Source organism: Priestia sp. TSO9 (assembly GCF_021029645.1).
Taxonomy (GTDB): Bacteria; Bacillota; Bacilli; order Bacillales; family Bacillaceae_H; genus Priestia; species Priestia megaterium_E.
On sequence record NZ_JAJEKD010000006.1, the window covers coordinates 115,344 to 158,013 of the forward strand.

Consider the following 42,670-nt stretch of genomic DNA (forward strand, 5'->3'; position numbering starts at 1 on the left):
TTAACGTTCCTGTTTTATCAAAAGCGATTGCGCTTAAATGGCTTAACCTTTCCAAATGAACGCCGCCTTTGAACAAAATTCCTTTTTTTGCTCCGTTTGAAATAGCAGACAGCGAAGCAGGAGTGATAGATGCAACCAGAGCGCAAGGAGACGCTACAACTAAGAGAATCATTGCACGGTAAAATGTCTCGGTCCAGCTCCATCCAAGCACATAGTGTGGGAGAAATAGCATAACTGCCACAACCGATAGAACAATTTTTACGTATGTGCCTTCAAATCGTTCAATAAACAATTGAGAAGGCGACTTTTCACTTTGAGCCGTTTGAACAAGTTGAATGATCTTTTGAAACAGCGTCTCAGCACTTGGCTTTGTCATTTTAATGGTAATGGCGCCTTTCACATTCACCGTGCCCGCGAATACTTCATCATCGAGCTGTTTTAGTACAGGAACAGATTCCCCTGTAATAGCAGCCTGATCAATCGTTGTTTGACCTGAGACAACAATACCATCGGATGGCACTCGTTCACCCGGCTTAACTAACAGCAAGTCACCGATTTGTAAATCTGAAATGGATAAAATTTCTTCTTGATCTCCAATCAGACGCGTTGCTTCTTGCGGCTGTAAATTCATCAAGGCGCTAATTTCTCGATTGCTTTTATTCATGGTGTACGTTTCTAATGCACCGCTTAATGCAAAAATGAAAATAAGCATAGCGCCTTCTGTCCAGTAGCCAATTACAGCCGCTCCAATGGCTGCAATAATCATTAACATTTCGACATTCAATTCTTTATTTTCAATCGTTTCTTCAATGCCTTCTTTTGCTTTAGCAAATCCGCCTATCACGTAAGCTAATACAAAGAGCGTAATAGATAGAGCAGTATCCTGCTGTTTTGACAGCAGCCAGCCGGCTAAAATTAGCACGCCGCTTAACAATGCAGCAATGAGTTCACCATGTGTTTTTAATACATTGACAGCAGAAGATGTTTGCCGCGCTTGTTCTTGTTTTTTAGGTAACACATTTTCCATACAAATCCTCCTTGAACGATAATTGAGAAGAATAATCACAATCATTACCCCTAAAAAAGCACGAAAGCTGCCATCTCAGCGATAGCAGCACATTTCTTTCATTTATTGTCTTTTAAATTGGGATATTTAGTATAGTATAGCACGGAACAAGCAAGGAGGTAACGACTAACGCCTAAAAAATAAAAACAGAATGCAGCTGGACGTCTGCATTCTGTAAAAAACGTACTACATATCTAAATGTTCTTCATAATATCTATAAGCGGAAGTGTAAATGTGCTCGATATCGGCATCCGTCATGTACATTAAGGTTTCACGGTCAATCCCCTTCATTGTTTCAATAAATGTAATCATGTTTTTGCGTTCTTGTCTGCTCATTTATTATTCTCCTCTCCATCTGTTTTAATACAGTTTATTATATTTAATTGTATTATATAACAGAAAAAGTATTTTGTGTGGATTTTTTTTTAAAATAGGCAAAAAAATTTAGAAAGACGTAAATAATTGACTATATAGAAAAAGGTGTTTTATAATTTATATATGAACATATGCTCATATACTTGCATATAATGAACGGAGAGATGTTATGAAAAAAGATGAACATTCGTTTTTATCGCCTCAAACAGTAGAAGAAGCGTCAAGAATACTAAAAGCTATTTCAGATCCTACGAGAATGAAAATTCTTTATTTGCTATTTCAAGAAGAGTGTTCAGTCGGTCATATGGTTGAAGTGCTTGGTGTTTCACAATCAGCTATTTCACATCAGTTAACTCACTTGCGTCATTTACGTTTAGTAAAATATCGCCGTGAAGGGAATACGTATTTCTATACGTACGATGATGAACACGTGGTTGGAATACTGCATCAAGTAATTCAGCACGTAGAATGCGCACATAACGAATAAAAGGAGGGGCTTTGCATGAGTCATGATCATCACCACCATCATGGTCACCATCACCATTTTGATACACAGCGTGAAGGCAACAAAAAAGGTCTGTTAATTGCACTCATTATCACAGCGGGTATTATGGTTCTTGAGTTTGTTGGAGGGCTTTTTACAAATAGTTTAGCGTTATTATCCGATAGCGGACACATGCTTTCTGATACAAGCTCACTTGCTCTTAGCCTTGTAGCGATATGGTTTGCTAATCGAGCTGCATCGGCTAAAAAAACGTACGGTTATTATCGTTTTGAAATATTAGCGGCTCTTTTTAACGGAGTGGCACTGTTTGTAATAGCAGGATTTATCATCTATGAAGCCTATCAGCGCGTATTAGAGCCGCAGTCTGTAGCAAGCGGCAGCATGATGCTGATTGCTACTGTTGGTTTACTCGCTAATTTAATCAGCGCATGGTCACTTATGAGACAAGGCGATGTAAAAGGAAACGTAAATTTACGCAGCGCTTACTTACACGTATTGGGAGATGCTTTAGGATCTATTGGAGCTATTGTAGCTGGACTTCTTATGATGCTCTTTGGATGGTATATTGCTGACCCTATTATTTCTGTAGTTGTGTCTGTATTAATTTTAAAAAGCGCTTGGGGCGTGCTTGCTCATAGCGTTCATATTTTGATGGAAGGCTCTCCTGAAGGGGTAGACCACAGTGAAATAAAAAACCTTCTTGAAAACATTGAAGGAGTCAAAGATGTGCATGATTTACACATTTGGACCATTACTTCAGGACTGGACTCATTGAGCTGTCATATGCGCGTAGAAGATGAAAAAGATTGTCAGCAAATTTTGCAAAAAGCCATCGATTTAGTACATGATCACTGCGGCATTGAGCATACCACGATACAAATTGAAAAATCAGCTCTTCAGCATCGAACGCTAAAAGTTTAAAAAACAAGCGAGGACCTATAGGTTCTCGCTTGTTTTTTGTTGCATAGGCATCTTTTGTCCGAATACAAAAAGAATAATAAAAATAAAGCCAAGCATCCCGCTAATAATATTAAAAAAGCTGATATGGTGAAAGAACTGAATAAACGTGCCGCCTATGTAAGGGCCGGCAAGGCTTCCGATACTAAAAGCAATGCCGCATAGTAAATTACCTGTAGGCAGTAGACGAGCAGGAATCAAATCCGTCATATAGCTGATTCCTAAACTAAACGTCGAGCCTACAACCATGCCAGCTATAAATAAACAAGCTACCAATGGAATAGCGGTCTCTTCCAAGAGGCTTGCTGTAAAAAACGTAACGGCTCCAATGGATAAAATCCATCCTAATACCAATTTTCGTCCAAGTTTATCGCTCAGTATTCCGAGAGGAAGCTGAAATACAATAGCTCCAACTGCAAAGGAAGTCAAGAGGAGTGAAATAAACTCTACTTGCAAACCAATTCGTAAGCCATATACAGGAAAGCTTCCGTTCAGTGATGATTCTAAAAATCCATATCCAAAAGGCGGCAAAAAAGCAATCCAACCATACTTAGCCGCCTTAGAAAATCGCTTAGCCGTTTCTTTTAATGAATTAACCTCCACTTCCTGTAGGGGAAATTCATTTTTTATCAAAAATAAAAACACCCATGTTATGAGGCAGAGAGCTGAAGAAATCATAAAAGGAAGCGCTTGATTAATTTCAATTAACGGCGTCATTAAAGGGCCAACCGCAAAACCAATACCGAAAAAGAGCCCGTACAATGAAATGTTTCGACCTCGTTTATCAGCAGGTGAAGACGATGTAATCCACGTTTGAGTACCAAAGTGCAGCGCGTGATCTCCTATTCCAATAAATAAACGGAGCACAAACCAAAAAACAACAGATTTCCACAGGGGAAACAAAGCTAAAGATACAATAACTAAAAGTCCGCCTGCTGCGATAATTGGTTTATATCCGTATCTGCGAAGCGGCCCTTCCATGAAAGGAGAAATAAATAAAATACCTAGATACAATCCAGTTGCGTTTAATCCGTTTATAGTAGAAGAAAGACCATCTTTCTCAAAAATAATAGCAATTAAAGGCAGCAGCATACCTTGGCTGAATCCAGAAATGGCGACAAGGCTAACTAAAATCCAGAAACGTTGTTTATGAGTAGCACTCACAGCATTCAACCTCTTTTTATCTATATTTTGTCAATCTAACTGTTTAATCGTACAAGGAAAACGCTTTATTGACAAGGATGTAGACGTGCTGTGCTGTTAATTTGACATCTTTTTATAAGGGAAGTAGAATAAAACATGTAAATAGTTACATGTTTTTATTTACAAATAAAAAGTGATCGCTAGGATACAAACAGTGCTTAAGAAAATAGCGACATTCACAATCAATGTCGGTACAGCGATTGTCATTGGTCATACAGGAAATGCGAAATACAAACGCTTACAAAACTGCGTTTTTCTAGGCACTGCTGTGAGACGCTTAGATCGGATCGCGTTGTGTCAGATATATACGAAGTGTTATAAATCAAAGGAGCGATATAAAAATGGGAAAATTTATTGGAAATCATATGATTTACACATACGAAAACGGATGGGAATATGAAATTTATATCAAAAACGAAAATACAATCGATTATCGTATTCATAGCGGAATGGTGGCAGGACGATGGGTTCGCGACCAAAAAGTAGATATTGTGAAATTAACAGAAGGTGTATATAAAGTATCGTGGACTGAGCCGACTGGAACAGATGTATCTTTGAACTTTATGCCTGATGAAAAACGGATGCACGGCATTATTTTCTTCCCAAAATGGGTACATGAACATCCTGAAATTACCGTGTGCTATCAAAATGATCATCTTGATTTAATGCATGAATCCCGTGAAAAATACGAAACATATCCGAAATATGTTGTACCCGAATTTGCTGACATTACATTTATCAAAAATGTCGGAGCGAACAATGAGGAAGTTATCGCTCAAGCGCCTTACGAAGGAATGACAAATGATATTCGCGCCGGAAAATTAATTTAACACAGAGTCATAAAAAAGGCTGAGACAAAAGTAGTTTAGTTGAAGGAAGATCCGAACGATAAATCGAGATTCTTGATGGGGAATCAAATTCGTTCGGATTTTTTTATGGTGACGGTGTAACAAGTATCCGTATTGAGAGTAGTTGGTTATATAAAAAGCGGTTTATAATGAAGTAAAGGAGTGAAGGAAATGGAATTTAACATGAAAAAAGAGGCGGGATTTACAACAAATCTTCCTTATGGAGAGCTGCATATCGCCGGAGATGAAGAGTATGGCTTTCGTCCGTATCAGCTCATGGTATCGTCCATTGCTGTTTGCAGCGGAGGCGTGTTAAGAAAGATTCTAGAGAAAAAAAGGATTGCTTTTTCCGATTTACGCATCCAAGCTGATGTGACGCGAAATGATGAAAAAGCGGGGCGAATCGAAAAAATTCATTTGCACTATATCATCACAGGAGAAGACCTTCCATTAGAAAAAATTGAAAAATCAATTGAGCTAGCACGAAAAAATTGTTCGATGCTACAGTCGGTTATTGACAGTATTGAAGTGACAGAAACCTTCGAAATTAAATGAGGTTGGGACAAAAATATTTTAGTTGAAGAAGATCCGAACGATGAATCAAACTCGTTCGGATTTTTATGGTGTTGTTACAAGCGGTTCAGCTCCTTGCTCCCATTTGTTCGTCTTCAGATGGAATGGACTTAGCTACGTCTCAATCTCATATTTCCTTCGGTTTGCTGCCGGCTTTATCAAAATAGCGCATGCGTTCAGGAGTCAGCTGAAGAAGCAAATAATTTGGATCATCTGGACTTTTAATCCACTCTTTTAACTTTTCATTCCAAAATTTCTTTTTTAACTCTTCGTTTGTTTCTACATTTACTTTGGCTTCTACCTCTACATACGGATCACTCCAACCCTGCCCATCATAGCCTAACAAAATATGAACGTAAGGGTTTTTTTCTAGTTCTTCGACTTTATGGGTATCTTTATTGGTGGCGGTGTAGAGCACAAGGTCTTCATGAAAAAACATCATAAAGCGTGAATAAGGTTTTCCATCTTGAATTGTAGCTAACGTCCCAATTGTATAGTCATCCAGTACGGATAAAATTTGATTTTTCACATCATTATTGCTCATTTTTTCACTCCTTATTATATCTTTTTACCCTTGGTAGTTTGGCTGATTTTTAACTATCTTAATCAAAAATCAATTAAGGGTTTATCTTTTATAAAAATAGGTTAAAAATACTAACATTGACGGTGAGTCTATACAAATTCCATTAATTTGATATGATTGATTTTGTTGTCAAAAAATGAATAAGGTAGGTGTACATATCGATGATCAATCGGATTTTTCTAATAGCGGTTATTCTTGGGGTGCCGCTATCTGTTATTGGGCACATGATGCACTGGTCAGATGTTCTTATGTTTATTATTTACTGTTTAACAATCATTGCCCTCGCAGCTTTTATGGGGAGAGCAACAGAGAGCTTAGCTGTTGTAGCTGGTCCTCGAATAGGCGGTCTATTAAATGCTACGTTTGGTAACGCTGTAGAATTAATTATTTCTATTTTTGCCCTAAAAGAAGGCCTTACAGCTGTGGTGCTTGCATCGTTAACCGGTTCTGTATTAGGAAATCTCCTTCTTGTAGGCGGTCTTTCATTCTTCATTGGGGGATTAAAATTTAAGCGCCAAGAATTTAATGTCTATGATGCAAGACATAATTCTGGATTATTGATCTTTGCCGTTATCGTTGCGTTTGTTATTCCTGAAGTGTTTGCTAGCGAAATGGACGAAGCGAAGACCATGTCCCTGAGTGTCGGAATATCCATTATTCTCATCATCTTGTACTTAGCGGCGTTATTTTTTAAGCTGGTAACGCACCGAGGCGTGTATCAGCATAAAAGTGAAGAAGTGGAAGAACATGAAGAGCCAGAATGGTCAATGTGGAAAGCGATTACTGTTCTCTTTTTGTCTACGTTAGCTGTAGCTTACGTATCCGAAAGCTTGGTTAGTACAATCGAAATTGTATCCGAAAGTTTTGGGTGGAGTGAGCTGTTCATCGGGGTCATTATTGTAGCGATTGTTGGAAACGCAGCAGAGCACGCTTCCGCTATTATTATGGCTGTTAAAAACCGCATGGGTGTAGCTGTTGAAATTGCTGTTGGATCCACTTTACAAGTCGCGATGTTTGTAGCACCAATATTAGTGTTAGTTTCGCTGATGTTCGAAAACCAAATGTCTCTTGTCTTTACTTGGCCTGAGTTGATTGCGATGGTAACGGCCGTATTTTTAACTATTGCTATTTCTAATGACGGAGATACAAACTGGTTCGAAGGTGCAACTCTTTTAGGTGCTTATATTATTATGGGAATTGGTTTTTATCTTATTTAAAAAAGAAGAGGCTGGGACAAACATGTTTTAGTTGAAGGAAGAATCCGAACGATTAATCGTTCGGATTCTTTTTGTGTAAGTAAATAGAAGAATTTCCCTTTTAGTATTCAGGATAAAACAGGAGATGTTTGAAAAAACTATGGTTGCATTCATTAACGATGTTGAAAGGAGTTTCTAGATGTTACGTAAATTGCTTTTATTTGTGTTTACCATCATTATTTCATTTTCATGTTCAACGAAGATCGCCATTGCGAAAACAGCTCAGCCTACCATCAACGTGCCTTCTTCAGCTTTAAATATTTCAAAAGAAAATACGTATCCAAATGCTAGTCAAGATACGCCATATTTGCAGCCGAGTGAGTTTACAAAAGAGCTCATTGAAACATCAAATGTGAAAATTGAAAACCCTGATTTAATTCGTATATTAAATGAATCAAACATTTCTAAAACTCCATGGGCAATTGGTTTTAGAGCAACTATCTTTTTAGGACAGTGGCCATTAAATTACGAATCAACAGAAACAAACGTTAACTGGCAGCACCAGCGAATCAATACAAATCATTATGATAACAGAGCAGGAAAAACTCAGTACAAAATGATGTACAGCCAGGAAAATCAAAGCCATATAAAAGGCGGATTAACAGCAAAAGTACCTCAGCCTGATCATGTGAAACAAATGATGCTAATTGAAGCAGCTAAAAAAACAAAGCTCACTTTATCATTTCAAACGTTTGTAGGTGCCGGAACGAAAAAAGACCAGGTCTATAACGTAGCTCCTAAAAAAGTAGGTTATCTGTATGCGTATACGCCTGCTGTAAGTGAAAAAGGAAAAGTAACATATGGAGAAGTGTATGTAACGGTAAAAGGAAGCAAGCGTTCAATTGTAGTGAGAAATGTAACGTCTCAAGGAATTGGAGCATGGATTCCAGTACAAGATTATGTTTCCTTAAGCTTTGGGGCTTACGATCAGCCGAGATAATAAAAAAGAGATTCCAGTGGTGGAATCTCTTTTTGTTATTTTGTGATATTCGCTTGGAGTTTGCTAAAATCAGTATCTTGATAATAGCTGTTTTTCACCAAAATATTAGGTCCCAAACAAGACACTGCTGAACAATGACAGCTAAGTTCTTTAGAAATCGTGCTTTGCTGCCACGTATCAAAAGCGTCTGTAAGCTTTGTATCTTGAATGTTGCCAAGAGGAGGCGTATCCCCAAAATCGGTTACGATAATATCTCCGTCAAAAATATTTACATTTAGGCGAGAGCGCCCGTCTGGATCGTTTCGAACGGTTACATTTTTACTGCTATATAAGCGTTGTAAGAGCGTTAAGTCTTCCTCATTATTGCTGCATGCATAAAACGGCAGCGTGCCGAATAGCATCCACACATTTTCATCTCGAATATCAAGAAGGTGATGAATAGCTTGACGCATTTCAGGAAGAGATAATGTTTCTAGAGTGCTGGCAAAGTCACTTGGATACATAGGGTGTACTTCGTGACGCTGACAAAGCATTTCATCAACAATTTGACGATGAATCTTTTCCATATGAGGAAGCGTACGTTTATTTAACATCGTTTCAGCTGATACGGTTACACCTGCTTTTACAAGCGCGCGGCTGTTTTCAATCATACGGTCGAAATATTTGGCGCGCTGCTCATAAGTAGGCTTTCGCTCCATCATTGCAAAGCCAGCTTCCACAAAGTCATCCATCGTTCCCCAGTTGTGAGAAATATGTAAAACATCTAAATAAGGAATGATTTGTTCGTAACGAGCAAGATCTAATGTTAAATTTGAATTAATCTGTGTACGGACACCTCGTTCATGTGCATACTTTAATAAAGGCACCACATAATTTTTCACAGAAGATAGAGACATCATCGGCTCTCCGCCCGTAATGCTTAACGCTCGAAGAGTTGGAATTTCATCGAGACGTTTTAAAATTAAATCAAGCGGCAGTGCGTTTGGGTCTTTTGGCTGCAGCGTATATCCAACTGCGCAGTGCTCACATCGCATATTACAAAGCGTCGTTGTGGTAAATTCAACGTTTGTAAGCGTGGGTTTGCCATATTGTTTCATATCTAAATACGCTTCCCACGGATCGAACTCCGGGGTAATTCGTTGTAAAGTGGCCATAAAAAAACTCCTTTTATTTTTCCGTAAAGTGAAATGATGATGAAAACATCTCACGGTCCGTCCTGCTAGAATAAATTATACGACTCATTCAAAACGGACACCAGTGACTATTATGGATTTTATTGCTTTTAGTTGTCAAATATGAAAGTATTCGTTAGGATATAAAGAAATACGAATGAAAAGCTATATCAGGAGGGTTTAAAATGGGAAACGCCGTTCGAGATAAAGATTCACAAGTACGTTATTTAAAAGATCGTTTAAATATGTTTGTACACGTATTAGACTCTATGGAGCCTGAAAACACCGAACTAGAAGACATTGACCGTTTGATTACAATGATTGATGACCTCGAAGCAAAATGTGAGCAGTTTAAAAAAGATAAAGAATGAACAAAGGAAAAAGCGCTAGAAAAACTAGCGCTTTTTTGCTTGAAGTGGAAATCCTCCTATAAAGGTCTTTCGAAACAATTTTTGAAGGAGTATAATAAATTTTGAAAGTTGTACGACAGATAGATAAATACATACATTAGCGGGATATGGGAGGAATTAAGTGATGATTGAAGCTTTAAAACAAAGCATGTACGATTTAATTGTTGAAACATCTACAAAATTGCCAAAAGACGTTCGACGTGCTATCGCAAAGGCAAAAGCGCGTGAAAATGCAGGAACGCGTGCAGCAATGTCTTTAGCGACCATTACCAATAATATTAAAATGGCGGATGATAATTTATCACCAATTTGTCAAGATACAGGTATGCCAACATTTAAAATTAAAACCCCTGTAGGAGTGAATCAGCTTCAAATTAAAGAAGCGATTTATTGGGCAATTGAAGAAGCAACAAAGCACGGAAAGCTTCGCCCTAACTCCGTAGATTCGTTAACGGGAGAAAACAGCGGTAATAATTTAGGCGGCGGCACGCCGGTTATTAAGTTTGAACAGTGGGAAAATGACTATATTGATGCGCGTCTTATTTTAAAAGGCGGCGGCTGTGAAAATAAAAACATTCAGTACAGCCTGCCTTGTGAAGTAGAAGGTTTAGGTAGAGCTGGCCGTGATTTAGACGGAATTCGTAAATGTGTGATGCACTCTGTGTATCAAGCACAAGGTCAAGGCTGTAGTGCCGGCGTCATTGGTGTTGGAATCGGTGGCGACCGTACAACAGGCTATGAATTAGCAAAAGAGCAGCTGTTCCGAAACTTAGATGACGAAAATCCAAATGCTCAGCTGAAAGAATTAGAAGAGTATGTAATGGAAAATGCCAATAAGTTAGGAATTGGTACAATGGGCTTTGGCGGAGAAACGACATTACTTGGTTGTAAAGTCGGCGTTATTAATCGTATTCCTGCTAGCTTCTATGTGTCAGTTGCGTATAACTGCTGGGCTTACCGCCGTTTGGGCGTTAAAATCAATGCCGATACAGGAAGCGTTCAAGAGTGGCTGTATCAAGAAGGCGAAGAAGTAGATTTTAATAAAAATGCAGGTGCAGAAGAGAAACAAAAAGCGGATGAAACAAAAGAAGTTGTATTGCAAGCACCTATTACAGAAGAGCAAATTCGTGAATTAAAAGTTGGCGACGTGGTGCGTATCAACGGTATGATGTACACAGGACGCGACGCTATTCATAAGCATTTAACAGATCACGATGCGCCAATTGATTTAAATGGACAAATCATTTATCACTGTGGTCCGGTTATGTTAAAAGATGAAGATGAAAAATGGCACGTAACCGCTGCAGGACCAACAACAAGTATCCGTGAAGAACCGTACCAAGGAGATATTATGAAGAAATTTGGTATTCGCGCGGTTATCGGTAAAGGCGGTATGGGTCCTAAAACACTTGCTGCTCTTCAAGAGCACGGCGGCGTATATTTAAATGCGATCGGCGGAGCTGCACAGTACTATGCTGACTGTATCAAGAGTGTAGAAGGCGTTGATTTGATGCAGTTCGGTATTCCTGAAGCAATGTGGCATTTAAAAGTAGAAGGCTTTACAGCTGTAGTGACGATGGATTCACACGGAAACAGCTTGCATGCAGATGTAGACAAGTCTTCCTTTGAAAAGCTTGAGCAATTTAAAGAACCGGTATTTAAATAAACATACGTCCGGAGCTTATGGTAAAAAGTAACGTTCATGAACGAGAAAATTGAGTGGATACTAAGCGTAAAATGACTTCCGAAAGGAGCTTCTTATGCGCCGGTTCACCTTTTTTCTCGTTTTTTTATTTGTGATGTCAACAGGCATATCATCTGTTGAAGCACAAATGTATCCAAACACTCCGATTAGCTGGGGATTTCAAAAAAGCAAAAATCACAAGCCCGCATCCGCAGGTACAGCTTATGAACAAATTCTTGCTAAGTATGATGCTTTTTACCTCGGAGATACAACTAAAAAAAATATTTATTTAACATTTGATAACGGTTATGAAAATGGCTATACACCGCAGGTATTAGACGTCCTCAAAAAAAGAAAGGTTCCTGCGACGTTCTTTGTAACAGGACATTATTTAAAAGAAGAGCCTGAGCTAATTAAGCGAATGGTAAAAGAAGGGCATATTGTCGGCAATCATTCATGGCATCACCCTGACTTAACTCAAGTGGATGACACACGTTTTAAAGAAGAACTGCAAAAAGTAAAAGATGAATACAAGAACATTACGGGTCGTGATGAAATGAAGTATCTTCGCTCACCTAGAGGCGTATTTAGTGAACGAACGCTAGTTCTTTCAAAGCAAGAGGGCTATACGAACGTATTTTGGTCACTTGCATTTGTTGACTGGAAAGTGAATGAACAAAAAGGCTGGCGCTACTCATACGACAATATGATGGCTCAAATACATCCAGGTGCGATCATGCTTTTGCATACTGTTTCAAAGGATAACGCAGATGCATTAGATCAAGCGATTGTAGATTTAAAAAAGCAGGGCTATACGTTTAAAAGCATTGATGATTTAATGAACGAACGCAAACAAATGAAGAAAAGTTCTTCTAAAACGAAATAACGATAAAAACCGATGGGAATGTTTCTCCTGTCGGTTTTTTGCTGTTGAAGTGTTATAATATGCGTTGATGTCTTTTTTAAAGCGATACGGTCTAATAGGTTTTAAGCAGCTAAGGACCGTTAATAACTATATAAAGAATTTAAACTAATCGGAGTTGGTCTCATGAATAAACCAAAAACTGAAATGAAAGTTCAAAAAGGACAAACGTTTCCGTTAACGATAAAAAGACTCGGTATTAATGGAGAAGGCGTAGGATATTTTAAGCGCCAAGTCGTCTTTGTACCGGGAGCACTGCCAAATGAAGAAGTGGTTGTAGAAGCAACAAACGTTCAGCGTAATTTTGCTGAGGGAAAAATCAAGCGAATTCGCAAAAAATCTCCTCATCGCGTAGAAGCACCCTGTCCTATTTACGAACAGTGCGGAGGCTGTCAGCTTCAGCACTTATCGTATGAAGGTCAGCTAGAATCCAAGCGCGATATCGTTTTGCAAGCGTTCGAACGTCACAGCTCATTAAAAAAAGTAGAAGAAAAAACACGCCAAACGATTGGTATGGAAGATCCTTGGCGCTATCGTAATAAATCCCAGTTTCAAGTCGGTGTGGACAAACAAAAAGTCATCGCTGGTTTGTACGGACTGAATTCTCACCGCTTGATTGATATTGAAAACTGTCCCATTCAGCATAAAGCTACAAATCACGTGACAAAAGAAATAAAACGAATTTTACAAGACCTTCAAATTCCTATCTACAATGAGCGCAAACGCCGTGGTATTGTACGTACCATCGTATCTCGAGTAGGATTTGAAACGGGTGAAGTGCAAATTGTCTTGATTACGGCTAAACAAGATATTCCGAAAAAAGAGCTGCTGATTAAAGAAATTCAGCGTCGCCTACCGGAAGTGAAATCGCTCGTACAAAACGTAAACGGCCAAAAAACATCGCTTGTTTTTGGAGACGAAACGTTTACTCTTGCTGGAAAGTCAGTGATTCAAGAAACGTTAGGAGACATTTCATTCGAACTTTCAGCTCGTGCATTCTTCCAGCTGAATCCTCTTCAAACCGTGAAGCTATATGATGAAGTAAAAAAAGCAGCTGCGCTAACGGGCAATGAAAAAATTGTAGATGCTTACTGCGGAGTAGGGACAATTGGCTTATGGCTTGCTAAAGATGCCAAAGAAATTCGCGGAATGGATACGATTGAAGAATCGATTGTAGATGCGAGAAAAAATGCCAAAGATCATGGATTTGAACATGCCACATATGTGACGGGTCCAGCTGAAAAGTGGATGCCAAAATGGGTAAAAGAAGGCTGGAAGCCAGAAGTTATCGTCGTTGACCCGCCGCGAACAGGCTGTGATGACCAGCTTCTAAAAACGATTTTACAAGTGAAGCCAAAGAAAGTGGTTTACGTTTCTTGTAATCCATCCACATTAGCCAAAGATGTGCAGCAGCTGTCGAAGGCTTATCATGTTGATTATATTCAGCCTGTGGATATGTTCCCTCATACGGCGCATGTGGAGAATGTAGTGAGTTTGACGTTAAAAAAATGAATAGAAAAAGAGTAAAGGGCAGATTAGATTCTGCTCTTTTTTCTTTGAGCTGTACTTTTATTAATGGGGGGAATTATTAAAATTAAACATCTGTTCTTTAATATAAAAATATCTTAGTATAGTGAAGTGGAATTCCTATAAAATCTATTATTGTAAATTTTTACATCGATAAAGAGAAGTTAAATCAGAGAATTAATGTCTTTAAAATATAACTATAATGACGTATTTTATAAAAATAATAAACGCAAATTCTATCCCAAAACCCAAACCTTTAACCACATCAAGAATATTATAGTAATAAAACTACTGAAAAGTATGTACAGAGGTGGCAGAGGTCAAATGGACCCAATATTTTTAAAAGGGCTTACGGGAGAAGTGATAACGCCAAAAGACCCCATTTATGAGGAAGCTCGTCAGGAATGGAATCGCGCTATTGATAAATTTCCGCTTGTGATTGTGTACTGTGAAAAAAAGCAGGATGTTGTGAATGCGATCCGCTGGGCGCGCAAGCATCGTATTGAGATTCGCATTCGATCTGGCGGTCATCATTATGAAGGATATTCTACGGGTGACTGTGTATTAGTCATTGATATTAGTCGATTAAATGGGTTGAAATTAGACAAAAAACGGAACATTTTAAAGATGGAAGCAGGAGCGAAAAATACGGAAGTGTATGATTTCATCGGTTCGAACGGATATGTTTTTCCAGGAGGAACCTGTCCGACTGTTGGCGTGTCTGGCTTTACGCTCGGAGGAGGTTGGGGACTTTCGAGCAGACTTTACGGGTTAGGATGCGACAGCTTGATAGAGCTAGAGTTAGTCAATTATGAAGGAAAGCTCATTAAAGCAAATAAATCGTGTAACGCTGATCTTTTTTGGGCATGCCGCGGTGCCGGTGGCGGTAACTTTGGCGTTGTAGTAAGCATGACGTTTCAGCTTCCAAAGCCAACGAACAGCTCGGTGACGCTCGTTCGATTCTTTTATGTAGGTACTACGAGAGAAAAGCAGGCGCAAGTGATGAATATATGGCAAAACTGGCTTCCCGAACTGGACAAACGTATGACGCTAGTTGCAAGCTTTTATAATGCTGAAGGAGAAGGGGTAGGCATATTTGCAAACGGCTTTTTTTACGGCTCCCCAGAAAGAGCTCGTAAGGTTTTGCAGCCTTTTGCAGAAGTAGAAGGGTTTCGAGTCGAATTAGAGTCATTATCTTTTCTTGAAGCGGTAAAAAAAATAGAGGCAACCTATCCTCCGTCTGAAAAATTTAAGTCAACGGGAAGATTTGTGCAAAGAACATATTCACGTGGTGAGCTTGAAAATCTTACAGATCTCATACAGCGTCCAGCAGAAGGTTCCGTTTATGCGGCGATTTCTTTTTATGCACTAGGAGGAGAAATCCGCAGTGTTGGTAAAAGAGAGACAGCCTTTTTCTACAGAAATGCTAGATATATTATGGGGTTTCAGTCTGTATGGACAGACGATGCATATGCAAGAGTCAACAGAGAGTGGCTTTATAAGCGATTTCAAGATATTAAAAGTATAACGGTAGGTTCCTACGTGAACTTTCCTATCAGCAACCTTAGAAACTACGAGCGTGAGTATTTTGGAGACAACGCAGAGAGATTAGAGAAAGTGAATAAGAAGTACGATCCGTTTAATGTGTTCAGGTTTCCTCAGGGACTAAGATAGCGTGCGGAAAAGGATACTAAGTTGACAATTGAACCTGTGCAATCATCTTTTTTCAAAGAAGGTAAATAAATGAAAATAATCTTTCTTGTTGACAAAGCATTAAACTGGTATTAAAATAAACAACTATTCGACAGTCATTATCTTGATCGGAAAAATTTAATACGTAGAAAGCTATGATTGCTATGGATCACACTATAGCAGGAGCAGCTTCTGGAGAGATCGCGAGAGTTTCGCGACGCCGAAGGGTTCACAATCTCAGGCAAAAGGACAGAAGAGTACCGGATATTTATTTGGCGTGTTACTAATTGGTAACATGTATCTTAATATTTGTTATTCTTATGACCATGAGATTGGAGCGCATCCAATCTCTTTTTTTATTGGACTTTATTTGTAGTCCGCACGTTTGCATCAAAGGTTTTATTGTTAGGAGGAGTTAGAGTTGGAACAACGAGAATTAAAGAGGGATTTATCCAATCGTCATGTTCAGCTAATCGCGATTGGAGGAACCATTGGGACGGGCTTGTTTTTAGGTTCTGGTAAAGCCATACAGCTTGCGGGTCCCTCTATCATCTTTGCTTATTTAATTGTTGGTATTGCGCTTTTCTTTGTGATGAGAGCGTTAGGAGAACTACTGCTTTCTAAAGCAGGTTATCAATCACTAACAGATATTGCTGAAGAGTATCTTGGACCGTGGGCTTCATTTGTCACCGGATGGACGTACTGGTTTTGCTGGATCATGACAGCTATGGCTGATGTGATTGCAGTTGGCGTATATGTGAAATATTGGTTCAATATTCCTCAGTGGATTCCTGCACTTATTTGTGTAATCATTTTATTAGGGCTTAACTTATTAACCGTAAAATTATTTGGAGAATTAGAGTTTTGGTTTGCTTTAATAAAGGTTATTACGATTCTTGCGTTAATTATTATTGGCGTTATTTTGCTGGTAATGGGATTTAAAACAGACGCGGGATCCGTTACTGTTCAAAACCTTTGGAATCACGGAGGACTGTTTCCAAATGGAGTTTCAGGTTTCTTACTTTCATTCCAAATGGTTATATTCGCATACGTGGGGGTTGAGTTGGTAGGGGTATCGGCAGCAGAAACATCAAATCCCCAAAAAAATATTCCATCGGCCATTAATAAAATTCCGCTGCGAATCTTATTTTTCTATGTTGGAGCGCTTATCGTCCTCTTATTTATTAACCCGTGGATGGAATTAAATGCAGCAGAAAGCCCATTTGTTAAAACCTTTAGTTTAGTCGGAATTCCGCTTGCTGCTGGAATTATTAATTTTGTTGTATTAACTTCAGCCGCTTCTGCTTGTAATAGCGGGATGTTTTCAACAAGCCGTATCTTATATAATTTAAGTAAAAATGACCAAGGGCCATCCAAGTTTGCAAAACTGAATAAAAATCACGTACCAAGTAACGGATTATTTGTATCTACGCTGGTCATCTCAGCGGGAGCTCTTTTAAGCAAGCTTATACCAGACCAAGCTTTTGGCATCGTAACGACCATTAGCGCTATTTGTTTTATTTGGGTGTGGAGTATCATTCTTATTTGCCATCTAAGGTATAAAAAGACGCGTCCGCAGCTGCATGCAGCATCAGCATTCAAAGCACCGTTAACACCATTTATAAACTATGTTGTGTTAGCTTTGTTTGCGGTGATTCTTGTTATTATGCTGTTTTCTGACGCGACGCGCCCAGCCTTATTGTTGACGCCCGTTTGGTTTATTCTCTTATTTATTTTTTACTGGACTAGAAGGGGAAAATAAATGAATCTTTAAAGGCTAAAAAATCAGCAGGGAACAACCATAATTTTTTATAAAAAAATATAGTAAACTTCTGACCTCATCACTCCGTGATGAGGTCTTTTTAGTGGAGGATAAATAATTGATTTCTACTGCATGAATAAAATGCAGGAAGCAAAGTTTATAGAAGAAAACTAAAAAGTTGTTCTAACAGAAAACATAGGGAGAAAGCTCATAGTTTTCTGATAGGAATATAGAACAAATTGCTTTTCTTCTATGTCTAAAGATGGAATTCCGTCATTTATATGGAAAAGTCTTCATTTTGGAGTAAAATGAAGGTAGACTTCATTAGATTAAGGTGAACAAACATGAAATGGTTTAAATCTCATACGTTTTGGAAAATCTTCACGATTAACGTGCTTCTTATTTGTACCATATTAACGCTAATGTTTATTGTTTCAAGAGTGATGCTGCCTAATATTTCTCAAGATCAATATCGACAGGTAACTGATAAAACCGTCAAGAGAATGAAAGAGCAAATTAACGTCGTCATTAAAGATATTTGGAGCCTAGGCGACGAGGTACAGCAAGATCCTATTTTTTTATCGGATGATGAACAGGAAATAGACAAAGAATTGCAGAAAATAGTTAATATTTCACCGTATATCGATAGCGGAACCATTTTTAATGTAAAAGGGTATGTTGAGCATTATTACCCGAATGATTTAAAAAATATGAAACATGTGAACTTAAGTAAAAGAAAATATTTTCAAGAAGCGCTGCGAACCAAAAAAATATATTTAAGCGATGTCGTTTCAGCAGATACAAAGCACTACATTGTGGTGATGGCGATTCCTATTTTGGATGGGCAGCAAAGTGTAAAAAAAGTCGTAAATTTAGCGCTGCGAATTGAAGAAAATAAAAGTTTTCAATCCATCTTTCAAACGTTTGATATAGGAGAGAACGGCTATACATTTATTGTAGACCGCAATGGTAGAATTATTTCCCACCCAGAGAAACAGAGAATCGGTGAAAATGCCAAGAAAAATGAAATCGTTCAGAAAACGATGAATCATAAATCAGGATATCAGCGCGTTGTGAACACCGAAGGCAAGTATTTCTTTGCGTCTTTCGAATATATTCCTGTTTTGGATTGGGGAATTGTCGCTGAATTACCCGTTGAAGAAATTTACAGGCCCTATGAAATGTTTGAAAAAACGCTTTGGATCGTTTCAGGCGTTACGATTTTACTGCTTTCTTTTTTTACTGCGTTATATGCAAGGCAAATTGTGAATCCAATTCATAAACTATATGAATTGGCGGGACAAGTAGCGCGCGGGAATTTTCATCAAAAAATTCCGGAACGAGAAATTGAGCGGGGCGAAATCGGTATTTTATCTAAACAGTTTAATGAAATGATTAGCTATATACGCCATTCTAAAGCGAATTTACAGCAAAAAGAAAATCAGCTGCAGGAACAAAAAACGTTTTTAAGACAAGTTATTGACATTAATCCAAGCTATATTTATGCTATCAATCAAAAAAGGGAATTCATTCTCGTTAATGAATCTTTTGCGATGCTCTTAGGTGAAAAATCTGATGACTTAATTGGACAATCAATTGATAAATATCAGTTCAACCTTCAATCAGATCTTTTATATAAAGGGGCGTTTTCAAACTGTACCCAAAAAGGGATGGTATTAGAAGAACAGTTTAAAGATTCGAAAGGAAACCGGCGCTGGGTCGAAACAGCAAAACTTCCTATTATGAATGAAAAACAGGAAGTGATTCAAATGCTGTGCGTATCGACAGATATTACGGAGCGTAAAAGAGCAGAAGAGAAGCTTAGAACTTCTGAGAAGCTTGCCGTTGTAGGAGAACTTGCAGCTGGAGTTGCCCATGAGATCAAAAATCCTCTAACTTCTTTAAAAGGCTTTGTTCACTTATTAAAAGAACAAAATCCTAAAGATGCTTTGTATATAGATATCATGGAAACTGAATTAGAACGAATGAATGGAATCGTAGAAGAATTTTTGATGTTAGGAAAACCTCAGGTAATGAATGTTGAACCCTTGAATATGCAAGCGCTTGTTCAAGAAGTGTGCTCGCTTCTTGAACCTGAAGCAGTAGAAAAAAAGGTAGCTTTCATATTTGAAAGAGACGACCAGTTACCACAGGTATATGGAGATAAAAATCAGTTAAAACAAGTATTTATTAATATTATTAAAAACTCTATCGAAGCAATGCCTGAAGGAGGCGGTATTCATATTACGATTAAAGCAAAAGAAAACCACCTTTGGCTGCAGCTTGCTGATGAAGGGCAGGGTATTCCTCCTGAACGGTTAGCGAAGATAGGCGAGCCTTTTTATAGTACAAAAGAAAAAGGTACAGGTTTAGGACTGATGGTCAGCTATCGGATTATTAAAGCTCACCGTGCGCAGATGACATTTTCGAGTCGGTTAAATCAAGGAACAAGTGTGGATATATTGTTTCCAATCATAAAAAAGTAGGGGAAGCTCCCCTACTTTTTATTATTATACTTATAATATATCAAAAGCTTTCATGCTGCTAAAACAAACGAAAGTGCTAAAGAAGATATCCACAGGTTAACAAGAAGTTAACTGCTGAATTATATAGGATATTCACAACTTTATCCACACTATTCACATTTTTTCAGAAAATTTACATAAAAATTACCCGCTGTCATTTCAAGTTATGAAAGCGGTAATATACATATTCGATAAAGTTATGCACATTATCCACATAATTGTGGGTAAACTTTGTGGATATAGTAGAGTGTTAAAAAAACGTAAATCATACGCATAAAATCTTCGTGTTATTATTTTTACATAATATAAAAACGTCCTTCCGATACAAACTGTACAGAAAGGACGTTGGGATGATCAAGCGTTGGATAGAGATGTTTTGCCTCACTTATTTTTTCGTGTAGCCGCCTGCACGGTCTGCTTTTTTAAACTCGCGGCCGTAATAGATTTCTTGAGCGCTACTTAACGTATTTTTTGCGTTTTCTTTTCGTTTTTTTTCAGACATAAAAAACCCTCCAATTAACGTTTTTCGATCATGCTACTTATTTTTTCCAGAATCTCTCGTTTTTAATCATAAAAAAAACTCTCCGTTATACGGAGAGACTCTTACGCTTCTTTAAGCTGGTGATCTTCTTGAACGTCTTGTTCGTGACGCAAGTAGTATAATGTATACAAGTCTTTTGGAATTTCGTATAAATCATATACGTCTTCATGTTGATTAATTTCATCGTATAAAGCTTTATGTGTTTCATTTGCAAGTACTGCGTAAGGCAGTTTTTCTGCAGCCTTAATAGACCTGATATTGATTTTACGAATTCGCATAAAAATTCGTTCTATATTTAACTCAAAGAACAGTTCATTAAAGAACGCTTCTTTTGCAATTTGATTATATCCTTTTCCATGAAACGGTTTGCCAAGCCAAGTGCCTAAAAAACCAGCTTGGTCCTGTACATCAAATAAATTAATGGTGCCGATAGGGTTACCCCATTCGTCTAAAATCGTGCGAGAAATGATTTCTCCATGATCTTCTGCTTCCATCGTTTGTTTAGTCACAAATAAAAATTCTTCATAGGAATGGGCTTTATGACGAACAAAAGGGAAGACATCAGGATGTACCATGAGTTCGTATAGAGATTGACAGTCATTTAGGTCACGTTTTTTTAACATAACTTTTCCCTCCTGATCGAGGGTATATACAGACTCCAATCAAGTCCCCACCCTCGAAATTTTTTAATAATTAAAAAAATTTCGGGGTGGGAATCGAACCCACTAGAACCAGTTACCTGGTGGCGCACCATTTGCCTTCCCATTACAAGTCAACAAACATAAAAAGTCAACGTGTGATGTTTATGCTTTTGTGAAATTCACATGCTTCTAAACGTATCATACTAAAAAAAATTAAAAAAGAAAATAGGTAAAATGTTAATTTTTTTTAAATAATATTTTACCATCTATCATGGTGAAAATAGGCTTTGCAAGGTAGTGAAAGGGATGATGGCTCCATAGCACCAAATCAGCGTCTTTTCCTGCTTCGATACTGCCGATTCGATGATCAATACGGAGATTTCGAGCAGCAGTAATCGTGATGCCTTCTAATGCTTTTTGCTCTTCTAGGCCTTCACGTACGGCAATGGATGCACAAATATTTAAATACTGAATAGGCGTATAAGGATGGTCTGTTGTAATGGAAACTTCTACTCCTTCATTGCAAAGAGCTTGATAGGTTTTCCACGTTTTATTCTTAAGTTCAACCTTTGAGCGGCGTGTTAAAGTTGGACCTACGCTCACTTTTAAATTTCTTCCACCCAGCTCTTTAGCAATTAAATGGCCTTCTGTACAGTGCTCAATACGGACGTCTAAATTAAATTCATCTGCTAAGCGCAGAGCTGATAGAATATCATCGGCTCGGTGAGCATGAATTCGAACTGGAATTTCTCTATTCAGTGCTTGAGTGAGAGGTTTGATGCGTAAATCATCTTTGTTGTCACTGCTTTTTGCGTGATAAAAGGCTTCTCGCAGCATCCCCATAATACCCATTCGCGTAATCGATTCTTTATTGCCGTGGCTGTGAATTCGTTTTGGATTTTCTCCTAGCGCAATCTTAAGTCCAGCTGTCTCTTGAATTAACATTTGAGAAATGCTTGTTCCAGCTGTTTTAATAACGGACGTTGTACCTCCAATCACATTTGCACTTCCTGGCATAATGTGTACAGACGTAATACCCGCTTCAATGGCATCTTTAAACCCAGGATCTAAAGGATGTACGCTGTCAAAAGCTCGGATATGTGGAGTCATGGGTTCAATGGTTTCGTTAGCATCATTCCCGGCCCAGCCGGTTCCTTCATCATATAATCCTAGATGTGTATGAACATCAATAAATCCAGGGAATAAATAACGCTGTTTGCAGTCAATAACTTCTACTTGAAGAGGTGGCTGCAAGTTTGGCCCAATTAAAACAATTTTTCCATCTTGAATGAGCACATCACTATTATAAATAGGTTTTGACGTAATAGGATAGAGCGTTGCATTTTTCAAGAGAATGGTTTTCATAAAGTTACTCCTATCTATCGGCAGCTTAGTCACCTGTTTTAGGGAAATAACAGAAAATAACTAGAGTAAATCTCGCAATGCATCTTCTAATACAGTATATGTAAAAATGTAATTCTGTTGAATCAATTTTTCAGGTAAAACGCGCTGTCCTTTCAAAATAATCATACTCATTTCTCCCATCAGCAGCTGAAGGCCAAAGCTAGGTACGGGCATCCAGTGAGGGCGATTCAATACTTTTCCAATCGTCTTTCCAAACTCTTTCATTTGAACGGGATTGGGAGCAGTTACATTAACAGGTCCTTCTATTTGTTCGGTATGAATGCAATAATCAATAATTTTGACGACGTCTTGAAGATGCACCCAAGACATCCACTGCTCTCCCGAACCAACTGTCCCTCCTGCAAATAATTTATAAGGAAGGGCAGTAGAAGGGAGTGCCCCGCCATCTTTGCCTAATATAACGCCGAACCTTGTTAAAACAGTACGAATATTGAGTTCCATCGCTTTTAACGCTTCATTTTCCCATTTTTTTACCGTTTCAGCTAAAAAGTCTGTGCCGATGGATGGAGAAGCTTCTGTGAACGTTTCTGTAGTCGATGTCCCGTAATAACCAACCGCACTTGCATTTACATAAAGGGACGGTTTTTCGGGTAAGGCAGCCATAATACGAAGGATTTCTTGAGTAGAAGAAAGGCGACTTTCCACAATGGCTTTTTTGCGCTCGTCCGTCCAGCGGCCGCTGTTAAGTGAAACGCCAGCTAAATTGATAAAAACGTCTGCTCCTTCTACATGCTCTTCAGGTTGGCTGTTTTCTTGCATCCACTCTACATATTTAAGTTTCGGATCTCTTGCAGCTTTATCTGCATTGCGTGTTAAAATATATACATAATGTTTTTGTGTTAAAAAATGTTTTGTTAAAGCTTTACCTACGAATCCAGTTCCTCCAGCAATAACAATTTTCATACGAACTTCCTCCTTTGTTGAGATAAATAAAAATGTGTATGATACGTTTGGCGGTTCTTCAGCCATCAATTTAATAAGAAATATGAGGTGAAGGTGTATGCCTGTTGTCACAAAGATCACAACGCAAAAGAATAGCGGTGAACGTTATAATGTGTATTTAGATTACGGTAAAGGTGAAGAGTTTGGCTTTGGTGTTGACGAAAATGTCCTTATCAAATATGACTTGAAAAAAGGTCGTGAGCTTGATGAATTTGAATTAACGGAAATTCAGTACGCAGATGATGAGAAGAAAGCTTATAATTTAGCGATCACTTACTTATCTTATCGAATGCGCTCTGAAAAAGAGGTACATGATTATTTAAAGAAAAAAGAAATTAACTCTACTATTATTCAACAAGTTATTCAGAAATTAGTCAGCCAACGTTATTTAAATGATGAAGAGTTTGCCAAAGCATTTGTGTTAACTCAGATGAACACGACATCAAAAGGACCAAATGTGATTCAAAGAGAATTAAAAGAGAAGGGAATTTCTGATTCCATTATTACCCTTAGTTTATGTGAATACCCCGAAGAACAGCAAATTCAAACTGCTGTGAAGTTAATTGAAAAGTTAAAAGGAAAATATAAAAAATTATCTCAGGTAATGATGAAACAAAAAATGGAACAAGCATTGGCAGTGAAGGGCTATTCATTTTCTATTATTCAAGAAGCATTTCAGCGCACGAATACAGAAAAAGAAAGCGATGAGGCATGGGAAGCTCTGCAATACCAAGGAATGAAAGCGCATCGTCGTTTTTCAAAGTATGAAGGCTGGGAATATCAGCAAAAAATGAAGCAAGCTCTTTATAGAAAAGGATTCTCTATTGACCAAATTCAATCATTTCTAGATTCTATTGAAGAGGAATAAAGGCGGGACAAAAGTATGTTAGTTGAAGGGAAATCCGAACGATGAATCGAGATTCTTGATGGAGAATCCAACTCGTTCGGATTTTTTTATTGTGATGGCAAACGTAAACTTCATGTGTTTATCTTTAGATTAGATTGATGCAGTTATGTTTCACTCTTTTTAAAACAAAATATCTTCTGAGTCATTCTGCTGTTTATAAATAATCTCAGCAATTTCTGAAGCCGAGCGCAATCGGCTTTTATCTTTAATGTGGTTGTTGTGATCCCAAAAAGGGGTATTCATGCCTCCCATGTAAGCTGCAATCACATGAAGGCTGGTATCTTGGTATTCCACTTTTAAACTTTCTGTAAATCCCCTTACGCCAAATTTACTGGCCACATAGACGCTTTCATTAGCTTTCCCGCGAAGTCCTGCACTTGAAATGATATTCATAACTTTAGGCTCAGGTCTCGTCAAGAGATGAGGAATAAGCGCTTGTGTTAAAAAAATAGTTCCTTTTACATTTGTATCGATGACTTCATCGATGGCTTGTTTTGTATAATCGGTCAAAGGACCAAAATGTCCAATGCCTGCATTGTTGATAAGGATATCTACTGAATGCTGCATCAGCAGTTTTTCTACAGATTTTCCTACTTCTTCATACTTTGTAATATCTACAGACATCGTATATACGTTGTCTCCTAGCTCATGCTGCGCCTCTTTTAATTTATGGTGATTGCGTCCAGCTAGAATGACGTTGTAGTCTTTTGCGTAAAGTTTAGCGAGTTCTCTTCCAAGACCGGTCGCACCGCCCGTGATTAGCACTGTTTTCATTCCCAAAACTCCCTTTTCATAGTCTCCCTTTAGTTATACCTTTTGTTATAATAAAATGAAAGCAAACAAGGGGGAAAACAGCATGTCTGAAAAACGTTACAGTGATATGACGACGTATGAACTTCAACAAGAAATTGGGTCTCTTCAAGAAAAAGCACGAAAAGCTGAACAGCTTGGCATGGTCAATGAGTATGCAGTATTAGAAAGAAAAGTAACGATGGCTAGGTCATATTTATTGGATCCCGAAACGTTTAAAGCAGGGGAAGTATATGAAATTCAAGGAGATCCGGGTTCATATTTTAAAATTGATTATATGAACGGAGTTTTTGCGTGGGGATTTAGGCTTGGCTCACCGCAAAACGAAGAGGCACTGCCTATTTCTATGTTGAAAAAATAAAGGGATGAACAAGCAGCACGAAGTGTGGTGTGCTGCTTGTTTGATTTCTATATTTACTCTATTTTTAAATGTAAAGCACGCGGTTATTCTTCGCGCTCATTAGAAGCATGCATACGTTCTTGAGGATGCGTGTTAATAGTTCCATTTGCACGTTTTGAAGCGTACTCAGCTTTTGCTCGAGGTTCGCCTTCAAGCTTAGTATGATGTTGGTTTGTAAAATCTTTTGCTTTATTGCGCATCGATACCTCTCCTTTTACAACAGAAAGCGTTGCGGTTATGATATAGTACATGAGGGAGTGAATAACTCCGCATTTATAGTGTAAGTTAAAAGTGCAAACATACTCATAAAGAATTTTGGTAATCGAGGTGTTCTTATGAACGATATATTTGAAAGATTAACGAATCAGCTCTTAAATAAAAACAGTTCGCTCTCATATGCTCAAGCACGCACGTGGGTCGAGCTTTTCTGGGAAGATTTTGAGTCATCTTACGCAAAAGCCGGGTATGATTATAAAGGGAAAGAAGCGACGGAAAAGGTTGTTACGATGTATATTAACAGCTACGGAGACAAACTTCATGAAATCGCGGTTAAAAACCCTAAATATCAGCATTTATTGAATAACGATGACTATTTAAAACATTAAATAAAAACGAACCGTCTTGAGCAGACGGTTCGTTTTTGGGTTTCATATTTGTTCTTGTTATGATTAGTGCGGGAGATAATCAAGCTTTTTACGCAATTTTTTCTCACTGAAAATCCAACCTGTGTACGAACAAATGATATTTAAATCATAATCAAGCTGGACCACGGCTACAAATGGATAGTAGTCCTTGCTGCGGTAGCGTAAATCAATAAAGCGCACTTCAATGTGGTCGTTATATTCATCCAGTTCCCATCTATAAATAGGTGAAAATGAAAGAAAAGCAGATAAATTTTCATCTTTTTTCGCTACTTCAATTACGGCTGATTCGGGAATTGGAACTTTATCAAACGTATCATAAATAAAAATTTCTTCTCCGATTGCTCTTCCTACATGAAAATACTTTTCGGTCGTCACAGCTAAGTGCCAGTGAGTGAAACGCATTGTAGGAGAGATATTGAGCTTGATAACATCAGGAAACTGTTTTCGAAGCTTCTTGGCAATTTGGTGGCGCATATAAAAGCGCAGTCCATAGTAAAACGCCAATAACACATACAGCGTAATAAATGTTGGTCCTGGCTCTGCTCCAATAAACCAGATTAAAATCGCGAGTACGTGAGCTGAGAAAATCACGTAATCAAACGTGTTGATTACGCCAAGCGCAATCCATTTATTTGTGAAAGGCCGTAAAGCTTGCGTGCCATAAGCGTTAAAGATATCAACAAAAACGTGAATAATGACGCCTGCAAAGGTCCACATCCAGAGATGCAGCAAGTTAGCTCCTGGCAGCAGAAGCGAAAGAATGAGCACGATAAGCAAAGGCCATAAAATAACAGCCGGGATAGAATGTGTAATTCCACGGTGATTGCGGATATACTGTGCATTGTTTCGCAACTTTAAAACAGTATCTAAATCAGGTGCTAATGACCCGGCCATTACGCCAATCATTACAGCATCCATTGTGGCTGTATTCGCAGATACAGTGGGGTCTAATGTTGCAAGGCCGCCTAAAGCGATTCCCATTGCAATGTGTGTACCAGTATCCAGAGCGAACTCCTCCTTTGTAAAATGACAATCTTAGAGTATCCTAATTCAGCATGGAAGCTTAATTTAGGGCGAAAAATCTCGCTTTATTACTAACGCAGCAAATTAGCTGTTTTTATTCATTATTTGAACAATTCATTTTACTATTCATATTTGTAGTTGTTATAAGGTTATCATAAAGTTACTAAGATTCAAAAAGCAACACATTGTATATGTATAGTTAATACCTCGGAGGCTATGACGTGAAACAAAGTAAAGATATTGTACAAAATTTCGATATTCGAGCATTTCAAGATGACTTAATCTCTTGGTTTGAGGAGGAACAGCGCATTTTACCTTGGCGTCAAGATCAGGACCCTTATAAAGTGTGGGTATCTGAAATTATGCTTCAACAAACGAGAGTAGATACGGTCATTCCGTATTTTAATAATTTTATTAGCAAATTTCCCACTATCAAAGATTTAGCTTATGCGAATGAAGATGATGTGTTAAAAGCGTGGGAAGGATTAGGCTATTATTCCCGTGCCCGTAATTTACAAACCGCCGTTCGAGAAGTTCACGAACAATACGGGGGAGAAGTTCCAAATACGCCAGCAGAAATCTCTAAACTAAAAGGAGTAGGCCCTTATACAACAGGAGCCATTTTAAGTATTGCATACGGAGTGCCGCAGCCTGCTGTAGATGGAAATGTCATGCGTGTGCTATCGCGCATTTTATCTGTTTGGGATGATATTGCAAAACCGAAAACAAGAAAGCTGTTTGAAGATATTGTGCATGAAATTATTTCGAAAGATAATCCTTCCTATTTCAATCAGGGCATGATGGAACTTGGTGCCATTGTCTGTACACCAACTTCTCCTTCCTGTTTGTTATGTCCAGTTCGCGAACACTGCCGCGCGTTTGAAGAAGGAGTGCAGAATGAGCTTCCTGTTAAATCAAAGAAAAAAGCGCCGCGTGCTCTTCAGCTTGCTGCAGCGGTGATTAGAGACGAGGACGGAAATTATCTGATTCATAAACGTCCAAGCAAAGGACTTTTAGCTAACCTATGGGAATTTCCAAATATAGAAGTAGATCTTAGTATAGCGCCAGATCATCAGCAGCTTCAGGCATTTATTCAAAATGAGTACGGAGCCGATATTAAAATTCATGCGCCGTTTACCACAATTCAGCACGTATTTTCTCACATCGTCTGGAACATCACAGTATATGAAGCAGAGCTTGCAAGTGATATCAGTGCATTAAAAAATTTGAAAGTGGTTTCTGAAAAAGATTTAGAACAATATGCATTTCCTGTTTCCCATCAAAAAATCTTAAAAGAATATTTACTTGTTAAATAAAAGAAGCGTGGATAAACTCCGCGCTTCTTTTATTTAATCATATGATACATGCGTGCCGTGTGTGTAATCTGCTTCGTGGCGCTGTAACCCGCCCCGTGCTTCAATTTCTTTAATAATTTGCTGATGAATACTTTGTCCTTCAGCATTTAAATACGGCGTCATTTGCTGTAAAGAGTGATGGAAAAACGCAAGCTCGCTGTCTTTCCACTCGCTTTTAGAAATCATTGAAAGAGCCGTCATGTCTCTACCTACATACATTCTATTCACCTCGTTCATTTCATCAAGTTTTATCTATTTTCCCTATATTACTTGTTTCTTATGCGATAAAATCAGTACAATGTAAAGATAATACGATACATAAGGGAGATGACATCATGTCACAAAAGGTAGCACTAGTTACGGGAAGCAGCAGAGGTATTGGTAAAGAAATTGCCTTACGTCTGGCTAAAGAAGGATACGATATTGTATTAAACTATGCACGAAGCAAAAGTGCAGCGCAGGAAGTAGCAGAAGAAATCAAAGCATTAGGCAGAGAAGCATTAGTTGTTAAAGCAAACGTAGGAAAAGTAGAAAAAATTAAAGAAATGTTTGAGCAAATTGATGAAGTATTCGGTCGCTTAGACGTATTTGTAAGTAATGCAGCGTCAGGAGTCTTACGTCCTATTATGGAATTGGAAGAAACTCACTGGAACTGGACAATGGATATTAACAGCAAAGGATATTTATTCTGTGCACAAGAAGCGGCTAAACGTATGGAAAAAGTAGGCGGAGGAAAGATTGTTACCATCAGTTCGCTTGGTTCTATTCGCTATTTAGAAAATTATACAACAGTAGGCGTGTCAAAAGCTGCTGTAGAAGCGTTGACCCGCTATTTAGCAGTGGAGCTGGCTCCAAAGAATATTGTGGTAAATGCTGTATCTGGAGGAGCTGTTGATACAGAAGCATTAAAGCATTTCCCAAATCGCGATGAGCTTCTAGATGATGCACGCAAGCATACTCCAGCTGGTCGTATGGTGGAGCCAAAAGACATGGTGGATGCAGTTATGTTCTTAGTGTCCGATCAAGCAAATATGATTTGCGGTCAAACGCTTATTATTGACGGAGGGCGTTCACTTTTAATGTAAGGTAAATGTGTTTTGTGCTTGTGCCTTAAAATACTGAAAAAAGTTTGCATATCCTATTTACCTCCCGGGCATATTAATTTTCGTGGAGGTGATTACAATGGCAAAACAAACAAACAAAACAGCATCTGGTACAAGCACACAACACGTGAAACAACAAAATGCTCAGGCATCTAAAAACAACTTCGGTACTGAATTTGGTAGCGAAACAAATGTACAAGAAGTGAAACAACAAAATGCTCAAGCAGCGGCAAACAAAAGCCAAAATGCTCAAGCATCTAAAAACAACTTCGGTACTGAATTTGCTAGCGAAACAAGTGCTCAAGAAGTGAGACAACAAAACGCACAAGCTGAAGCAAAGAAAAACCAAAACTCTGGTAAATACCAAGGTTAATATCAAAAGCGAACTTAACGTCTTTCATACGGCGATGTTAAGTTCGCTTTTTCTTATATAAAAAGCAACAAAGTATGACAAAACTTCTTGAAACTTTACACAACTCGTCAAAGGAATCTGGATCACCTAAACAGAATGTTAACAGAAGTGCCGCGTGTATGGTTAAAGCAAATAGAGAGGAGCTATCGTATGAAAAAATTTGATCAGCTAGTGACTCAACAATTGGAGACCATGGATCAACTTCTGTTTTTGCAGTCTGAGATTGAGCGCTGTCAGGAAATCGAAGGTGAACTAATAAAACTTCATGAAGAAGCAAAACTTCATTCTGTGCAAGATGAAATTAGTGAAATGAAGCTAAAATTAAAAGAGATTCAATTGACGTTTGAAGCACAAACCGAAGACATTATTCGTACATATAAAAGTGAAGGGGCTTGCTCTACACTTGCTTAATGAACATTGATGTGTCACTTCCTCTCTTTTTTAAGGCTGCCAAGCAAAGGAAAAGTAGGGGGAGTGGCTTTTTTGAACTCAAGAAGGTTAGCACATTTGTGTTAAAATGAGAGAGAAACCGTTATAATAAACATAAGACAAATGGAGACGTTATATGAATTTTTTTTAAGTGCTAAAATGAAAGTAGGTATTGGAGATGGGAATTCCGGTGGAAGGAGAAACAATTCAAATACACAGCTACAAGCATAATGGACATATTCATCGCGTGTGGGATCGGACAACCGTATTAAAAGCAACCAATAACTTAGTGATTGGAGGAAATGATCGTACGGTCGTTACAGAATCAGATGGACGAACATGGGTTACAAGAGAGCCTGCAATTTGTTATTTTCATGCTCAGCAGTGGTTTAATGTCATTGGGATGATCCGTGAAGATGGAATTTATTATTACTGCAATATCAGTTCGCCGTTCATTTATGATGACAATGAAGCGCTCAAATATATTGATTATGATTTAGATATCAAAGTCTATCCAGATATGACATACACCCTTCTTGATGAAGATGAATATGAGAAGCATCGAAAAGAAATGAATTATCCAGAAGTGATTGACCGTATTTTACATAATCACGTCGAGGAGTTAAAAGGTTGGATTCGACAGCGAAAAGGCCCGTTTGCTCCAGATTTCATTGACATTTGGTATGAGCGTTTTTTAACATATCGGCATTCTTGATGAATGATCTAGAGAACATTATGTTAGGCCGTCTAAAGCTGACTGTTTGATATAATGTTCTTTTTGGCGTTATGCTCACCATCTTTTAGAAGAGATAAAAGCACTAAAAAATCGACGCGTGTACATATACTAAGAAAGCTTGCCCTCATAGATAGAAAGGGGAGATTTTATGGGAAGTATAAGACGCTACATGAAGTTTGTACAGCCATACAAATGGCAAATTGTCGGCACTGTATTAATTGGTATTATTAAATTTGCTATTCCTTTATTAATTCCGCTGCTTTTGAAATATGTTTTGGACGATATCGTAAATGGCCATGGCATGTCTTCCTCTGAAAAAGTTCATAAAATGGTGACGATTATGGGGATTTCGTTTGTTATATTTTTAGTGTTAAGACCCCCTATTGAATATTACAGGCAGTATTATGCTCAGTGGGTATCGAGTAAAGTACTATATGATATACGGGATCAGCTGTTTAGCCACATTCAAAAGCTTAGCTTACGTTATTATGCAAATACGCGAGCGGGTGAAGTGATTTCACGAGTCATTAATGATGTAGAGCAAACAAAAAACTTTGTTATCACAGGCTTAATGAATGTATGGCTTGATATGATGACGATTGTAATAGCCATTGTGATTATGTTTACGATGAATGTACCTTTAACGCTGGTATCGATTATTTTGCTGCCGGTTTATGCGTTCTCTGTAAAATATTTTTACAGTCGTCTTCGCCATTTAACAAGAGTCCGTTCGCAGGCTTTAGCGGAAGTGCAGGGTCACTTGCATGAAAGGGTTCAAGGGATCTCTGTTATTCGCAGCTTTGCTATTGAGCCTCATGAGCAGAAACAATTTGATAAGCAAAATTCAAATTTTCTACAAAAAGCAATTAATCATACGAATTGGAATGCAAAAACATTTGCAGTAGTCAATACCATTACCGATTTGGCACCTTTAATCGTGATTACATTTGCCGGATATCAAGTCATCACAGAAAGTCTTAGCGTAGGAACGATGGTAGCATTTGTGGCCTATATTGACCGCTTGTATAATCCGCTTCGCCGCTTGGTCAATTCATCGACTACGCTCACGCAGTCTGTTGCATCTATGGACCGGGTGTTTGAGTTCATTGATGAAGAATACGATATTACAGACAAGAAAGATGCAAAAGAATGTACTGAGCTTCATGGAAAGGTGCAGTTTGAGCACGTTTCATTTGCTTATGAAGAAGAAGAAAAACCTGTGATTCATGATATTAATTTAGATGTAGAAAAAGGAAAATCCGTTGCGTTTGTTGGAATGAGCGGAGGAGGGAAATCCACGCTTATCAGCTTAATTCCGCGCTTTTATGATGTGACAGAGGGTAAAATTCTCATTGATGACATTGATATCAAAACCTATAAGGTACGCAGCCTGCGAGATAAGATTGGAATCGTCCTGCAGGATACGGTATTGTTTAGTGACACGGTTAAAAACAATATACTGCTTGGAAAGCCAGGAGCGACAGATGAAGAAGTAATTGCTGCGGCAAAAGCCGCAAATGCCCACGATTTTATTATGAATTTGCCCGAAGGATATGATACAAAAGTGGGAGAGCGGGGAATGAAGCTATCAGGGGGACAGAAGCAGCGTATTTCTATTTCGCGCGTATTTTTGAAAAATCCAGCTATTCTTATTTTTGATGAAGCCACTTCAGCTCTAGACTTGGAAAGTGAGCACTATATTCAAGAAGCATTAGCTGAACTAGCAAAAGACCGTACGACTTTCATTGTAGCCCATCGTTTATCTACAATTACTCATGTTGATGAAATTGTACTTTTAGAAAATGGAAGAGTAGTCGAACGAGGTTCTCATGAGGAGTTAATTAAGAAAAAAGGTCATTACTATCAGCTCTTTAACGTTCAGCAGCTTGATACAATTTAAAAACACCACCTATTGTTAGACAATAGGTGGTGTTTTTAATCTTCTTGTCGCTGATGATTAATATCAAATGAGTTAGCATCTTTGTGATAGTTTTGGAACGTATCAATCAGCTTATCAAGATGCTCTAACTCTTCACTATACTCAATGATGACAGAAATTAAAGGGAAGATATGATAAATAACCTTATTCTCTTCATCATTATCGTATATTTTGTACTGCATAAATTTATCGATTAAAGCTCGTTTTCCAACGCAGGCTTCGTTTGGTACAGTAGTGGTTGGCTGTACGCGTAATTTCCCAATGAATTTTAATAATACTTGCTCATGATACATTAACAGGCACTCAACTTCAGATTTGATTAAATCTTGAAATTGCTGCGGCATGACTTGAAGATCATTTTCTACTCGGTGAAGTAGTTTCAAGGTTGTAAGAGCTCGTGTTGTTACGGTAATCATTTGACGAAATAAAACGAGCTTGCGTGACTTAACAAAACGTTTTTTGGTTGAATAAGTGCGTTCTTCTTTGTAAAAATCAAAGATTTGATTCATTTTAGCCACATTGTCTTTCATTTTTTCAATGTCTTCTTTTAACAATGTGTGCTCAGATGCGTGATAAAGATTCATGCGAATCCATTTAATAATTTCTTCCGTTGTGCTTACAATTTTATAATACAATCTTGTTTCATACTTTGGCGGAATAAAAATAAGATTGACAATAAATGCTGAGAATACCCCAAGTAACACTGTACCAAAGCGTATAAGTGCATATTCAACGAAATTATCTCCTGGATTTTCCATAATTGCAATTACTGTCACAAGCGCAAGCCCAATTGTATTATTAATACGTAATTTTAAGTTGACTGCGATGACAACAACAGCGGTAAAACCAATAATGATGGGATGGGTACCAAAAATAAGTCCAAAACAAACTGCAGAAGCAGCTCCAATCACATTCGCCTGTATTTGCTCCAATATTGTTAAATAAGATCTGTAAATAGACGGTTGAATTGCAAAAACTGCCGCAATTGCCGCAAATATTGGAGATGGTAAACTTAGAAATTCACCTAATAACAATGAAAGTGTAATGGCAATTCCCGTTTTTAAGATGCGGGCACCAAGTTTCATGTGCGTTCGTAGTTCCTTTCTGTAAAAAAGTTTTTTCGTTATGAAGAATGTTCCCCAAAACAAATGATAAATTGCAAAAATCAATCCTTCTTTATTACATAACCTGTTGGAAATAATATAAACAATAACATACTATACAAGGTTTAAGAATGGATATCAAGAGAAAACAAGCAGAAAAATAAGGGTATTTCTCGGGATTTTTCGACAGGTTGACAAAAAGGAGATGACGCGTAAGAAATGGTTATGAAAGGTGGAAATGTTCTATAAGGAAACCCAAAGGTAAAACGAAAAAGAGGTTGAGATATAACGAAGTAAATGCAATCTAAAGATGAATAAATAGGATACATGGGCTGAATCGCTTGTGACACAGCAGTTGATTTCTGCAGAAGTCTTCGACTTGCCCTCCAATCAGCTGCTAGAAAGACCTGCATACATGAAACCTACGTTTACCCTAACAAAAAAAACGAACCACTAATCAAACATCTTGATCAATGGTTCGTTTTCCACTTCGTCTAAAATCCTTTTATCTCAGCCTCTTTAGAATAAGAATTAGCGTTCTTCACTTAATTGTTTAAATGCTTTTTCGACTGCTTCTAATGTGTCGGTAATATCTTGTTCTGTATGAGCTGTAGTAAGGAACCATGCTTCATACTTCGAAGGAGCTAAGTTGACACCTTGGTGGAGCATTAGTTTAAAGAAGCGTGCAAATAATTCGCCGTCTGTATTTTCTGCTTGTTCATAGTTTTTGACCGTTTCTGTTGTAAAGTAGACAGTAAGAGCGCCTTTCAATCGATTGATAGTGATAGGCATGTTATATGTACGAGCATGTTTTAAAATACCTTCTTCGAGCATCGCCCCTAGCTTATCCAACTGTTCATAAACACCTTCTTGCTTTAGTACTTCCAGGCAAGCAATCCCAGAAAGAATAGAAGCTGGGTTTCCTGCCATTGTACCTGCTTGATAAGCGGGTCCAAGCGGTGCCACTTTTTCCATGATTTCTTTTTTACCGCCGTAGGCTCCGATCGGAAGACCGCCGCCGATGATTTTTCCAAATGCAGTAAGATCAGGTTTTACACCAAGTAAATCTTGAGCTCCGCCATACATAAAGCGAAACGCTGTAATAACTTCGTCGTAAATAACAAGTGCTCCAGCTTCGTGAGTTAATTCATTAACTTGTTCTAAAAAGCCAGGTTTCGGCTCAACAATTCCGAAGTTTCCAACGATTGGTTCTACTAAAACAGCCGCAATTTGATCGCCCCATTTTTCTAATGCTTCCTTGTAAGGCTCGATGTCGTTAAAAGGAACTGTGATGACTTCGTTAGCGATACTTTTTGGTACACCAGCAGAGTCAGGAGTGCCGAGTGTAGAAGGACCAGATCCAGCTGCTACTAACACAAGGTCAGAATGGCCGTGGTAGCAACCTGCAAATTTAATAATTTTATCGCGTCCAGTATAAGCGCGTGCTACACGAATCGTTGTCATAACGGCTTCTGTTCCAGAGTTGACGAAGCGCACTTTATCTAATGCGGGCATCGCTTCTTTGAGCATTTTAGCAAATGTGACTTCATGAGCAGTTGGAGTACCGTAAAGAACACCCGTTTCAGCTGCTTTTGTAATAGCTTTCGTGATATGAGGATGAGCGTGTCCTGTAATAATAGGACCATAAGCTGCTAAATAGTCAATATATTTATTTCCATCAACGTCCCAGAAATAAGCTCCGCTTGCCTTCTCCATTGCAACAGGCGCTCCGCCTCCTACGGCTTTATATGAACGTGAAGGGCTGTTAACGCCGCCTACAATATGTTCGAGCGCTTCAGCGTGTAATTGTTCTGATTTTGTGAATTGCATAGTATGCCTCCTAATAAAAAGTTCAACTTCTTTATTCTATCAAACTTATTTGTTTCTTGAAAAACATTCGAGAACGTGTATGATAGAAATTTGTGAGCTAACTGCTAGAAAATAGTTCCTCGTCTCTTGGAGGAGTTGCTAGCAAGGGCGCCGGAAACAATAAAAGAAACCACTAATACGTCGACGTAACGGAGGGAATACAATGAAAAATGCTATTGAGGTGAATCAACTTCGGAAAGAATTTAAAGCCTATTCTAGCCGCTCTGGCCTTAAAGGGGCATTCCGGGATTTATTTACCCGTAATTATAGAGTCATGAAAGCTGTGAACGATATTTCGTTTACCGTAAAACAAGGGGAAATGGTAGGGTATATAGGAGAAAACGGAGCGGGGAAATCAACCACAATCAAAATGCTAACAGGGATCTTAACTCCAACTGCAGGCGACATTACCGTAAATGGAATGAACCCTCATAAAGAAAGAGAAAAGTTTGCCCAAACGATTGGGGTAGTTTTTGGTCAACGCTCTCAGCTATGGTGGGATATTGCCGTACAAGAATCTTTTCGCCTGTTAAAAAAAGTATACAAAGTGTCAGATGAAGATTATAACGCTCATATGGAGCACGTTATTCAAACGTTAGATATCGGGCCGCTGCTAGATAAGCCGGTGCGAAAGCTTTCTTTAGGTCAAAGAATGCGCTGTGAGCTGGCTGCTGCTCTCATTCATAATCCGCCGCTTCTATTTTTAGATGAACCGACGATTGGTTTAGATGTACTAGTTAAATTAAAAATCCGCCAATTTTTAAAAGAAATTAATGAAAAATACAACACGACGATTTTGCTTACAACACATGATTTAGCAGATATTGAAGCTTTATGTGAACGCGTTGTAATGCTGGATGAAGGCAGTATTATTTATGATGGATCGCTGCAAAAGCTGCGTTCGAACTGGGGCGACCTTAAGCAGATTACGTTTGAATTTGGGACTGCGCCAAATAAAGAGCAGTTGAAGCTATTGACGCAAGGAATGCCTGTTAACTGGATTGAAGGTGATCAAAAATATTTGTGGACAGCGCAGCTTCAAAATAAAGGAGACTTAATGTCGCAGCTGATTGCTAAAGTGGTGGCAAAGCATGAAATCAGCGATATTAACATTGAAGAAATTTCAACGGAAGAAATTATCCGCAACATTTATGAAGAAGGTGTTGTGAATGGATAAATATATAGAGATGATACGCATTCGCTTTTTAATGATGCTGGCGTATCGGACGAATTATTACAGCGGAATATTGATTTATGCAATTAATATTGGTGCTTACTATTTTTTATGGTCGGCTATTTATGGAGGAAAAGAGAATATTCAAGGTTTATCCATTACTCAAATGACAACGTATGTAGCCGTTTCATGGATGGCCAGAGCCTTTTACTTTAATAACATTGACCGTGAAATGGCAACGGAAATTAAAGATGGCAAAGTGGCTGTAGAGTTAATTAAACCATACAGCTACCTTGGTATGAAAACGATGCAAGGACTGGGAGAAGGGATTTTTCGAGTGCTGTTTTTCTCAGTGCCCGGCATGATTATTGTCGCGTTTTTATTTCCAGTACAATTCTCAGCAAATGCAGCAACATGGCTTTATTTTGGACTGTCTTTAATTTTTAGTTTCATTATCAATACACAAATTAATTTATTAACGGGTATTACAACTTTCTTTCTCTTTAACAATGATGGACTCATTCGAGCGAAGCGCGTTGTTATTGATTTGTTTTCAGGACTTCTTCTGCCCATCAGTTTCTATCCTTTCTGGGCGCAACATATTATGAGCTATTTCCCTTTTCAAGCCATTAGTTATATTCCGAGCATGATTTTCACAAATGGATTTAAAGGGCAGGAAGTAATAAATGCTCTTATCACACAAGCAGTTTGGTCAGGACTTCTATTTATCCCTATTGCATGTTTGTGGAACATAGCGAAGAAAAAAATGGTTATTCAAGGAGGGTAGTCTATGAAAATGTTTTATTTTTCGATTTTCTTTCAGTACATTGGTCAATATATGAAAACAAGGCTTCAGTATCGTACCGACATGGTAGTTGAAATCATATCGGACTTATTATTTCAAGCGGTTAACTTAATTTTTATTTTAGTTGTATTTGGTCATACTCAGTCGCTGCACGGATGGTCACGAGAGGAAATTATCTTTATTTATGGTTTCTTTTTAGTTCCTTTTGCTATTTTTTCGTCTTTCTTTAACATTTGGGATTTCAATGAGCGCTACATTGTTAAAGGAGAAATGGACCGAATTTTAACGCGGCCGATTCATAGTTTGTTTCAAGTTATTTTGGAGCGAATGGAGCTAGAATCATTGTTTGGTGGTGTCACAGGGATTGCCGTAATGGCTTACGCTGCGTCTTCTTTACATCTTCATTTCCAGTGGTATGATGTTTTTATTTTTCTATTATTTATTTTGGGAGGAGCGCTTGTATACGCAGGAATTTTTATCGCCTTAGCAAGCATAGGCTTCTGGTCGGATGCCAGAACCTCTATTATGCCCACTATTTATAATATTGGAAACTACGGAAGGTATCCTGTAGATATTTACAATAATGTCATCCGCTATGTTTTAACGTGGATTCTTCCTTTTGCATTTGTAGGCGTATATCCAGCTGCTTATTTCCTAGGAAGAGCTGAATGGTACGGATATGCATTTTTAACTCCAGTAATGGGAATCATCTTTTTTACGATCTCTATCTTCTTATGGAATACAGGTGTCAAAAAATACAGAGGAGCAGGCAATTAAATGCCTGCTCTTTTTCGTGGCTTCAGAGTAGTAATGAATGGACAAGAACGCGCGTATAGTGGTAATAGAGTATAAATTAAAGGAGTAGAATGATGGTTATTTTTCTAATCCTCGTTATCGTTGTTTTTGTAATTGGTAGTATGAAGTTTCTCTTTGAAAAAGAACTTGGAGAATTTCATTTTTTCTCAATTGGTCACTTCTTTGTCTTGTTTTATTCATATATTACAGTTTTATTGGGATTTAGCCTTATTTATACAGTGTGTGAGATGGGGAGTATTCCAGTGTTAAGCGGAGGGTTTGAACATGAAGGTCATTATTTTTATACGCTGTTTAACAGCATGTATTTCAGCGCAGCAACGTTATTTTCAGTAGGATACGGAGATATGTATCCGGTTGGAATTGGGAAATTATTTGCAACTTTTGAAGCGTTTATCGGCTATATTATGCCTGCAATCTTTGTGATGCGAACTGTTACCCGCACTTAAACTTGTCATCTTATCTAATATTGGGTACGCTATTCAAAGAAAATGAAAAGCGTAAAGGAGAAGATAAATATGACAGCTGTAGTTGGAGAAAAAGCACCCGATTTTGTATTGATGTCTACAAATGGAGAGCAAGTATCACTAGCGTCGATGAAAGGAAAAAACGTTGTGCTGTATTTTTATCCGAAAGATATGACGCCAGGCTGTACAACAGAAGCCTGTGATTTCAGAGATCAGCATGAAAATTTTGAAGAGCTAGATGCGGTGATTTTAGGAGTGAGCCCGGATCCGATCGACAAACACCATAAGTTTATTGATAAGCACGGCCTTCCATTCTTACTTTTAGCTGATGAAGATCACAGCGTAGCTGAAGAGTATGGAGTATGGACACTGAAAAAAAACTTTGGAAAAGAATATATGGGCATTGAACGCTCCACTTTTATCATTAATAAAGAAGGAATGCTCGTAAAAGAGTATCGCAAGGTACGGGTAAAAGGCCATGTGGAAGAAGCTTTATCGTTTATTAAAGAAAAAATGGCATAAAAACAGGCAGATAACTAGAGCAGTTTTTGTCTTTGCACATACAATATCAGTGTAGGGCATACCTCCTCAGATGTTAATATATTTAAAAGTGTGGATTAATTTCCACACTTCTTTTTTTGCACAGAATACGTAAATAATGATGATGTATTACATAAAATAGGAATAGGCATCAAGTTGACAAAACGTGGGTAAAACATGTAGACTAATTATAAGAATTATAAAGTAATAATACTTACAGAAGAGGGGTGCATGGCGTGTCAAATCATTTACAAGAAGCCCTTGAAACGTTAAAAGGTACTGGCGTTCGTATTACACCACAACGTCATGCTATTTTAGAGTATTTAATCAATTCCATGACACATCCAACAGCAGATGATATTTATAAAGCGCTGGAAGGTAAGTTTCCAAATATGAGTGTAGCAACCGTTTACAATAATTTAAGAGTATTTCGCGAAGTTGGTATTGTAAAGGAACTAACATACGGTGATGCATCAAGCCGGTTTGATTATGTTACAACAGAGCATTATCATGTGATTTGCGAAAGCTGCGGAAAAATTGTGGATTTTCATTATCCTGGTTTAGACGAAGTAGAAAAGCTGGCTGCTCATATTACTGACTTTGATATTAGTCACCACCGAATGGAAATTTACGGAACGTGTCCTGATTGTACGGCTAAAAAAGCGCATTAATAAGCTGATAGTAGTGATACTATCAGCTTTCTTTTTGTTTTTTTCTATTATACTTTTCATCAAATTGTTTTCCTTCAAGAGACCGGTCAAGCGTAAGCGGCTCGTTGCAATACATACACATATCTACGCGCCCTAGCATTTTTGTTTGCTTTTGACATGTAGGGCAGGTTACTTGAACCGCTTTTGTAGAAAGCATGCCAATCCAGAAATAAACGCCGGTACTGGCTACGATGCACAGCAACCCCAAAAGCATAAAAATAGTCATTAGCCAGACTGAAGACCGAAAGAAAATTCCCCCATACATAACAATGAAACCAACAAAGATCAGACTGAGTGCAAACGTGCGAATCTTGTTAATTTTATTTGAATACTTTATCCCCATCAGTATCCCCCCTGTTACCAATATATCATAGAGTGAGACAGTGAATGATGATAAAAATTGAATCTTCGGAAAATTACCGTTGGTTTTTGAGCTTTCTGAATGATTTCCATAATTCTGAGTGGGATATCCGTTATACATCGTATATAATAAAAAAAGAAATCTTAGTCCATAGCCTTTAAAATTTTGAAAAATATTTGTTTATTACAGTTAGGAGAGCTCAAAATGGAAGATGTTTTACGGCCAATATATCAAGAAAGAGCTAGCAATAAAGACACACTAGGTATTTTACTGATTGAAAAAAAGAAATCAGAATCTCCAGTGACGGATAATTTGGATGCTATCTTATTTATTGTGACCAAAACTACAGAAACTTCTCTTTTTATTAAACAATACGAATATGAAAATGAGCGTGCGGCACTTTATATGGCTTCTGAACAGCAAATGAGTGAATGGATTATGAATGGGACGAACCGCCGTATTATTGATTGGATCTTAAATGGTAAAGTGCTATTTGATCGAAACGAATATATGGAAAACTTAAAGAAACGCTTAATTGATTTTCCTAGAGAAGATCGGACAAAGAGAATAGGTGTCGAGTTTGCTAAATTGATTCGCCGATTTAAAGAAGGAAAAGACTTTTATGCGTCTAATCATTATTTAGATGCATTCAATCATGTCATTCATGCTCTTCATCATTTAGCACGACTGTCTGTGTTAGAAAATGGATTTCACCCAGAAGTGACAGTATGGAACCAAGTGAAAAAAATAGAACCTGAAATTCATCGTCTTTACGAAGAGCTAATTATTAGCCAAGAAGAGGTTAGCAAGCGTTTAGAGCTGCTTTTTTTAGCGAGTGAATTTCTAGTAAATAAAAAAACTGAATTGGGTGCCAAGCATCTTGTTCATATTATGAAAAGTGAAAAGCAGGAATGGACGTTTAATGAACTGGTTCATCATCCCGAAATACGCCCTTATGCTATTGATTTAGGAATACTTCTTGAGTTTTTAATTGAAAAAGATATCATTATGGTAAAAAAAGTAGAAACCAAAGGAAAGAGTTTGTACCATAGACACTATGTGGCGAAATGATAGAGAGGATAAAGGGTATCTGATACGGTGCGGTTATGACGTGTAGATACCCTGACATATGACTTTATAGCCTGGATAAAAGGTTTTTCTAAAAAAACACGATTTATTTTAAAAAATCTATTGACGCTTTAAAATATCCGTGGTAAATTTATATACGTCGCCAATGAGCGATACTAAATTTATCAAAAACTTGAAAAAACTTCTTAAAAAAGTTGTTGACAAGAAAGAGATAAACTGGTAAGATTAAAAAGTCGCTTAAGAGCGGCGGTTGAACTTTGAAAACTGAACAAAGCGACAAACGTCAACGTTAAATTTTATTTTTTAATTGAGCAAGTCAAACATTTCTTCGGAGAGTTTGATCCTGGCTCAGGATGAACGCTGGCGGCGTGCCTAATACATGCAAGTCGAGCGAACTGATTAGAAGCTTGCTTCTATGACGTTAGCGGCGGA

Annotated in this window: 45 protein-coding genes, 1 rRNA gene and 1 riboswitch (1 of these 47 running past the window's edge); of the genes, 30 read left to right on the forward strand and 16 right to left on the reverse strand. The window is 38.0% G+C overall.

The genetic code is table 11. The annotated features are described in order from the left end of the window. Both LJC66_RS01725 and LJC66_RS01730 read right to left on the reverse strand, forming a co-directional pair. Positions 1-1,027, reverse strand: the 5' portion of a protein-coding gene (locus LJC66_RS01725; protein ID WP_230931705.1) for a heavy metal translocating P-type ATPase. It extends 893 nt beyond the left edge of the window; 1,027 of the gene's 1,920 nt are visible here — the first part of the coding sequence; the start codon lies at positions 1,025-1,027; the stop codon falls past the left edge of the window. Between the two features lie 225 nt (positions 1,028-1,252). After that, entirely contained in the window at positions 1,253-1,402 is a 150-nt protein-coding gene (locus LJC66_RS01730; RefSeq protein ID WP_035335825.1) for a BH0509 family protein, read from the reverse strand. A 208-nt stretch (positions 1,403-1,610) separates the two neighbouring features. Here LJC66_RS01730 and LJC66_RS01735 point away from each other — a divergent pair, with 208 nt between their 5' ends. Then, the gene (locus tag LJC66_RS01735) at positions 1,611-1,928 is read left to right on the forward strand and encodes an ArsR/SmtB family transcription factor (protein ID WP_013081523.1); all 318 of its coding nucleotides are present in this window, start codon (positions 1,611-1,613) and stop codon (positions 1,926-1,928) included. A gap of 15 nt (positions 1,929-1,943) precedes the next feature. After that, positions 1,944-2,867 carry a cation diffusion facilitator family transporter gene (locus tag LJC66_RS01740; protein ID WP_098659215.1) on the forward strand — a complete coding sequence of 308 codons (924 nt, stop codon included), beginning with the start codon at positions 1,944-1,946 and terminating at the stop codon, positions 2,865-2,867. A 15-nt stretch (positions 2,868-2,882) separates the two neighbouring features. Here LJC66_RS01740 and LJC66_RS01745 read toward each other — a convergent pair whose 3' ends face one another. Continuing rightward, the gene (locus LJC66_RS01745; RefSeq protein ID WP_230931706.1) at positions 2,883-4,067 is read right to left on the reverse strand and encodes an MFS transporter; all 1,185 of its coding nucleotides are present in this window, start codon (positions 4,065-4,067) and stop codon (positions 2,883-2,885) included. A 380-nt stretch (positions 4,068-4,447) separates the two neighbouring features. Here LJC66_RS01745 and LJC66_RS01750 point away from each other — a divergent pair, with 380 nt between their 5' ends. After that, positions 4,448-4,936 (forward strand): phenolic acid decarboxylase, encoded by a 489-nt coding sequence (locus LJC66_RS01750; protein ID WP_230931707.1) that lies wholly within the window; start codon positions 4,448-4,450, stop codon positions 4,934-4,936. Positions 4,937-5,125: 189 nt separating this feature from the next. After that, positions 5,126-5,509, forward strand: a complete 384-nt coding sequence (locus LJC66_RS01755) for an OsmC family protein (protein ID WP_230931708.1) — start codon at positions 5,126-5,128, stop codon at positions 5,507-5,509. Positions 5,510-5,654: 145 nt separating this feature from the next. Here the strand turns inward: LJC66_RS01755 and LJC66_RS01760 are convergent, their stop codons facing one another. Next, the gene (locus LJC66_RS01760; RefSeq protein WP_013055138.1) at positions 5,655-6,071 is read right to left on the reverse strand and encodes a pyridoxamine 5'-phosphate oxidase family protein; all 417 of its coding nucleotides are present in this window, start codon (positions 6,069-6,071) and stop codon (positions 5,655-5,657) included. 200 nt (positions 6,072-6,271) lie between these two features. Here LJC66_RS01760 and cax point away from each other — a divergent pair, with 200 nt between their 5' ends. Beyond that, positions 6,272-7,327: a calcium/proton exchanger gene (gene cax / locus LJC66_RS01765; protein ID WP_016762856.1), complete on the forward strand. Its 1,056-nt coding sequence runs from the start codon at positions 6,272-6,274 to the stop codon at positions 7,325-7,327. Positions 7,328-7,505: 178 nt separating this feature from the next. After that, a complete protein-coding gene (locus LJC66_RS01770) occupies positions 7,506-8,306 on the forward strand; it encodes a YfkD famly protein (protein ID WP_025752771.1) in 801 nt (266 codons plus the stop codon). Between the two features lie 35 nt (positions 8,307-8,341). Here LJC66_RS01770 and yfkAB read toward each other — a convergent pair whose 3' ends face one another. Further along, positions 8,342-9,460 carry a radical SAM/CxCxxxxC motif protein YfkAB gene (yfkAB, locus tag LJC66_RS01775; RefSeq protein ID WP_034263747.1) on the reverse strand — a complete coding sequence of 373 codons (1,119 nt, stop codon included), beginning with the start codon at positions 9,458-9,460 and terminating at the stop codon, positions 8,342-8,344. A 203-nt stretch (positions 9,461-9,663) separates the two neighbouring features. Between yfkAB and LJC66_RS01780 the strand changes: the two genes are divergently transcribed. The 7 genes from LJC66_RS01780 (at position 9,664) to LJC66_RS01810 (ending at position 19,961) form a co-directional block, all read left to right on the forward strand. Further along, positions 9,664-9,849 (forward strand): SE1561 family protein, encoded by a 186-nt coding sequence (locus LJC66_RS01780; protein WP_050688492.1) that lies wholly within the window; start codon positions 9,664-9,666, stop codon positions 9,847-9,849. 163 nt (positions 9,850-10,012) lie between these two features. Continuing rightward, positions 10,013-11,554 (forward strand): fumarate hydratase, encoded by a 1,542-nt coding sequence (locus LJC66_RS01785; protein ID WP_269067370.1) that lies wholly within the window; start codon positions 10,013-10,015, stop codon positions 11,552-11,554. A gap of 94 nt (positions 11,555-11,648) precedes the next feature. Next, complete coding sequence (gene pdaA / locus LJC66_RS01790; protein WP_230931709.1) at positions 11,649-12,458, forward strand: delta-lactam-biosynthetic de-N-acetylase; 810 nt, start codon at positions 11,649-11,651, stop codon at positions 12,456-12,458. A 162-nt stretch (positions 12,459-12,620) separates the two neighbouring features. Beyond that, positions 12,621-14,006, forward strand: a complete 1,386-nt coding sequence (gene rlmD, locus LJC66_RS01795) for a 23S rRNA (uracil(1939)-C(5))-methyltransferase RlmD (RefSeq protein ID WP_195695529.1) — start codon at positions 12,621-12,623, stop codon at positions 14,004-14,006. A gap of 339 nt (positions 14,007-14,345) precedes the next feature. Further along, complete coding sequence (locus LJC66_RS01800) at positions 14,346-15,695, forward strand: FAD-binding oxidoreductase (protein WP_230931710.1); 1,350 nt, start codon at positions 14,346-14,348, stop codon at positions 15,693-15,695. A 200-nt stretch (positions 15,696-15,895) separates the two neighbouring features. After that, positions 15,896-15,976: riboswitch (glycine riboswitch) on the forward strand. Between the two features lie 158 nt (positions 15,977-16,134). Continuing rightward, a complete protein-coding gene (locus LJC66_RS01805; RefSeq protein ID WP_050688496.1) occupies positions 16,135-17,475 on the forward strand; it encodes an amino acid permease in 1,341 nt (446 codons plus the stop codon). Between the two features lie 344 nt (positions 17,476-17,819). After that, entirely contained in the window at positions 17,820-19,961 is a 2,142-nt protein-coding gene (locus LJC66_RS01810; RefSeq protein ID WP_230931711.1) for a PAS domain-containing sensor histidine kinase, read from the forward strand. Between the two features lie 424 nt (positions 19,962-20,385). Here the strand turns inward: LJC66_RS01810 and LJC66_RS01815 are convergent, their stop codons facing one another. The 4 genes from LJC66_RS01815 to LJC66_RS01830 form a co-directional block, all read right to left on the reverse strand. Further along, positions 20,386-20,502, reverse strand: coding sequence for a YfhE family protein (locus tag LJC66_RS01815; protein ID WP_013055148.1), 117 nt, complete (start codon positions 20,500-20,502; stop codon positions 20,386-20,388). Positions 20,503-20,603: 101 nt separating this feature from the next. Beyond that, positions 20,604-21,164, reverse strand: a complete 561-nt coding sequence (locus LJC66_RS01820; protein WP_013055149.1) for a GNAT family N-acetyltransferase — start codon at positions 21,162-21,164, stop codon at positions 20,604-20,606. A gap of 255 nt (positions 21,165-21,419) precedes the next feature. Further along, on the reverse strand, positions 21,420-22,547 hold the full coding sequence (locus LJC66_RS01825; RefSeq protein WP_230931712.1) for an amidohydrolase: 1,128 nt from the start codon (positions 22,545-22,547) through the stop codon (positions 21,420-21,422). Between the two features lie 60 nt (positions 22,548-22,607). Beyond that, positions 22,608-23,510, reverse strand: coding sequence for a TIGR01777 family oxidoreductase (locus LJC66_RS01830; protein ID WP_050688500.1), 903 nt, complete (start codon positions 23,508-23,510; stop codon positions 22,608-22,610). A gap of 97 nt (positions 23,511-23,607) precedes the next feature. On the opposite strand from LJC66_RS01830, the gene recX reads away from it, so the two are divergent. Then, the gene (gene recX, locus LJC66_RS01835; protein WP_195695526.1) at positions 23,608-24,417 is read left to right on the forward strand and encodes a recombination regulator RecX; all 810 of its coding nucleotides are present in this window, start codon (positions 23,608-23,610) and stop codon (positions 24,415-24,417) included. 159 nt (positions 24,418-24,576) lie between these two features. Here the strand turns inward: recX and LJC66_RS01840 are convergent, their stop codons facing one another. Continuing rightward, on the reverse strand, positions 24,577-25,230 hold the full coding sequence (locus tag LJC66_RS01840; protein WP_230931713.1) for an SDR family NAD(P)-dependent oxidoreductase: 654 nt from the start codon (positions 25,228-25,230) through the stop codon (positions 24,577-24,579). Positions 25,231-25,312: 82 nt separating this feature from the next. Here LJC66_RS01840 and LJC66_RS01845 point away from each other — a divergent pair, with 82 nt between their 5' ends. Further along, complete coding sequence (locus tag LJC66_RS01845) at positions 25,313-25,627, forward strand: YfhH family protein (RefSeq protein ID WP_013055154.1); 315 nt, start codon at positions 25,313-25,315, stop codon at positions 25,625-25,627. 83 nt (positions 25,628-25,710) lie between these two features. Here the strand turns inward: LJC66_RS01845 and LJC66_RS01850 are convergent, their stop codons facing one another. Next, on the reverse strand, positions 25,711-25,866 hold the full coding sequence (locus LJC66_RS01850) for a small, acid-soluble spore protein K (RefSeq protein ID WP_016762865.1): 156 nt from the start codon (positions 25,864-25,866) through the stop codon (positions 25,711-25,713). Positions 25,867-26,001: 135 nt separating this feature from the next. On the opposite strand from LJC66_RS01850, the gene LJC66_RS01855 reads away from it, so the two are divergent. Beyond that, the gene (locus LJC66_RS01855; protein ID WP_013055156.1) at positions 26,002-26,271 is read left to right on the forward strand and encodes a YfhJ family protein; all 270 of its coding nucleotides are present in this window, start codon (positions 26,002-26,004) and stop codon (positions 26,269-26,271) included. Between the two features lie 63 nt (positions 26,272-26,334). On the opposite strand, the gene LJC66_RS01860 is transcribed toward LJC66_RS01855, so the two are convergent. Next, positions 26,335-27,315, reverse strand: coding sequence for a metal-dependent hydrolase (locus LJC66_RS01860; protein WP_028410120.1), 981 nt, complete (start codon positions 27,313-27,315; stop codon positions 26,335-26,337). 239 nt (positions 27,316-27,554) lie between these two features. Between LJC66_RS01860 and mutY the strand changes: the two genes are divergently transcribed. Then, complete coding sequence (gene mutY, locus LJC66_RS01865; RefSeq protein ID WP_230931714.1) at positions 27,555-28,649, forward strand: A/G-specific adenine glycosylase; 1,095 nt, start codon at positions 27,555-27,557, stop codon at positions 28,647-28,649. Positions 28,650-28,682: 33 nt separating this feature from the next. Here the strand turns inward: mutY and LJC66_RS01870 are convergent, their stop codons facing one another. Further along, entirely contained in the window at positions 28,683-28,907 is a 225-nt protein-coding gene (locus tag LJC66_RS01870; protein ID WP_014461827.1) for a hypothetical protein, read from the reverse strand. A 116-nt stretch (positions 28,908-29,023) separates the two neighbouring features. Between LJC66_RS01870 and fabL the strand changes: the two genes are divergently transcribed. From fabL to LJC66_RS01895, 5 genes are all read left to right on the forward strand, one after another. Continuing rightward, positions 29,024-29,773 carry an enoyl-[acyl-carrier-protein] reductase FabL gene (gene fabL / locus LJC66_RS01875; protein WP_013055160.1) on the forward strand — a complete coding sequence of 250 codons (750 nt, stop codon included), beginning with the start codon at positions 29,024-29,026 and terminating at the stop codon, positions 29,771-29,773. A 97-nt stretch (positions 29,774-29,870) separates the two neighbouring features. After that, positions 29,871-30,164, forward strand: coding sequence for a gamma-type small acid-soluble spore protein (locus tag LJC66_RS01880; protein WP_013081547.1), 294 nt, complete (start codon positions 29,871-29,873; stop codon positions 30,162-30,164). A 189-nt stretch (positions 30,165-30,353) separates the two neighbouring features. Next, positions 30,354-30,614, forward strand: coding sequence for a YgaB family protein (locus LJC66_RS01885; protein ID WP_013081548.1), 261 nt, complete (start codon positions 30,354-30,356; stop codon positions 30,612-30,614). A gap of 196 nt (positions 30,615-30,810) precedes the next feature. Continuing rightward, on the forward strand, positions 30,811-31,347 hold the full coding sequence (gene ntdP, locus LJC66_RS01890) for a nucleoside tri-diphosphate phosphatase (RefSeq protein ID WP_013055163.1): 537 nt from the start codon (positions 30,811-30,813) through the stop codon (positions 31,345-31,347). Between the two features lie 169 nt (positions 31,348-31,516). Further along, positions 31,517-33,268, forward strand: a complete 1,752-nt coding sequence (locus tag LJC66_RS01895; protein WP_013081549.1) for an ABC transporter ATP-binding protein — start codon at positions 31,517-31,519, stop codon at positions 33,266-33,268. A 35-nt stretch (positions 33,269-33,303) separates the two neighbouring features. Here the strand turns inward: LJC66_RS01895 and LJC66_RS01900 are convergent, their stop codons facing one another. Both LJC66_RS01900 and LJC66_RS01905 read right to left on the reverse strand, forming a co-directional pair. Continuing rightward, positions 33,304-34,392 carry an FUSC family protein gene (locus LJC66_RS01900; protein WP_013081550.1) on the reverse strand — a complete coding sequence of 363 codons (1,089 nt, stop codon included), beginning with the start codon at positions 34,390-34,392 and terminating at the stop codon, positions 33,304-33,306. A 549-nt stretch (positions 34,393-34,941) separates the two neighbouring features. Then, a complete protein-coding gene (locus LJC66_RS01905; RefSeq protein WP_230931715.1) occupies positions 34,942-36,240 on the reverse strand; it encodes a glutamate-1-semialdehyde 2,1-aminomutase in 1,299 nt (432 codons plus the stop codon). Positions 36,241-36,442: 202 nt separating this feature from the next. Here LJC66_RS01905 and LJC66_RS01910 point away from each other — a divergent pair, with 202 nt between their 5' ends. The 6 genes from LJC66_RS01910 (at position 36,443) to perR (ending at position 40,749) form a co-directional block, all read left to right on the forward strand. Then, positions 36,443-37,456 carry an ABC transporter ATP-binding protein gene (locus LJC66_RS01910; protein WP_028410115.1) on the forward strand — a complete coding sequence of 338 codons (1,014 nt, stop codon included), beginning with the start codon at positions 36,443-36,445 and terminating at the stop codon, positions 37,454-37,456. Then, complete coding sequence (locus LJC66_RS01915) at positions 37,449-38,240, forward strand: ABC transporter permease (RefSeq protein ID WP_028410114.1); 792 nt, start codon at positions 37,449-37,451, stop codon at positions 38,238-38,240. The genes LJC66_RS01910 and LJC66_RS01915 overlap by 8 nt, the downstream gene beginning before the upstream one ends. Positions 38,241-38,249: 9 nt before the next feature. Next, positions 38,250-39,035, forward strand: a complete 786-nt coding sequence (locus tag LJC66_RS01920; RefSeq protein ID WP_028410113.1) for an ABC transporter permease — start codon at positions 38,250-38,252, stop codon at positions 39,033-39,035. Positions 39,036-39,127: 92 nt separating this feature from the next. Further along, positions 39,128-39,520: an ion channel gene (locus LJC66_RS01925; RefSeq protein ID WP_028410112.1), complete on the forward strand. Its 393-nt coding sequence runs from the start codon at positions 39,128-39,130 to the stop codon at positions 39,518-39,520. Positions 39,521-39,589: 69 nt separating this feature from the next. After that, the gene (bcp, locus tag LJC66_RS01930; RefSeq protein WP_013055171.1) at positions 39,590-40,060 is read left to right on the forward strand and encodes a thioredoxin-dependent thiol peroxidase; all 471 of its coding nucleotides are present in this window, start codon (positions 39,590-39,592) and stop codon (positions 40,058-40,060) included. Between the two features lie 254 nt (positions 40,061-40,314). Beyond that, complete coding sequence (perR, locus tag LJC66_RS01935; protein ID WP_013055172.1) at positions 40,315-40,749, forward strand: peroxide-responsive transcriptional repressor PerR; 435 nt, start codon at positions 40,315-40,317, stop codon at positions 40,747-40,749. A gap of 22 nt (positions 40,750-40,771) precedes the next feature. Here the strand turns inward: perR and LJC66_RS01940 are convergent, their stop codons facing one another. Beyond that, positions 40,772-41,131, reverse strand: a complete 360-nt coding sequence (locus tag LJC66_RS01940; RefSeq protein WP_014461817.1) for a YgzB family protein — start codon at positions 41,129-41,131, stop codon at positions 40,772-40,774. Between the two features lie 222 nt (positions 41,132-41,353). Between LJC66_RS01940 and LJC66_RS01945 the strand changes: the two genes are divergently transcribed. Both LJC66_RS01945 and LJC66_RS01950 read left to right on the forward strand, forming a co-directional pair. Further along, positions 41,354-42,220 (forward strand): nucleotidyltransferase-like protein, encoded by an 867-nt coding sequence (locus LJC66_RS01945; RefSeq protein WP_013055174.1) that lies wholly within the window; start codon positions 41,354-41,356, stop codon positions 42,218-42,220. 343 nt (positions 42,221-42,563) lie between these two features. Continuing rightward, positions 42,564-42,670, forward strand: a 16S ribosomal RNA gene (locus tag LJC66_RS01950); the annotation flags it as partial.

Coding starts and splice junctions, on each gene's coding strand:
- LJC66_RS01735 (WP_013081523.1), top strand. CDS start 1,611: ATGAAAAAAGATGAACATTCGTTTTTATCGCCTCAAACAGTAGAAGAA.
- pdaA (WP_230931709.1), top strand. CDS start 11,649: ATGCGCCGGTTCACCTTTTTTCTCGTTTTTTTATTTGTGATGTCAACA.
- LJC66_RS01845 (WP_013055154.1), top strand. CDS start 25,313: ATGTCTGAAAAACGTTACAGTGATATGACGACGTATGAACTTCAACAA.
- bcp (WP_013055171.1), top strand. CDS start 39,590: ATGACAGCTGTAGTTGGAGAAAAAGCACCCGATTTTGTATTGATGTCT.
- LJC66_RS01940 (WP_014461817.1), bottom strand. CDS start 41,131: ATGGGGATAAAGTATTCAAATAAAATTAACAAGATTCGCACGTTTGCA.
- LJC66_RS01885 (WP_013081548.1), top strand. CDS start 30,354: ATGAAAAAATTTGATCAGCTAGTGACTCAACAATTGGAGACCATGGAT.
- LJC66_RS01770 (WP_025752771.1), top strand. CDS start 7,506: ATGTTACGTAAATTGCTTTTATTTGTGTTTACCATCATTATTTCATTT.
- LJC66_RS01880 (WP_013081547.1), top strand. CDS start 29,871: ATGGCAAAACAAACAAACAAAACAGCATCTGGTACAAGCACACAACAC.
- ntdP (WP_013055163.1), top strand. CDS start 30,811: ATGGGAATTCCGGTGGAAGGAGAAACAATTCAAATACACAGCTACAAG.
- recX (WP_195695526.1), top strand. CDS start 23,608: ATGCCTGTTGTCACAAAGATCACAACGCAAAAGAATAGCGGTGAACGT.
- cax (WP_016762856.1), top strand. CDS start 6,272: ATGATCAATCGGATTTTTCTAATAGCGGTTATTCTTGGGGTGCCGCTA.
- LJC66_RS01945 (WP_013055174.1), top strand. CDS start 41,354: ATGGAAGATGTTTTACGGCCAATATATCAAGAAAGAGCTAGCAATAAA.
- LJC66_RS01850 (WP_016762865.1), bottom strand. CDS start 25,866: ATGCGCAATAAAGCAAAAGATTTTACAAACCAACATCATACTAAGCTT.
- LJC66_RS01815 (WP_013055148.1), bottom strand. CDS start 20,502: ATGTCTGAAAAAAAACGAAAAGAAAACGCAAAAAATACGTTAAGTAGC.
- LJC66_RS01830 (WP_050688500.1), bottom strand. CDS start 23,510: ATGAAAATTGTTATTGCTGGAGGAACTGGATTCGTAGGTAAAGCTTTA.
- LJC66_RS01900 (WP_013081550.1), bottom strand. CDS start 34,392: ATGAAACTTGGTGCCCGCATCTTAAAAACGGGAATTGCCATTACACTT.
- LJC66_RS01920 (WP_028410113.1), top strand. CDS start 38,250: ATGTTTTATTTTTCGATTTTCTTTCAGTACATTGGTCAATATATGAAA.
- LJC66_RS01855 (WP_013055156.1), top strand. CDS start 26,002: ATGAACGATATATTTGAAAGATTAACGAATCAGCTCTTAAATAAAAAC.
- LJC66_RS01760 (WP_013055138.1), bottom strand. CDS start 6,071: ATGAGCAATAATGATGTGAAAAATCAAATTTTATCCGTACTGGATGAC.
- LJC66_RS01915 (WP_028410114.1), top strand. CDS start 37,449: ATGGATAAATATATAGAGATGATACGCATTCGCTTTTTAATGATGCTG.
- rlmD (WP_195695529.1), top strand. CDS start 12,621: ATGAATAAACCAAAAACTGAAATGAAAGTTCAAAAAGGACAAACGTTT.
- LJC66_RS01925 (WP_028410112.1), top strand. CDS start 39,128: ATGGTTATTTTTCTAATCCTCGTTATCGTTGTTTTTGTAATTGGTAGT.
- LJC66_RS01810 (WP_230931711.1), top strand. CDS start 17,820: ATGAAATGGTTTAAATCTCATACGTTTTGGAAAATCTTCACGATTAAC.
- fabL (WP_013055160.1), top strand. CDS start 29,024: ATGTCACAAAAGGTAGCACTAGTTACGGGAAGCAGCAGAGGTATTGGT.
- LJC66_RS01750 (WP_230931707.1), top strand. CDS start 4,448: ATGGGAAAATTTATTGGAAATCATATGATTTACACATACGAAAACGGA.
- LJC66_RS01740 (WP_098659215.1), top strand. CDS start 1,944: ATGAGTCATGATCATCACCACCATCATGGTCACCATCACCATTTTGAT.
- LJC66_RS01870 (WP_014461827.1), bottom strand. CDS start 28,907: ATGTATGTAGGTAGAGACATGACGGCTCTTTCAATGATTTCTAAAAGC.
- yfkAB (WP_034263747.1), bottom strand. CDS start 9,460: ATGGCCACTTTACAACGAATTACCCCGGAGTTCGATCCGTGGGAAGCG.
- LJC66_RS01840 (WP_230931713.1), bottom strand. CDS start 25,230: ATGAAAACAGTGCTAATCACGGGCGGTGCGACCGGTCTTGGAAGAGAA.
- LJC66_RS01825 (WP_230931712.1), bottom strand. CDS start 22,547: ATGAAAACCATTCTCTTGAAAAATGCAACGCTCTATCCTATTACGTCA.
- LJC66_RS01785 (WP_269067370.1), top strand. CDS start 10,013: ATGATTGAAGCTTTAAAACAAAGCATGTACGATTTAATTGTTGAAACA.
- LJC66_RS01820 (WP_013055149.1), bottom strand. CDS start 21,164: ATGTTAAAAAAACGTGACCTAAATGACTGTCAATCTCTATACGAACTC.
- LJC66_RS01755 (WP_230931708.1), top strand. CDS start 5,126: ATGGAATTTAACATGAAAAAAGAGGCGGGATTTACAACAAATCTTCCT.
- LJC66_RS01780 (WP_050688492.1), top strand. CDS start 9,664: ATGGGAAACGCCGTTCGAGATAAAGATTCACAAGTACGTTATTTAAAA.
- LJC66_RS01910 (WP_028410115.1), top strand. CDS start 36,443: ATGAAAAATGCTATTGAGGTGAATCAACTTCGGAAAGAATTTAAAGCC.
- LJC66_RS01895 (WP_013081549.1), top strand. CDS start 31,517: ATGGGAAGTATAAGACGCTACATGAAGTTTGTACAGCCATACAAATGG.
- LJC66_RS01730 (WP_035335825.1), bottom strand. CDS start 1,402: ATGAGCAGACAAGAACGCAAAAACATGATTACATTTATTGAAACAATG.
- LJC66_RS01905 (WP_230931715.1), bottom strand. CDS start 36,240: ATGCAATTCACAAAATCAGAACAATTACACGCTGAAGCGCTCGAACAT.
- LJC66_RS01800 (WP_230931710.1), top strand. CDS start 14,346: ATGGACCCAATATTTTTAAAAGGGCTTACGGGAGAAGTGATAACGCCA.